The sequence below is a fragment of the Sphingopyxis sp. genome, from assembly GCF_019459305.1.
Classification (GTDB): Bacteria; Pseudomonadota; Alphaproteobacteria; order Sphingomonadales; family Sphingomonadaceae; genus Sphingopyxis.
Window position 1 is genome coordinate 1 of the sequence record NZ_JAIBES010000139.1, and the last position, 54,365, is coordinate 54,365.

A 54,365-nucleotide genomic window follows, 5' to 3' on the forward strand; every position below is an offset into this window, starting at 1 on the left:
GCCAATGAACCCCTTACATTCCGCTTCTTGCCCTTGCGCGCCGCTGGGTTTACCGCCCGGACCATTGGCGGCCCGCCCCGCGCGGGGGGGCCCTTATTATTTCCGCTTGGAGAAATCGCCATGGCCACCGCCGACGCCACCCCGCTGATGCCGCATGCGACCGCCGCCTGGCTGGTCGACAATACCGGTCTGACCTTTATCCAGATCGCCGAATATTGCGGCATCCACATCCTGGAAGTGCAGGCGATCGCCGACGAGACCGCCGCGACCAAATATACCGGCCGCGATCCCGTCCGCGCGCACGAACTGTCGATGGAAGAAATCGAAAAGGGTCAGAACGACCCGAACTACAAGCTCAAGATGAGCAAGCAGGCGCAGGACACGATCCGCCGCACCCGCGGTCCGCGCTATACCCCGGTCAGCAAGCGCCAGGACAAGCCCGACGGCATCGCGTGGATCCTGAAGAACCACCCCGAGGTTTCGGACGGCGCGATCGGCAAGCTGATCGGCACCACCCGCAACACGATCGGCGCGATCCGCGACCGCAGCCATTGGAACAGCGCCAATATCGTCGCCAAGGATCCGGTGACGCTGGGCCTGTGCTCGCAGCGCGAACTCGACGCGCTGGTCGCCAAGGCGGCGAAAAAGGCAGGGATTGAAGCGCCCACCGACAACCGCTTCGAAGGCGACCGCGAAGCGTTGCTCGAAGAACTGCGCGCCGAACGTACCGCCGCGAACGAAGCGCGTGCGGCCGAAGAAGCGGCTGAAACCGCAAGCGACGCGGCGGCAGACTGACGCGTGGCATCGGGGCAGGATGAAGACAATATCCCGGCAGCCAGCGGCTCGCCGGACGCCTCGCTGACCCAGGACGACAGTTTTACCGCGACCAGCCATGCCGGCCTGACCTACCCGTGGGGCGACGCCGCGCCGGGGTCGGGCGAGACGATCCGCATTGCGGGTGGGATCAGCTGGGCGCGCATCCCGATGCCGGGGTCGCTGGGGCATATCAACAGCTGGCTGCTCGACGACGCGGACGATGGCGTCGCGATTGTTGATACCGGCATTTGCCTCACCATGTGTTCCGACGCGTGGAAGGCGCTCTATTCCGGGGCGCTGAACGCCAAGCGCATCACGCGGGTCATCGGCACCCACCTCCACCCCGACCATATCGGGCTGGCCGGCTGGATCGCCAAAAAGCAGGGCGTGAAGCTGTGGATGACGCGCGGCGAGATACTGACTGCGCGGGCGATCGTGGCCGATTCATCCGAAACCGCCCCCGACGAGGTGCTGGCGCAATCACGCGCCGCAGGCTGGGACGAGGCGGCGATCGAGGCGCAGCGGTCGCGCGGCTGGAATATGTTCCAGCGGATGATCTTCACCCTGCCGCGCAGCTATGTGCGGATCGAGGATGGCGACCGGCTGGATTTTGGTGTGCATCAATGGCGCGTCGTGGTCGGGTCGGGGCATAGCCCCGAACATGCGTGTCTGTGGAACGAGCGCGAGGGCGTGCTGGTGTCGGGCGATCAGGTGCTGCCGCGGATCAGTTCGAACGTGTCGGTCAACATCACGGAACCCGACGCGGATCCGCTGGGCGAATGGCTGGCGTCGATCGACAAATTGCTCGCGACGGTTCCCGCCGACGTCATCGTCTGCCCCGCGCATGGCGAGCCGTTCAAGGGGCTCCACGTCCGGCTGATGGCGCTGCGCGACGAGCATCGCATGCGGCTCTATAATCTGGCCGAGGCCGCGGCGAAGGCGCCGATGCGCGCGGTCGACAGTTTTCCGCTGCTGTTCAACCGGCCGATCGGCGAGCATAATCAGGGGCTGGCGACCGGGGAAGCGCTGGCGCATCTGAAGCGGCTGGAGGTTGAGGGCCGGGTGCAGCGCGAGAACCGCGATGGCGTCTGGTGGTTCCACGGGGTGGCGTGAAGCCCGCCTTGCCAATGTCGGCTTTGGCGTGGTGGGTTCAACTGGTCATCGTAACGCTTTAGTCTAGGAAGGATGGAGTGCAGGTCATGGCCGAAGCTGGTCGATAGCGGCCCCCTCAATCCCGCCGCTGCATGATCCAGCTAAACGCCATCGCGTTGAACATCGTGTAGAGCCCATAGAGCATCAGCGCGGTGAACCAGCCGTGCGTCGCGATCGCCATCGCGCCGACCAGCAGCAGGAATTCGAAGATGTATGTGATGTGCGGCCCCGCCTTGTCGGCGAGCGGTTTGACCATCTTCTGGATCAGCGGGTCGTCGCTTTCCATGAAGGCGCGGTGCATCGCGAAATTGCCGACGCCGGCGCAAAAAATGGCGATGAGGGCTATAACCATAGGTTTGCAAATGGGGGAGGCGGGGTGGAAATGCCAGCCTCTTTCGGGCTATAGCGAGGCATCGGACGCGCCAGGGCGGCGCCAATGATCGAACGAACCCGGCTTCTGCCTCCCCAGAGAAGGACTCTTCGATGGCATCTTTCCCCCCCTCGGCGGCCATCGGCCTGCTGACCCTCGTAATTCAGCCTGCGCACGCCGCGCAGGAACCGGCGAACCCGCCGCAGCCGAACCCCGCGCTCGCCGATCCGGTGCTGGCCAATCCGGTTCCCACCTTTCAGGTGCCGCTCGATCCGCCGTTGCCAGACGCGGTGCGCGCAATGATCGACGCCACTTTTGCAAGCGGTCAGCACGACGATGTCGAAGCCGTCGCCAAATTCGCGCGGATGACCCACCCGCGCAATGTCGGGGAAATCGACGCGATGCTGGCCTTTTATCGCAGCGGGCATCCGCCGATCGTGCCGGCCGACCCGGTGCGCAACATGCTCGCCGCCGCGATCGCCAGCGGCAAGGATGCCGACGTCGAGGCGGTGGCCAAGCTGGCGATGGATACCCACCCCCAAGACGCGGCGGAAATCGAGGCGCGGCTGGTCGCCTATCGCGCCGAACGCCAGCGGCTGAAGGACGAAGCGGCGGCGGCGGCGCGCGCGAAGCTGGCGGCGGCCAAAATCTGGGAGAACTGGAAGGGTGAAGGCCAGATCGGCGCGTCGCAGAGCAGCGGCAACACAAAATCGGCGGGACTTAGTGCGGGGCTGGCCTTGTCGCGCCAGGGGATCGACTGGACGCACAAATTGCGGGCGCAGGCCGATTATCAACGCACCAACGGGCGGACGTCGGTCGAACGCTATCTGGTCGAGCTTGAGCCGCAGTACCGGATCAACGATCGCGCCTTTGGCTTTGGCTTCGGACGGTGGGAGCATGACAGGATATTGGGGTATGACACGCGCTGGAACGTGTCGGGTGGGCTAGGTTACAAGGTGATCGACGGAAAGACGATGTCGCTGAGCCTGAAGGGCGGCCCGGCGTGGCGCCAGACCGATTTCATCAGCGGCGCGCGCGACAGCGAACTGACCGCGCTGGGCGGGCTCGATTTTGGATGGCAATTGTCGCCGACCCTGCGGCTGACGCAGGTCGCCTCGACGATCATCGGTGAAGCGAACAGCTCGACCAACTCCCTGACCGCGCTCAACGCCAAGCTGAGCGGGGCGCTATCGGCGCGCATCGCCTATTCGGCGCAGATCGACACCAGCCCGCCGCCGGGCATCGAAAGCGTCGATACGCAGACGCGGTTTACATTGGTGTACGGGTTTTAGTCAAAGGCGTCAGCGCCGCCGATGTCCTGCCCGTCGACGAGCAAGCCACTCCCTGGGACATGGTTGAACTCGATCCGAATGCCGTCGGGGTCTTCGAACAACACCGAATAATAGCCTGGCGCCCAGGGCTCCTCCTGCGGCGGGTGAACGACTTGGATGTCGGTGCGCTTCGCCAGAAAGGCATGGACGGCATCGACTGCGGCGCGGTCGCGCATCCGGAAGCAGACGTGGTGCAGTCCCGGTGCGCCCTGGTCGAAGCGTTTGCCGACATTCTCTGCGCTCGGGGTACGGATCCCTATCGCCGTGCGCCCACCGACGCCATAGAGCATCGCGTCGCTGTCGAGCACGAGCTTGAGGCCCAGATAGCCGATCATGTCGCGCCAGAAGGCGGTCGAGCTGGCAAAATTCCCCGCGGTCAGGATGACATGCGCGACCCCGTTGAGGCCGCCCGTCATTTGATCGCCGCCAGCGTGTAGAGAAATTCGGCAAAGCCCATCGTCGCGTCGACCAGCCCTGCGACTTTGGGATTGGTCGAATCGATCAGATAATATTCGTCGGGGGCGTGCGCGCCCGACCCGTGGCCGATGCCGAAATGCGCCGCGGGGATAGACACCGGCGGCGCGGTGAAGGTCGCGCCCGGCCAGCTGCCCGCCATGCGCGGGTTGAGGCTGGTCGCGATGCCGAGCTGTTTGTAGGTCGCGAGTTCGGAGCGGACGAGGCGGCTGTCCTCGGCGACCTCGGTCGGGTCGTAGCCGCCCGAAACATTCACCTCGACGTCCTTGAAGCCATGTTTGTCGAGATGCGCGCGCAATTTCTGTTCGGCCTCGGCGCGGGTCTGGTCGGGGACGAGGCGGAGGTCGAGCTTGGCAACCGCGCGGCCGGGCAGGATCGTCTTGCCGCCGGGGCCGGTGTAGCCGGCGACCAGCCCCTCGATATTCACCGTCGGTTCCTGCGCCAGCCGGATCAGGGCGTCGTCAAAGGCCAGGTTGTCGATCCAGTGGGTGACGCCGAGCGCGGCCTTTTGCTGCGCCTCGTCGCCCGCCTTCGCCGCTTCGCGGATCAGCGTCTTCTCTCGCTCGGTCAGGGGGCGGACATTTTCGAACCAGCCCTCGATCGCGGGCTTGTTGCCGTCGGGGGTGACCAAAGTCTGGAGCGCCTGGACCAGCCGCCAGGCGGGCGAATCGACCATCGCCTTCAGGCTGGAGTGGACGTCGCCCTTGGGCCCGCGGCCCCATTTTTCGCCGCTCGCGACGAGTTCGAGTTCGATGATGCCTTTCGAGCCGAGGTTGACGGTGACGTTGCCGGTCCTGCCCTGCGAGGCGAAGGGGATGAAGATGCCTTCGCACCTCCTGAGCGCGGCGAGCACATTCGGCTTGGTGGCGATCTGGCGGAAATGCGGCGAGCCGATCTCCTCTTCGCCCTCACAGATGAGGACGATGTTGACCGGCAATTTCGCTTTGACGGCGCGGATCGCGTGGAGGGCGGCGAGGAAGGCGGCTTCCGGTCCCTTCTGGTTTACCGCACCGCGGCCCATGATTGCCTGGCCGAAGCCGGGGCGTTCGACCATCCGCCCTTCGAGCGGCGGCGACGACCATTCGGCCGGGTCGAACTGTTTGACATCGTACATGAAATAGATGCCGAGGGTGCGTGGCGCGCCGACGTCGATCGTCCCGAACACGCCGGGATGGCCGTCGGTGGGGACAATCTCGACATTGCTGAACCCCGCGTCGCGCGCGAGTTCGGCCATATAGGCCGCGCCCTCGGCCATGTTGCGGTTTTCGGCGGCGATCGAGGGGAGCGCGATCCAGTCGCGGATGCGTTTGATCGATGCGTCCTTGCCCGCCTCGGCGGCCTTGCGGATCGCGGCGGACTGGCTGCTCGCGGCGAGGACGGGGAGGGGGCTCATCACCGCCGCGCCCGCGCCGAGCATGGCAGCGCCGCGCAGCAGACCGCGCCGTTCGAGCATCATCTGAAAAGCCTGATCATCGTTGCGCATCATAAACCCCTTTTTGGTTGTTACGGACTTTCCCAATATCCTTGCATCAATTCGCGCGACCAATCGGGTTGTCGCACATTCCCACGCGGAAGAAACTCCGCCATCACGGGCTTGATGTCGAGTACCGGCGTGCCGTCAATCGCATCGAGTCCCTCGACCTCGACATTCAGACCATTGACTGCGACGATCCGGCAGGTGGTGAGGCCAATGCGGTTGGGGCGGTTCTTGCCGCGCTGCGCGAAAATGCCGACGAGTGGCCAGTCGGCGCGATTGCGCGGGTGACGAGCCCCGGTCTCGATCTTCGCGTCGGGCACCTTGTCAAAGAGGAAGATCACCTCGGCATGGCTGAAATCGGCGAGGCCTGCGAGCGCGTCACCGGTGAATTTTGCGGCGTCGAGCATGATCGTCGCACGGCTTGCGCCCCAGTCGTCGTCGATCGCGTCGACGCGGCCACCACGGACATGGCCGATCGGGGTGAGGGTAAAGGTCATTGATATCCCCTGCTGCGTTGACGCTGATGGCGCAGCGCGCCTAGCCTTGCAAGGAAGGAGAGGGGCCATGGACTTTCGAGGCAAGAGCGTCGTCATAACTGGCGGCGCGACTGGGATTGGTTTTGCGCTCGCGAAACGGATCGGCGCCAATGGCGCGCGGATCATCCTGTTCGAACCGCGCGAGAAGAAGCTGGCCGAAGCGGTCGGTGCGCTGGGCGCGCTCGGGATCGATGCAAGCTCGTTCGCAGGCGACGTCACCGACGGAGCGTCCGTCGAAGCTCTTGCCGATTTCGCCTGGCGTCAACATGGCCGCGCCGACGTGATCATCGCCAACGCCGGAGTGGGCGGCATCCGCACCGAGATACTCGACACCGACGATGACGCGGCGCGCGCGCTGATGGAAGTGAATGTCTGGGGCGTGTGGAATTGCATCCGAACCTTCGGGCGGCGCTTTCGCGACGACGCACGGCCGTCGGCGATCTATGCGACGGCGTCGGAGAATGGCCTGTTTAACGCTGTGCGCCGGAATGGCGGCATCTATGTCGCGAGCAAACACGCGGTGGTCGGCCTGATGGACACGCTGCGCAATGAGGCTCCGGCAACGATCGAGGTGGCGGTGATCATCCCTGGTTGGGTCAAGTCCGACATGACGCGCCATGCCGACGCCGCGATGGACGCCGATATCTTTGCGAACCGCATCGTGCCGCAAATGGAGGCGGGGCAATTCTACCTCGTCAGCCACCCCTACAATGTCGTGCGGATGGAAGAGCGCTGGGCCGAGGCATATGCGGCCTTTGCCAGCTATGCGCCGCGCGAGCCCGGCGACGAGGCGATGGACGTCGCGCTGTTCGTCGAACGGATGCGTGCCGAACGCTGACGTCGGCTACGCCTTCTCGAGCAGCCCCTCGTCCCTGATCCGCTTTTGCCACAGCTTCGGCGCGTTGACGTGGACGTTTTGGCCTTCGCTGTCGACCGCGACCGTTACCGGGAAATCCTGCACCTCGAACTCGTAGATCGCTTCCATGCCGAGATCGGCAAAACCGACGACCTCGCTGCCCTTGATCGCCCGCGACACGAGGTACGCGGCGCCGCCGACGGCCATCAGATAGGCGCTCTTGTGCTTGGCGATCGATTGCGTCGCGGCCGGGCCGCGTTCGGCCTTGCCGACGCAAGCGAGCAGGCCTTGGTCCAGCATCATGTCCATGAACTTGTCCATGCGCGTGGCGGTAGTCGGGCCGGCGGGGCCGACGATTTCCTCGCCGACCGGATCGACCGGGCCGACATAATAGATGACGCGGTCGCGGAAGCTGACGGGCAGCTCTTCGCCCTTGGCGAGCATCTCGGCGATGCGCTTGTGCGCGGCGTCGCGGCCGGTGAGCATCTTGCCGTTGAGAAGGAGTCGGTCGCCCTGTTTCCAGCTCGCGACGACGTCCGGGGTCAGTGTGTCCAGGTCGACGCGGATCGCGGCCTGGTCGGGTTTCCAGTCGATCTGCGGGTAATCGGAGAGCACCGGCGGTTCGAGGAAGGCCGGGCCGCTGCCGTCGAGCGTCACATGCGCGTGGCGGGTCGCGGCGCAGTTCGGGATCATCGCGACGGGCTTCGACGCGGCGTGGGTCGGCCAGTCGGCGATCTTGACGTCGAGCACGGTAGCGAGGCCGCCCAATCCCTGCGCGCCGATACCGAGCGCGTTGACCTTTTCATAAAGCTCGATGCGCAGCTCTTCGGTCGGGTTCGACGGCCCGCGCGCGAGCAGTTCGGTCATGTCGATCGGGTCCATCAGCGATTGCTTGGCGAGCAGCATCGCCTTTTCGGCGGTGCCGCCGATGCCGATGCCCAGCATCCCGGGCGGGCACCAGCCGGCGCCCATCTGCGGCACCATTTCGAGCACCCAGTCGACGATGCTGTCGGACGGGTTCATCATCTTGAACTTCGACTTATTCTCGCTGCCGCCGCCTTTCGCGGCAACGTCGATCACGACCTTGTTGCCGGGGACCATCTCAACATTGAGAACCGAGGGGGTGTTGTCCTTGGTGTTGACGCGACTGAACGCGGGGTCGGCGAGGATCGAGGCGCGGAGCTTGTTTTCGGGGTGGAGATAGGCGCGGCGCACGCCTTCATCGACGACCTGTTGCAGGCTGCGCGGGCTGTCGAGGCGGCAGTCCATGCCCCATTTGATAAAAACGGTGACGATGCCGGTGTCCTGACAGATCGGGCGATGCCCCTCGGCGCACATGCGGCTGTTCGACAGAATCTGGGCCATCGCATCCTTGGCGGCGGGCGAGACCTCGCGCTCATAGGCGGCGGCGAGTGCGCGGATATAGTCCATCGGGTGGAAATAGCTGATGTACTGGAGCGCGTCGGCGATGGTTTCGACCAAATCGTCCTCGCGAATGATGACGCTATTCATGGGTGCAGCCTTTCGCCCTGTTTGCGGGATTCGGGGTTTCCCTAGACCCGCATCGCCGGAGTGGGAAGGGGGTCAGGCGTGGCCGAAATCGACGAGCGGGCGTTTCTGGACCAGCGCGCGCCAGCTTCCCGTTGCGGCCAGCGCGAGCAGCAACAGCCAGCCGCCCGCCGCGGAGGGGATTAGCGCCCAAGCGAAGGCGGCGGGGGCGATCAGTCCCACAACACTCGGGATCGCAGCGAGGATCGCGATCGTACCGAACAGCGCCCACCAGCGGCCCAGCTGCGTCGCCGCGGCGCCGATGACGACATTGGTTACGGCAAGGAGCAGGAATTTCGCCGCGACCGGATAGGGCAGGCTGGCGATTGCGGGCGAATAGTCGCCCGCGGTAAAGGCGGCCTGGATGTCGAAGAGCAGCCGGTTTTCATAAGCATCGCACAGCGCCGCGGCGACCGGGAGCGCCGCCGCGGCGAGCAGCGGGCGCAGGCGAAGCTCGCGCCACAGGGCGAGACAGCCGCTGGCGAGGAAGCCCGCGTAGAGCAGCATATAGAGATAATCCTGCTCGTTACCGGCGCGCATCGCCGCGAGGCGGGTGACCTGCTGCGGGTCGGTAAAAAAGCCGAATATCGCTTCAAGATCGGTTTGACTGCCTGCGAATTCGAAGGCGAGAACGGGCGGCCCATAGCCGGGGGCGATGTCATGCCCGGTTTGCGGGAAGACCTGCCCGAGATAGAGGCCGAACAGCACCACGGCGATGCCAAAGAGCAAGGTGGCGACCCACCAGCGCGTCGGTGCGGGCGGGCGCTCGCGCTGCGCTTCGATCCAATGCTGAAGCCCCCCGACCATTTTCTAGCGGTCCGGTGGAGCGCGCTCACTCACCTTATTGGCACTCGGCGCATTTGCCGCGCACTTCGATCACCGGGCGCTCGGCAGCAAAGCCAGTGGCGTTGGCGGCGGCGCGGACACCGGTCGACAATTTGTCGTCATCGACATGCACCGCGCTGCCGCAGCTGTCGCAGATCAGGAAGATGCAGTCGTGGAGGCAGCCGGGATGGCTGTTGGCAACAAAGGCGTTGGCGCTTTCGACGCGGCGCACCAGGTTGTTGGCGACGAACAGGTCGAGGATGCGATAGACGGAGTTCGGCGCGACGCGCTTGCCGCGCGCTTTCGACACCATATCGGCGATTTCATAGGCGCTGGCGGGCTTGCCGATGGCGGCAACGGCGTCGAAAATCTGCGCGCGCATGTCGGTCCACGCTTCGCCCGCGCCCTCGAGCGCGGTCTGCGCTGCCTTGGCGAGCGAGGCGCCGCTGGCCTCGACGTGCGGATGATCATGCTTGCCCATTGGCTGTTCCTCACGCGAGGGAAATCCCGCGCCAACTATCATCGCAATGTAGGCTGTTTACCGGGTGTCCGCAAGTTGCGGACCGGTCCATTCCGGCGCCGGCGTCAGTGGCGTCTTCAGTGTCTGGCGCGGCGGTTGAGGTCGTGGCCGAGTGCGACGACGGCGACGCCGATCATGGTCGCCAGTACTTCGCTGCCATCATGTGGCCGCGACAGTGCGCCCGCCATCATGCCGAGCCCGAAGCTGCCGACCGCGAACGGCATCGTATAGCCGTGGCTGAGCACGCCCGAGACGAGGGTTACCAGCGCAAAGCCGATCGCAATGATCAGGCCGATTTCGTGGAACAGATGATTGTCGAATGCGACCCCGACCGAAGCAATTGAGGCAAACAGCACCGTGCTGGCGAGGCAATGGACGAGGCACAGCCCCGACAGGCCCATCGCCAGCTGGTCGCCCGACAGCGAGGTAAGTGGCCGCGAATCGCGCGCAGCCCGGATCATCGCGGCCCACCGTCCCAAGAAAGGGATGGCGCGCGTTGATACATGGGCAGGGCTGGCGACTTGGGTCACCCGATTCTCCGTTGGGGCAATTGCGGTGGTGGATATGGCATAACATGACAGAGGTTACAACATTACATTGCTCGTGATGGTCGTTTTACCGCGATGTCCGGGCGAGCCGCGCGGCAAAAAGCTGGCGATTGGGGACCAGATCTGCCAGCGAATAGCCGTCGAGGCGGGTCAGGAAGTCACCGAGCGCCAGCGCCAGCGCGCCTTGCAAACCACAAGCCCCTGCCACTGCGCAGCTGTTGGTTTGAGGGTCGAAACATTCGACGAAGACGTCGAAAGCCTCGATCGAGCGCACGACCGATCCGACATTAATCTCTGCGGCCGGTCGCGCGAGCGTCAGTCCGCCGCCGCGCCCGCGGCGCGCGACGACATAGCCAAGCTCCGCCAGCTTGCCCGCCACCTTCATCAGATGATGCCGCGAAATTCCGTAGGCATCGGCGATCTCGTCGACCGAGATCTGACCGCCCTGAGTGGCCAGCATCATCAAGGTGCGAAGGGCGTAGTCGGTTTGGAGGTTGAGCCGCATTAAAACGGTATATGAGATATTGCTTTCAAAGGCAAAGCGCTTTAAAGGGTATTTTAAATACCACTTAATAGGATCAATGCGCGATGAATGCCAATCCCCACGCCGCCGCGGCGCGCCAATCGAAGCGCGAGGCGGCTGAGGCGTTAAAAATCGACCCACTCTTCATCCGGCAGATGGTCGAAGAATTTTACGCCGCAATCCGCAGCGACGACCGGCTCGGCCCGATTTTTTCCGCGCGCATCGCTGACTGGGATGATCATCTGGACCGCATGACCGCTTTCTGGTCGTCGGTGCTGTACGAAAGCGGCGGCTTTCGCGGCAATCCGATGGCCAAGCACATCGCGATCCCCGGCATCGAGCGCGATGATTTCCTGCGCTGGCTGGCGCTCTTTGGCGCGACGCTCGACCGGCTCGAACGTGACCCCGCCGCGACCCGGCTGATTATCGATCGCGCGCGAATGATCGCCGACAGCCTGCTGACCGGCATCCGCATCCACCGCGACGGACGCGACGATCTTGGCGCCATGAAAGGATTGGACGATGCTGGATGAAATGAATCTGTATGCCGCGATCGAAGCGCCGGGGCGTGGCGATAGCGACACGGTCGAGCGCCGACCGCTATCGATCCCGGCCCATCCGGCGCATAACGCTTTGCAGGTTCCGGCGGCGATCTGGCGCGTGATGTTCGGCTGTTACGGCATATTTCTGGGCGGACTGCTCTATGCCACCGGACGCGATGGCGAGGCGCTGTTCATGATCGCGATCAGCGTGGCCTACACCATCCTCTATTTCGGATTGAGCGGGGTGCTGATCGGACTCGATGGCCATGGCACGCGTAATGGCCGGATTGCTGCAGGCGGCGATCTCGACACCTGGACCGGGCCGATGTCGCCCGGCGCGGTTGCGGCGCAAATCCTGACCATTCCGGTCTGTCTTGCCTTCTTTGGTGTTGCAGTCGCCGTGATCCGGGGGCTGGTAGGATGATGGGCGCGCGCCTGCCAGATAATTGCGAAGCCTATCGGCGGCTCGGCCCCTTTGCCGCGGTGACGCTGCCGCCGGGACTGCTCCGCGCGCACGCGCTGAAGCCGGGGTGCTGGGGTTTGCTGACGATCGCGGCGGGTCATATCGGCTTTGTCTGGGAGGATGCGCCCGACAGGTCGATCCGGCTTGGCGCGGGCGACAATATCGTGATCGCACCCGAACGGCGCCACCACATCGCCCTCGATGGCGAATTCACGCTGGAGATTTGCTTGTACCGGCAATCGGAATCGGCGGGAGTGGAATCCTCCGCTTCTAAGGCTTAGCCGAGGTGCCTTCTTCCGCCCTGAGCGCCTTCCGGTCCAGCTTGCCGATCATCGTCTTGGGCAGGTTGAGCCGCACTTCGACCGCGTTGACCCGTTCGTGCTTGCCGAGCTGGGGGTTGAGCCAGGCGGCGAGTGCTTCCCCGGAAATCTCGAAGCCTTCCTCCAGCGTGACAAAGGCTTTGGGCGCTTCGCCGCGATAGGCATCAGGGACGCCGAGGACGATCGCTTCCTTCACCGCAGGATGCTCATAGAGATGCGCCTCGATGACGCTGGGATAGACTTTGAAGCCGCCGACCGCGATCATGTCCTTCAGCCGGTCGACGATACGGATGTAGCCGCCGTCCTCGACGACCGCGACGTCGCCGGTGCGCAACCAGCCGTCGGCGGTAAAGCTGTCGAGATCTGCGTCGGGGCGGTTCCAGTAACCATGCATGATCTGCGGCCCCTTGACCGCCAGCTCGCCGGGTTCGCCCGCGGGCGCGGCTTTGGTCGGGTTTTCCTTGTCGAGCAGGCGGATGTGGGTCGCGGGGAGCGGCTGGCCGATCGTGCCTGGTCGCACCGGGCCGTCATAGGGATTGGTCGCGACGACCCCCGAGCTTTCAGTGAGGCCATAGCCTTCGACAAGCGAAGCGCCGGTCGCCGCGGTGAATTTTTCGCGCAGTTCGGCGGGCATCGGCGCGCCGCCCGAAATGCAGATGCGCAGCGATGAGAAATCGGTCTTGGCCAGATCGGGATGGTCGAGCAGCGCCTGATACATCGTTGGCACGCCGGGCAGTGCGGTCGTCTTGGTGCGGGTGATCGCCGCCAGTGCCTGCTGCGCATCGAAGCGCGGCAGCATCGTGATCGTGCCACCGTTCAGCACGGTGCGGTTGAGCACGCAGGTGTTGGCGAAGACGTGGAAGAAAGGCAGTACGCCGAGGATGCGGTCGTCGGCGTCATGGTCGGGATCGATCGCATTCACCTGCCGCGCATTGGCGGTCAGGTTCTGGTGGGTGAGCTTCGCGCCTTTGGGGGAGCCGGTGGTGCCGCCGGTGTACTGGATCAGCGCGACGTCTTTTTCGGGATCGATCGTGATGGCTTCGGGGCGTCCGTCGTTGTCGATCAGCGTCGAGAAGCGAATGACGCGCGAGTCGTCAGGGATCGGTGCGATTTCGGCATGTTTGAACAGACGGTAAAGGAGCGCCTTGTGGCAAGCCAGCCCACCCGCCACCGAGCCGACCACGAGCCGCCGGAGGCTCGATCCATCGAGCACCTTGAGCGCGGTGGGCAGCAGCGCCGCGGCGCTGACGGTGAACAACGTGTCGGTACCCGAATCCTCGACCTGATCTTCCAGTTCGCGCGCGGTGTAGAGCGGCGAGAAATTCACCACCGTCGCGCCGATCACGAGCGCGCCATAATAGGCCGCGACATAATGCGGGACGTTGGGGAGGAACAGGCCTACGCGGCTGCCCTTGCCCAGCCCGAGCAGCTGGAGACCGCGCGCCACCCGCGCCGCGCCGCGAGTGACTTCGGCATAGGAAAAGCGGCGGCCCATGAAATCGAGCATCGCCGCTTCGCCGCGTTGTGCGGCGCTATCGGCGAGCATATCGGGGAGCGACAGCGGCGCGAAAGACTGATCCCAGGCCGTTGGGTGCTGATAATCGGTCGACCAGGAAAATTCGCTGTCCATCGCGGTGGCTTGATCCTTTTGTGCAGGTGCGGGTTCCTGACACTAGGGTCAGCAAGCCGACATCGCAACCGGGCCGCGCTTGCGGCGCGCGACCGCCGCCGCTAGGCAGGGCCATCTTTCTCGTCAGGGGTTTATCATGTTGCAACTGTCGTCGCGCGTCGCCGTCCCGCTTGCCCTTCTTGCCTGCGTGGTTGCAGTGCCGGCTGCGGCAAAGGATAAAGATGCACCGGTCCGACCGGCGCAGATTCAGGAACTGTATGCGTGTCGGGACATCGCCGATCCCGCCGCGCGCCTCGCCTGTTTCGACCGCGAGGTCGGCGAGTTGTCGGCGGCCGATACCGCGCGCGAGATCACCTTTACCGACAGGGAGACCGCCAAAAAGGCGCGGCGCGGCCTGTTCGGTTTTTCCTTTCCCAAGCTTGGCGGCATATTTGGCGGTGACGAGGACGAGGTCAAAGAAATTGAAACCACGATCCGCTCCGCCAGCATCGATCGATCGGGTAAATATACGCTGGTGATGGAAGATGACGCGGTCTGGGTCCAGATCGATACGACCACACTGCCGCGCCAACCCAAACCGGGTCAGAAGGTCAAGATCAAGGTGGCAACGATGGGCAGCTATTTTGCCACGATCGACGGCGGTCGCACGATCCGCATGAAGCGCGACCGCTGATCTCGGCGCGCCGCGGCGCACGCGAGCCGTCGGGCATGACAGCCAGAGCTGCGATACCGGCGGCGGCGGTGGGGTCGCCGCCGTTTGTGCTGCTTGATGATGCACGCATAAATGATGCCGCGGCGGCGCGGCTGTTCGTCGATCCGGTCGACACGCTGGTCGCACGGTCGGCGGCCGAAGTTCCGGACTTGCTGACGGCGGTCGAAACAGCGACGGCGCGCGGGCTCCAGGCGGCGGGCTATCTGACTTATGAAGCGGGGCGAGGCATGGCCTCGGCATGGCGAGGGCCGATCGAAGAAGCAGCCGACAGCGAGCGTGGAGCGCCTGCCGGTTGGTTCGGATTGTTCGAGACCGTCGAGCGGATTGACGCCGATTTGGTTGCGGACCTGCTGCCCGATCCGGCAAGCGCGTGGATCGGTCCGGTGACCCCGCGGATCGCGCGCGCTGATTATATCGCCGCGGTCGAGGCGGTGCTCGCCTATATCGCGGCGGGCGACATTTATCAGGCGAATTTGACCTTTCGCGCCGAGGTGCCGGTGCTGGGCAACCCGCTGGCGATCCATGCGCGGCTGCGGCAAACCGCGCGCGCGGGCTATGGCGGGGTGATCTGGACCGGCGAACAGGCGATTGTGTCGCATTCGCCCGAGCTGTTCTTTGCGTTGCGCAACGGACAGGTGATGGCGCGGCCGATGAAGGGGACGTCGGCGCGGCTGGCTGATAGCGACGCTGACGCTGCGGCGGCGCGCGCGCTTGCTGACGATCCCAAGCAGCGCGCCGAAAATCTGATGATTGTCGATCTGATCCGCAACGACCTGTCGCGCGTTGCGGTGCCGGGGTCGGTCGCAGTGCCCGACCTCTTTCGTGTCGAGAGCTTTCCGACGATCCACCAGCTCGTTTCCGACGTCAGCGCGCGACTGCCCGATGGCGTCGGCGCGGTCGACGTGCTGCGGGCCGCCTTTCCCTGCGGTTCGATCACCGGGGCGCCCAAGGTGCGGGCGATGGAGATCATCGACGAACTGGAGGTCGATGCGCGGGGGCTTTACACCGGATCGATCGGTTTCATCGACCCCGGGGGCGACGCGGCGTTCAATGTTGCGATCCGCACGCTGGTGCTTCCGCGCGCGGGCGGCTTGCAAGGCGGCGCAAATCGCGCCACGCTGGGATTGGGTTCGGGAATTGTCGCCGACAGCCAACCGGCTGACGAATGGCGCGAATGTCTGGCGAAGGGGGAGTTTGTGGGGGCAGCGGGGGCGCGTTTCGACCTGATCGAAACCATGTTCTTTGATCCCGTCGAGGGGGTCCAGCGGCTGGAGGGGCATCTGGCGCGGATGAAGGCGAGCGCTGAAACGCTTGGCTTTGCGTTCGACCGGCACGGCGCGCGAAACAGTTTGCAATCGGCCACCTTCCGCCTGCGCCACGCGGCGCGGGTGCGGATGCGGCTCGCGCCGTCGGGGGCGCTCGCGGTCGAGGTGTCGCCGATGCCGCGGCTGGCCGAACTGCCGGTGCCCGTCGCGGTCCGCCCTGCGCCGATGACGGCGGACGATTTTCGCCTGGCGCACAAGACCAGCCAGCGCGCCGCCTATGACGCGGCGCGGTTGGAGAGCAGCGCGGCCGAGGTGGTGTTCGTCGACGAGCCGGGCTTTGTCACCGAGGGCAGCTGGAGCAACATCTTTGTCGAACGCGACGGCCAGCTGCTGACCCCACCGCTGGCGCTGGGGCTGCTGCCCGGGGTGCTGCGCGCCGAGCTGATCGACAAGGGCCGCGCGGTCGAATCGCATCTGCGGCTCGCCGATCTGGCGGACGGTTTCTTCATCGGCAATTCGCTGCGCGGGCTGATCCCGGCGCGGCTGGTGGACGCTACGGCAACGGGACAGCATGACCTGCATGGTGCATAGGTAATTTATCCAACGCTGCGCTTGCGAAGATCGAGCGGAGGCTTTAGGCGCGGCCCCGCGCAATTTCCTGTCAAATCGCCGCCTGTCCGCGCAAGCCACGGAAAGAAGTCCCATGTCGCTGAAGCCGCATATCTCCGCCGCCCTCAACCGCATCCAGCCGTCGGCGACGCTCGCGATGACCGCGCGCGTTTCGGCGCTGAAAGCCGCGGGCGTCGATGTGATTGGGCTCAGCGCGGGCGAGCCCGATTTCGACACCCCCGATTTCGTCAAGGAAGCGGCAATCGAGGCGATCCGTAATGGCCAGACAAAATATACTTTGGTCGACGGCACGGTGGCGTTGAAAGAAGCGATCCGCGGCAAGTTTCGCCGCGACAACGGGCTCGATTTCGGACTCGACCAGATCACGGTCAATGTCGGCGGCAAGCACACCTTGTTCAATGCGCTCGTCGCGACGGTCGACCAGGGCGATGAGGTGATCATCCCGGCGCCCTATTGGGTGAGCTATCCCGACATCGTCGCCTTCGCGGGCGGCACCCCGGTAGTCATCGAGGGCAGCGCGGCGCAGAATTACAAGATCACCCCCGTACAGCTTGATGCGGCGATCACGCCGAAAACGCGCTGGGTGATGCTCAATTCGCCGTCGAACCCGTCGGGCGCCGCCTATTCGGGCGAAGAGCTCGATGCGCTCGGCGAAGTCATCCGCCGCCACGGCCATGTGATGGTGATGACCGACGATATGTACGAGCATGTCTGGTACGCCGATTTCGAATTTTCGACCTTCGCGCAGCGCTGCCCCGACCTGATCGATCGCATCCTGACGGTGAACGGCTGTTCGAAAGCCTATGCAATGACGGGCTGGCGGATCGGCTATGCGGGTGGTCCGGCCTGGCTGATCAAGGCGATGGGCAAGCTCCAGTCGCAATCGACGTCGAACCCCTGTTCGATCGCGCAGGCCGCCGCCGCCGCCGCGCTCGGCGGACCGCAGCAGTTTCTCGACGATCGCAACGCGGCATTCAAAAAGCGCCGCGACAAGGTCGTTGCGATGCTCAACGATGCGCCGGGGCTGAACTGCCCGACCCCCGATGGTGCCTTTTATGTCTATCCCGATGCCAGCGGCTGCATGGGCAAGACGACTCCCGACGGCCTGCTGATCGACAGCGATGAAAAGCTGATCGACTATTTCCTCGACAGCGCGAAAGTCGCGGCGGTGCATGGCGCGGCCTTTGGACTGTCGCCCGCGTTCCGCGTTTCTTATGCGACATCGGAGGCGGTGCTGAAAGAAGCGTGCGTGCGCATCCAGCAGGCGTGCGCGGCGCTGCGCTAAAGCGCCACTCGCCCCGCGCATAGGAATTCTGTACCGATCGGTCTTGTAATGCCGGCGGTGGAACCTATCTGAACCTGAACGGCGGTTAAGCGCCCGGTTCACCGGATAGTAAGCCATCCTGTTTAGGGTGACGGACATCACTGCACGGTTGGTCGGGGCGCGCCATATCGTCGGTGTAACCAAAGCGGTCTTGGCCGCGAACCATAATAGATGAAAAAAGAGGCTCCCCATGCTCAACCTTTTCCGCTCCGACTGGTTTTTGTCGATGCTCGCCGGTTTCGCGATTGGCGCGACCTATATCGTGCTCAACCAGCCCGCGCTCCCGATCGCCGCGTGACGCAAGTCCGCGGCGCACCATTCAGCCTTATCATCGCGACAATCGTCGCGGGGGCGATCGTGGCGCAATGCACCCCGGCGCAGGCCGAAAGCGTCGTCAAGCTGCCCGCCGCCGCCGTTGATCCGGCGGTCAAGGCGAAGCGCGCGACAGCGGTGCTTGCCGGCGGCTGTTTCTGGGGTGTCGAGGGCGTCTTTGCCAATGTGAAGGGCGTGATCTCGGTCGAATCGGGCTATCATGGCGGGAGCGCCGCGACCGCCAAATATGAGCTGACACACGACGGCAAGTCCGGCCATGCGGAGGCGGTGCGAATCGTTTATGATCCGACGCAGGTCAGCTATGGCACCTTGCTCCGTGTCCTGTTTTCGGTAGTCGCCGATCCAACCTTGAAGAATCGTCAGGGGCCGGACGTCGGGTCGCAATATCGCGCTGCGATCGTCCCGCTCGACGCCACCCAGCGCCAGGTCGCGACGAGCTATCTGGCGCAGATCGGCAAGGGCAAATATTTCGCGCGGCCGATCGTCGTCCCGGTCGAAAGCTACAAGCGCTTTTATCGCGCCGAGGCCAATCACCAGGATTTCATGCGCCGCAATCCGTCGAACGGCTATATCGTCCGCTGGGATGCGCCGAAGCTTGCGGCGTTTAAGCGGCTGTTCCCGGCGATGGTGCGCGCGACCCCGGCACCCTGACGGCTTCACTGTTCCCCCACTCGTCGCGCCTGAGGAATCATTCGTCGCAAACTGCTGGCCCCCCCTGCCCACGTGCGAGAGCAGATGGCTCGGGGATTTTGTACAAGTCGCAGGTTGCGGGGTTTTCATGAAGTTTGCGTTATCGGGCCGGCCGCTCCTCGCCATCACGATGAGTGCCGCCGTGCTCGCGGGTTGCGTCAGCAGCGCCGCTGTCGTCCCGACGCCGCGCACGCAGACCGCGACGCCGCGCCCCGCCGTTGCGCCGCGACCCGCGGGATCGGTGACCGTCCCGATCGGCCAGCCGGTACGATCGACGATGCCGCGCCCCGCGGGGCCGCTCGATCCCGGCTTTCGCCGCCCCCCAGCCGGGCTCAGCGAGCGCATCCATTTCCTGTGGCGCGCCTTTCCGGGCAAAACCGGCATCGCTGTGCAGCGCATCGACGGCGAATGGGCGCTTGCCGAGCGCGGCGGCGACCTTTTCCCGCAGCAGAGCGTGTCGAAATTTTGGGTCGCGCTGACCGCGCTCGATGCGGTCGATCAGGGTCGGCTGCAGCTCGACCAACAAGTGCGGATCGGTCCCGAAGATCTGACCTTGTTTTACCAGCCGCTCGCCGCGCGCGTCCGCGCGCAGGGGGCGGTGACCATGACCGTGCGCAGCCTGATCGAAACCGCAGTCACGCAAAGCGACAATACCGCCAACGACAGCCTGCTGCGCACCATCGGCGGGCCGGGTGCAGTGCGCGCCTATCTGTCCAAGAAGGATCTGGGCGCGATCCGTTTCGGCCCCGGCGAACGCTTGCTGCAAAGCGGCATCGCCGGAATGTCGTGGCAGCAAAGCTATTCGGTCGGCCGCAATTTCGAGGCTGCGCGGTCGGCGCTGTCTCCCGCGACCCGCCGCGCCGCGATGGACAATTATCTCGCCAACCCGATCGATGGCGCAAGCCCGACGGCGATCGCCAGCGCGCTTGCGCGGCTGGCGCGCGGGAAGCTGCTCTCACCCGAATCGACCGGATACCTGCTCGATGTGATGAGCCGGACCAAAAGCGGGCCGAGGCGGCTCAAGGCAGGTCTGCCGCCCGGCTGGAAATTCCTGCACAAGACCGGGACAGGGCAGAATCTGGGCGGGATGACCGCGGGTTATAATGACATCGGCATCGCCACTGCGCCCGACGGCACGCGCTATGCGATCGTCGTGATGTTGGGAACCACCACCTCACCGATCCCTGCGCGCATGGCGTTGATGCAGGCGGTGTCGAGCGCGGTTGCCGAATTTCATGGAAGATAATTGCTGATGCGGATCGCTGTTCTGTCGCTGTCGCTGCTCGCGCTGGCCGCCTGTGCGACCCCCGAAGCGCGGCTGCGGACCGGGCTGGTCAATGCCGGACTGTCGCAATCGATCGCATCGTGCATGTCCGAGCGGATGGCCGACCGGCTGTCGCTGCTCCAGCTGCGCCGCCTCGGATCGCTGTCGAGCCTGAAGGACAAGCGAATGAGCGATTTGTCGCTCAATCAGTTCCTCCACAAGGTCCGCGCGCTCAAAGACCCCGAGATTTTGACGGTCACGACCAGCTCGGCGGCGCTCTGCGCTTTTCGCTAAAGCAACGTCGCCCCCGCGAAGGCGGGGGCTGCTATCGGGGTTTCGGGACGCCAGCCGCCCCCGCCTTTGCGGGGCCGAGGAGTTCATTCGCGGGGTAGCCTTGCCCGCCAACTTGTGCTTAGGCGGCGGCAATTCTCCCCGCCCCAAGACTCGAAAGGCCCGGCAGACCTCATGAACATCCACGAATATCAGGCGAAAGAACTGCTCGCGAAATATGGCGTGGCGGTGCCCAAGGGCATCGCCGCGATGAGCGTCGAGGAAGCCGTCGCCGCGGCAAAGCAGCTCCCCGGGCCGCTCTATGTGGTGAAATCGCAGATCCACGCGGGTGGTCGCGGCAAGGGCAAGTTCAAGGAGCTCGGCCCCGATGCGAAGGGCGGTGTCCGCTTGGCCAAGAGCATCGAAGAGGTCGAAGCGCACGCCAAGGATATGCTCGGCAACACTCTGGTGACGATCCAGACCGGCGATGCGGGCAAACAGGTCAACCGCCTGTACATCACCGACGGCGCCGACATTAAGCAGGAATTCTACCTTGCCCTGCTCGTCGATCGCGGTTCGAGCCGCGTTGCGATCGTCGCGTCGACCGAGGGTGGCATGGACATCGAAACCGTCGCGCACGACTCGCCGGAAAAAATCCACACGATCACCATCGATCCCGCCACCGGCCTCCAGCCGCACCATGGCCGCAGCGTCGCCGCGGCGCTTGGCCTGTCGGGCGATCTGGCGAAACAGGCCGCCAAGGTCCTGGCCGGTTTGTACGCCGCATTCCTCGGCACCGATGCCGAACAGATCGAAATCAACCCGCTCGCTGTGTGCGAGGGCAAGGACGGCGACGAGCTGCTTGTACTCGACGCCAAGGTCGCGTTCGATGGCAATGCGATGTTCCGCCACAAGGATCTGGCCGAGCTGCGCGACCTGACCGAAGAAGACCCGGCCGAGGTCGAGGCGTCGGAATATGACCTCGCGTACATCAAGCTCGACGGCAACATCGGCTGCATGGTTAATGGCGCGGGCCTGGCGATGGCGACGATGGACATCATCAAACTGAACGGCGAATTCCCCGCCAACTTCCTCGACGTCGGCGGCGGCGCGAGCAAGGAAAAGGTCACTGCGGCGTTCAAGATCATCCTGAAAGACCCCGCGGTGAAGGGCATCCTCGTCAACATCTTTGGCGGGATCATGAAGTGCGACATCATCGCCGACGGCATCGTCGCGGCGGCGAAGGAAGTGAATCTGTCGGTGCCGCTGGTTGTTCGTCTGGAAGGCACGAATGTGCAGCAGGGCAAGGATATCCTGGCCAATTCGGGACTGCCGATTGTCGCCGCCAATGACCTGGGCGATGCGGCGAAGAAGATTGTCGCTGAAGTCCGCGCGGCATGATGTAATTGCCTCTCCCCTTGGGGGAGAGGGTTACGAAGACTTGCGGACTTGTCCGCTAGTCGAAGCTGGGAGAGGGTAACGTCAGTCACCGATCCTCACCAAGCCCGACTAGGCAGCAAGCTGCCAAGTCTCCCTCCTCTCCCCCAAGGGGAGAGGTGTCAGGTTGACGTTTACGTAAGCGCGAATTATGGCGCAGTGCACAATTTGCTGAGAGGAGCCAAGAGCCCATGAAAATCCTCGTCCCCGTGAAGCGGGTGCTCGATTACAATGTGAAGCCGCGGGTCAAATCCGACGGCACCGGCGTCGATCTGGCGAACGTCAAAATGTCGATGAACCCGTTCGACGAAATCGGCGTCGAAGAAGCGATCCGCCTGAAGGAAAAGGGCGTCGCGACCGAGATCGTGGCGATCAGCGTCGGCCCGGCGAAGGCGCAGGAAACGCTGCGCACCGCGCTGGCGATGGGCGCCGACCGCGCGATCCTGGTCCAGACCGACGACGACGTCGAACCGCTGGCGCTTGCGAAAATCTTCAAGGCGATCGCTGACACCGAAGCGCCGGGTCTCGTGATCCTCGGCAAGCAGGCGATCGACGGCGACAACAACCAGACCGGCCAGATGCTCGCCGCGCTCACCGGATGGGCGCAGGGCACCTTTGCCAGCGCGGTCAATGTCGAGGGCGATCATGTGGCGGTCACCCGCGAAGTTGATGGCGGCCTCGAAACGGTGAAGCTTAAGCTTCCCGCGATCGTCACCACCGACCTGCGTCTGAACGAGCCGCGCTATGCGTCGCTGCCGAACATCATGAAAGCGAAGTCGAAGCCGCTCGATACCAAGACCCCCGCCGATTACGGCGTCGACACGACCCCGCGGGTCAAGACGGTCAAGGTTTCGGAGCCGCCGGTCCGCTCGGCGGGCGTCAAGGTTGCCGATGTCGATGAACTGGTTGCCAAGCTCAAGGCTATGGGAGTGCATTCATGAAAACGCTCGTTTGGGTCGAACATGACGGCAAGGCCGTCAAGGACGCCACGCTCGCGGTGGTCACCGCCGCAGCAAAGCTCGGCGAAGTCCATCTGCTCGTCGCTGGTAGCGGCGTCGATGCGGTCGCCAAGGAAGCCGCGCAGATTGCCGGTGTGGGCAAGGTGCATGTCGCCGACAACGCCGCCTTCGATCATAATCTGCCCGAAAATGTCGCGCCGCTCGTCGCCGAATTGATGGGTCACCATGACGCCTTCCTCGCGCCCGCAACAACGACGGGCAAGAATATCGCGCCGCGCGTCGCGGCGCTGCTCGACGTGATGCAGATCAGCGAGATCCTGTCGGTCGAGGGTCCCAAGACCTTCACCCGCCCGATCTACGCCGGTAATGCGATCGCGACCGTCGAAAGCTCGGACGCGAAGCTGGTCCTCACCGTTCGCGGCACCGCGTTCGACAAGGCTGCGATGACAGGCGGTTCGGGCACCGTGGAAACCGTGGGCGCGGGCAGCGATGCCGGTATATCGAGCTTCGTCGGCGCCGAAATCGCCAAGTCGGAGCGCCCCGAACTGACCTCGGCGAAGATCATCGTGTCGGGCGGCCGCGCGCTGGGCTCATCCGAGAAATATCAGGAAGTGATCGTCCCGCTCGCCGACAAGCTGAACGCCGCGCTCGGTGCCAGCCGCGCCGCGGTCGATGCGGGCTATGTCCCCAACGACTATCAGGTCGGCCAGACCGGCAAGATCGTTGCGCCGCAGGTCTATTTTGCGATTGGCATTTCGGGCGCGATCCAGCATCTTGCGGGCATGAAGGACAGCAAGACCATCGTCGCGATCAACAAGGACGAAGACGCCCCGATCTTCCAGGTCGCCGACTTCGGCCTTGTCGCCGACCTGTTCAATGCCGTCCCCGAACTGACCGGCAAGATCTAAAACGGTCCTGTCTGTGGTCGGCAACCATCCTGGAGTCCCCGGCCTCGGCGACGCCCCGTTCAATGCCGGGGGTCGCCGGTCGGCGAGCCCGGGGATTGGCCGCGAAGTCGACGACGACGAGGATGATGGCGCCGCGGAAGACGTCCATGGCCGCGCGCTGGTCCTCGCCAGCGTCGCGCGCGATGCGCGGCTCAACCAGAAATTCCTGCTGCTGATTACCCTGTCGTCGGCGATCGCGACACTGGGCCTGCTACAAAGCTCGGCGGCGGTGGTGATCGGCGCGATGCTCGTGTCGCCGCTGCTCGGTCCGATCATGGGGGTTGGCTTCGGGTTGGCGACGCTCGAAAGCAATTTGATCAAACGGTCGCTGGTGACGATGGCGGCCGGGATGGCGGTCGCGATCATCGTTGCGATGCTGATCATCTGGGTGTCGCCGATCCAGGACGTCACACCCGAACTGCGCGCGCGCACCCAGCCGACGCTGCTCGACTTGGGGGTTGCGGTCGTCGGCGGGATCGCCGGGGTCTATGCGATCATGCGCAAGCTGTCGGGGGTGATGGTGGGCGTTGCGATTGCAACCGCATTGGTGCCGCCGTTGTCGACAATCGGTTTTGGTCTGGCAACGGGCCGGTTCGACTTCGCATTGGGGGCGGCGCTGCTGTTCCTCACCAATACGCTGGCGATTGCGTTTGCGGCGACCGGCATTGCGCGGCTCAACCGTTTCGGGCCGTCGCTGACGCCGCAGCACACGGCGATGCAGGTGATCGGGATCATCGTCACCCTGGGCATCCTGTCGATCCCGCTCGCGCTGTCGCTGAATAACATCGCCCGCGAGCTGCGCGCGCGCACGACGGTGCAGGCGAAACTCGATAGCCTGCTGGGAGATGGCGATCGCATCGATACGCTGACTGTGCGCGTCGAAAATGACGACATCGCCGTGGACGGCGTCGTGCTTGTCGATCAATATGCCTCGCAGCTCAATCAACGGCTAGCGGGCAATGTCCGCAGTGAACTTGACCGCAATGTGCGCGTCAATATCGTCCAGCTGCGCCAGCAGACCAACGCTGCGGTGCAGTTTGAGGCGCGGTTGAACCAGCGTATCGCAACGCTGGAGCAGCGCGAAGCCGACAGCGGCACGATCTTGGCGAGCTTGACCGTCGGCGAGCTGGTACGCCGCGACCGCGTGTTGATCGACGCGCAGGCGCGCCGCGTCGTCGTCCAGCGCGACCGCGAGGCCGAGGGCGAACAGGTTGCGGCGGCGGTCGACCGGATTATGAACTCGGTGCAGGCGGACCACCCGCAATGGCTGATCCAGAACGGCGCGCTGACCGCGGCAGAGGGACCGGAGCCGGAAACGGAAGCCGCAGACGCGCCTTAGTCACGGTGGCGTGGGGCGCGCCGAGCGTGTGGAGGATTATGGGTCTTATGGGTCATTGTAACCTTTGCTTGCATCGTCATGCGTCGCAGGTAACATTAGGCCAATGAAAACAACGGTACGCAACGTGGTGATGGCAGTCTTTGGGATTGCCTGTGCATCGTTGGGCACCGTCGTAGCCAAAGAGCCGATCCGGCTTGCGCCGAGTTCCAAATGGAACGTCCATTATGGCAACGACAATTGCAGCATGGGCCGCAGTTTTGGCGAAGGCGATCACAAGGTGGTGCTGGTCGCCAATCGTTATCAGCCGGGCGATTCATTGCGGTTGAGCTTTACAGGCAAGCCCGCCTACACCAGCCGCAACGACGGGTCCGTTCAGATCCGGTTCGGCCCGATCGAGGCGGCGCAGGAGGTCGAGTTTTTTCCCGCGACGACGGCCGACAAGACACCGGCGCTGATCATTCGCGACGCGGTGCGCATCGCGGCGCGCTCACCAGAAGAGATGGCGGCTTATGAGGCCGGGCTCAAGGCGGGCAACTATTCTTTCAAATTTTCCAATATCACGCCCGAACAGGAAGCCGCGGCAACCTATGTCGAGGTCACCAAAGCTCTCCGCCAACCCTTCATCCTGGAAACCGGACCGTTGAGCGGGCCGCTGGCGGCGATGCGAAAATGCACCGACGAACTGCTCTATCATTGGGGGATCGATGTCGCAAAACATGCCCATCTGACGCGAGCGGCGACGCCGAAATCCGATCCGCGCCAATGGGTCAAACCGCGCGATTATCCGCCTGCCATGATCATGGACGGCAAGCGTGCGATCGTTCATTTCCGGTTGAACGTTGGAACCGACGGCAAACCCACCGCGTGTCATATCCAGCAATCGACGCGGCCCAAAGCGTTCGACGATGCTGTCTGCAAAGCGATCATGCGCAATGCCGAATTCGAATCGGCGCTGGAAGCGGATGGAACGCCCGTTGCATCCTATTGGCTGAACACCGTAACGTTCATCTTATAATCCGCCGTAGAAGCTTAGCTTTCTTAGCAATGAAGAAATTGGCGGGTTGCACTCCCCGTTTTTCACCCGCATCGGTCTTTGCATGACCGATCTTGCTGCGCCCTTGTCCACGTTCATGGCCAATGCCGTCGGCCCCGGCGATCTGTCGGGCCTCACCCGCCTGTCGGGCGGCGCCAATATGGAAAGCTGGGCGTTCGATTGGGCGGATGGCGCCTATGTGCTGCGCCGCGCGCCGTCGGCGGATTATATGGCGGGGCGGCCCTATGGCCATGCCGACGAGGCGGCGCTGGTGATTGCGGCGCATGGCGCGGGGGTGAAGGCGCCCGAGGTTGTTGGGGTGCTGACCGACAGCGACGGCATGGGTACCGGCTATGTGATGCGGCGCGTGATGGCCGAGGTGAACCCGGCGAAGATATTGGCCGATCCGCCGCCGTCGCTGCTGAGCGATCTGGGGCGCGAACTGGCACGCATTCACGCCATTCCCGCCGCGACGATTCCGGCCGCGATCCCGTTGATGGACAGCGCGGCAGCGCTGGCCGAGCTGAAGGCGCGTTTCCTGGATTATGGCGGCGATCGGCCGGTGATCGCGCTGGCTATCAAATGGTGCGAGGAGCACCTGCCCCCGCCCGCCGAGCCGGTGCTGGTGCATGGCGATTACCGCATGGGCAATATCATGGTCGATGCGGACAGGCTGGCCGTCGTGCTCGACTGGGAACTGGCGCATCGCGGCGACGCGCATGAGGATCTGGCGTTCGGGTGCATGACGGTGTGGCGGTTCGGGCGGATCGATCACCCCGCGTTCGGCGTCGGCAGCCTCGACGACTATTTCGCGGCCTATGAAGCCGCGGGCGGCGCTAAGGTCGATCGCGAGCGCTTCCACTTCTGGCTCGTCTATCGCACCCTGTGGTGGGCGCTCGGTTGTTTGCAGATGGGGCAGGCGTGGCGAAGCGGCGCCGATTCGACGGTCGAACGCGTCGTCGTCGGACGGCGGACCGCCGAACAGGAGCTTGACCTGCTGTTGCTGCTGGAGGCGGAAGCGTCAGCAGAAGAGCGCGACCGCGCGCTGCCGTCGTCGTCACCCCCCGCTCCGGCGCCAGCCGGCGAGCCGACCAACCGCGAGATGGTGCAGGCGGTGCGCGACTGGCTGGCGGATGCGATCAAGCCCGACGCCGAGGGTCATGCGAAGTTTCAGGTCGCGGTGGCGATGAACGCGCTGGGGATCGTGATGCGCGATCTCGACGCCGGGGTGCGCGCCGAGGACCGGGCTTTGACCGATGCCTTGCTCAGCGGCGCGACCACGCTCGCTCAGCCCGGCCTGATTGCGAAACTGCGCCGCGCTGTGCTCGATAAATGCGCGGTCGACAGCCCCAAATATGCCGCGCTCGCCCGCGCCCGCGAGACGTGGGGCGGTCAAGAATAACAGGGAGAGAGACATGGATTTTGCGATGCCCGCCGACTTGCAGGCGTATCTGGATGAACTCGATGCGTTTATCGAGGCCGAGATCAAGCCGCTCGAGGACGCCGACGACAATATCCGCTTCTTCGACCATCGCCGCGAACATGCGCGCACCGACTGGGACAATCAGGGGTTGCCGCGGCACGAGTGGGAGCAATTGCTGCGCGAAGCCACGCGCAAGGCCGATGCCGCGGGGCACTGGCGTTTCTCGGCGCCGAAGAAATATGACGGGCAGGACGGGTCGAACCTATGGATGGCGGTGATCCGCGAGCATTTCGCCGCCAAGGGGCTGGGGCTGCACAACGACCTGCAGAATGAGCATAGCATCGTCGGCAATTTCCCCTTCGTCGAAATGTTCGAACAGTTCGCCACGAGCGAGGAGCAGAAGCAGGAGTTCATCCTCGGCGGGTTCGAGGGCAAGCGGCGCACCGCGTTCGGCCTGACCGAACCCGACCATGGATCGGACGCGACGCATATGGAAACGCGCGGGGTGCGCGAAACGCGCGACGGCGTCGACGGCTGGCGGATCGACGGGCGCAAGATGTGGATCACTGGCATGCACGTCGCGACCCACTGCGCGACCTTTTGCCGCACCGATGGCCAGGACGGCGATGCGAAGGGGATTACCTGCCTGCTCGTGCCGACGGGGACGCCGGGGATGACGGTCGACGAATATATGTGGACCTTCAACATGCCGACCGACCATCCGCGGATGACCTTCGACAATGTGTGGGTACCGGACAGCGCGCGGCTCGGTCCGGTCGGCGGCGGGCTGTCGATCGCGCAGAGTTTCGTCCACCAGAACCGCATCCGGCAGGCGGCGTCGTCGCTGGGCGCCGCGGTCTTCTGTATCGAGGAAAGCGTCAAATATGCCCGCCAGCGCAAGCCGTTCGGCGAGGCGCTAGCGCGCAATCAGGCGATCCAGTTCCCGCTCGTCGAGCTGGCGACGCAGGCGGAGATGCTGCGGCTGCTGATCCGCAAGACCGCGTGGGACATGGACAACACGCCGCACAAGGAGATCGAGCACACGCTGTCCGACAAGGTCAGCATGTGCAACTATTGGGCGAACCGGCTGTGCTGCGAAGCCGCCGACCGCGCGATGCAGGTGCATGGGGGCATCGGTTATTCGCGCCACAAGCCGTTCGAGCATATCTATCGCCACCACCGGCGGTACCGGATCACCGAGGGGGCGGAGGAGATCCAGATGCGCAAGGTGGGGGCGTATCTGTTCGGGTATCTGGGGTCAAGGCGGGGGACGATGGGGTAAGCTTCCCCTCCCTTGCAGAGAGGAGGGCTAACGCTTTCTTACAAACTCCGCACGCAGCACCAGCCCCTTGATCCCCTCATGGCGGCAGTCGATTTCCTGCGCGTCGCTGGTCAGGCGGATCGACTTGATCACGGTGCCGACCTTCAACGTCTGCCCCGCGCCCTTGACGGTCAGATCCTTGACGAGCACGACCGAGTCGCCATCAGCGAGCAAATTGCCGACCGCGTCGCGCACTTCGGGGCCGGCAGCATCGGCGGCATCGCGCGCGGCGATGTCTCCCGCCGACAACCATTCGCCGCTCGCCTCGTCATAAATATAATCGTCGTCGGCCATGCTGGTCCTAACTCGGTTTGCGGAAGCGCAGGGTGAACTGGTCGGTCTTGCCGCGGATTGCGGGGTCGAAGACGTTCGTCGTGCGCGGATCGTCGGCTAGGCGGTAGAGATCGCTTTCGGCTTCGAGTTTGAACCCGGCCTTGGTCAGCGCCGCGACCGCCGCCGCTTTGTCGATGCGGTGCAGGCTGTCGGCTTGCGTCGTGCCGGTGCCGTCGGCGGCGCTATGATCGACAATCACCAGCGTCCCACCGGGTTTCAGCGCCGCGAACAGCGCCGCGCTCGCCTTGTCGCCGGTGCCTTCGGGAAAGGGTTTCAGATAGAGGTCGTGGAAATTCTGCACAGTGATGATCGTGTCGAGCGGTGCGGCAAAGGCGGGTGCGGCAAACGGACCGGCGACGGCATCGACATTGGCATAAGCGGCGTCGACCGCGGCCTGATCATCGCCATATTGTTTGCGAAAGGTGATGAACTCGGCGGGCTGGAAGGCGTGGACCTTGCCCGTCGGGCCGACCGCGGCGGCGAGCAGGCGAGTGACATAACCACCGCCCATCACAAAATCGCCGACCTGTTCCCCCGGCGCGATCTGCGCGAACGCCAGCAGCTCGGCGGGCTTGCGCGCCGCATCACGCTCGCGGTCGGCGGCGGGGCGCGCCGGATCGGCGAGCGCTGCGGCATAGTCCGACGGCGCGGCATCTTTGGCGGCGAGTGGGGTCGCCGACAGGGCGAGCAGCAGGGCGAGGGTAAGCGGACGGATCATGGCATCGACTCCCGTGGTGTATCGCATCGGTATAACAGCATCGCAGCGGCTTCGCCCGTTTATTTGCATATCGCAATTTTGATGATAGGTTTCTTCGTGAAACTAAAAAGATCGGGAGAGTCGGGATGTTTGATCTGGTGATACGCGGCGGCACCGTCGTCGATGGTTCGGGCGGAACCCCCTTTGTCGCGGATGTCGCGGTCGATGGCGATCGCATCGTCGCGGTGGGCGAAAATCTCGGCGCCGGGCGCGACGAAATCGACGCGAGTGGGAAGATCGTCACCCCCGGCTTCGTCGACGTCCACACGCACTATGATGGCCAGGCAACGTGGGACGCCGAAATGGCGCCATCGAGTTGGCACGGCGTCACGACCGTCGTCATGGGCAATTGCGGCGTCGGCTTCGCGCCCGCCAAGCCCGACCGCCACGAATGGCTGATCAGTTTAATGGAAGGCGTTGAAGATATTCCCGGCACCGCGCTCGCCGAGGGCATGTCGTGGGACTGGGAGACTTTCCCCGAATATATGGACGCGCTGGAGAAACTGCCGCGCACCGTCGACGTCGCGTGCCACGTCCCGCACGGCGCAGTGCGTGCCTATGTGCTCGGCGACCGCGAGAAACCCGGCGCGATTCCCACCGAAGCCGACATCGCCGAAATGTCGCGCATCGTCGAGGAGGGCATCCGCGCCGGTGCGCTCGGTTTTTCGACCAGCCGCACCGTGCTCCACAAATCGATCGACGGCGAACTCGTCCCCGGCACCACCGCGACCGCCGAGGAACTGATCGCGATCGGCCGCGCGATGGGGCGCGTCGGTTATGGCGTGTTCGAAATGGCGAGCGACCTGAAGCGCGAGTGGAACGAATTTCAGTGGATGGGCGATCTCAGCCGCGAAACCGGCCTGCCGGTGACCTTCGCCGCGCTCCAGTCGATCGCTAAGGAACTGCCGCTAGAGGAGCAGATCGAGGAAATGCGCCGCCAGAATGCGACCGGTGCCAACATCGTCGCGCAGATCGCGCTGCGCGGCAACGGCATCATCATGGCGTGGCAGGGGACGGTCCACCCGTTCCGCTTCAAGCCGGCGTGGAGCGAAATCATCGATATGCCGTGGGAGCAGCAGCTCGCAAAGCTTCGCGATCCGGCGTTCAAGGCGCGCATGATCGCCGAGGAGAATGTCTGGCCCGAAAGTGACATTATCGACTTCCTGAAAATCGTCGCGCTCGGCTGGCCGGTGCAGTTCGAAATGGACCCCGACTTCAATTACGAGCCGAAGATGGACGAAAGCATCATGGCGCGCGCCACCGCGGCGGGGGTTTCGCCCGACGAATATGCCTATGACCTGCTGATGAAGGACGAGGGCAAGGGCTTCATCTATTTCCCGATCCTCAACTACCGCGACGGCAACCTCAATTTCCTCGAGGATTTACAGCATGCCGACGACACGGTGAACAGCCTGTCCGATGGCGGCGCGCATTGCGGGACGATATGTGACGCGGCCTCGCCGACCTTCATGCTCCAGCATTGGGTGCGCGACCGCGCGGGGAAGCGGATTGCACTCGAACATGCGGTCAGGCGCCAGTGCCGCGACACCGCCTTGCTCTATGGGCTTGAGGACCGCGGTGTGCTCGCGCCGGGCTATCTCGCCGATCTCAATGTCATCGACATGGACGCGATTAAACTCGGCAAGCCGTGGCTGGCGTTCGACCTGCCCGCGGGCGGCAAGCGCCTGCTGCAAAAGGCCGACGGCTATGTCGCGACGATCAAGTCGGGCGAAGTGACCTTCCGCGACGGCGCAATGCAGGGACCGACCCCCGGCGGGGTGATCCGCGGACCGCAGCGCGTCGAAATGGCGATGGCGGCGGAATAGGCGGGCTGAACCAAAGCTTCATTCCCGCTTCGTCATGCTGGACTTGTTTCAGCATCCCTGACCCGAACTATCGGCCTGTGCTGCGCCGGTTTCGAGGGCAGGCCATGGACGCTGAAACACGTTCAGGGTGACGAGATTTGGGCGGAGGGTCCGCCGCACGCAACTCGACTGAAGGAAAATGCCATGAAAGCCATGCAACTGCGCGCCCCCGCCTCGCCCGACAATCTGACGCTGACCGATCTGGCCGACCCCGGTGATCCGGGGCCGGGCGAGATCCGCGTCCGGCTTATCGCGTCGTCGCTCAATTTTCACGACTATGCCGTCGTCGTCGGGATGATCCCCGCCGCCGACGGACGCATCCCGATGTCCGATGGCGCTGGGACGGTCGAGGCGGTGGGCGAGGGGGTCACGCAGTTCAAACCGGGCGACACGGTGGTGTCGATCTTCTTCCCCGACTGGATCGACGGCGCCCCGCCCGCGACCGCGTTTCGTGGCGTGCCGGGCGACGGCATCGATGGTTATGCGCGCGAAGTGGTGGTAACCCCGCAGCATTGGTTCACGTGCGCCCCGCGGGGTTATAGCGCCGCCGAGGCTGCGACTTTGACCTGCGCCGGGCTGACCGCATGGCGCGCGTTGTTCGTCGATGGCTCAACCCGGCCGGGATCGACGGTGCTGGTGCAGGGCAGCGGCGGGGTGTCGGTGTTCGCGCTGCAGTTCGCCAAGGCTGCGGGCGCGCGGGTGATCGCGACCAGCTCGTCCGACGCCAAACTCGAGCGGCTGAAAGCACTCGGCGCCGACGAACTGATCAACTACAAGGAGGTGCCCGCGTGGGGTGCCAAGGCGCTGGAGATCACGGGCGGGGCCGGGGTCGATACCGTTGTCGAAATCGGCGGCGCGGGAACGCTCGACCAGTCGATGATGGCAACCCGCGTCGGCGGCCATGTTGCGCTGATCGGCGTCCTTGCGGGCTTCGCCGGACCGGTCCAGACCGGCCTGCTGATGGCGAAGAACCTGCGCGTGCAGGGACTGACCGTGGGCAGCCGCCAGCAACAGCTCGACATGATCGCCGGGATCGAGGCGAACGGCATCCGCCCGATCATCAGCGACCATTTCCCGCTCGACCGCCTCGCCGATGCGTTTCGGCATCAGGCCGCGAACGGGCATTTCGGGAAGATTGTCGTCGATATCTAACCCGCGTCATTGCGAGCGTAGCGACGCAGTCCAGAGCCTACGTAAATCGTCCTGGATTGCTTTCGCTGGGGTCGCAATGACGACTAGTTGGCGAGTCTCTAAACCCCGCTGCCATGCCCCGCGTCGCCGTGCCGGATGCTGTCGCGCTTGACGCCATATTCGGCGCCCCAGCGGTCGGTCATCTGGGCGCGGATGGTCCATAGTTCGGGGAAGAAGCGATGCCGTGCGCCGGCATTAAGCAGGTCGACGGCGCGGCCGCTGATCGCTTTCGATCCATGCCGATCGAGCGGTGGACGAGGCAGATGTGGTGGGCGCGGAATTTCTGGAACAGCTCGTCGAATTCGATCAGCGCCTCGGCGTCGGGTTTGATGCACCAAACCTCTCTCCTTCAGGGGAGGGGCCTTTTTGCTCAACCCCGCCGGTACACCCCCGCGGGCGGACGCCGCGGCGATCCTGACTGGCCGAGCCACAAGGGCGTCGCCGCCATGGTCACCGTGCGAGCAGGTCCGATGGCAGCGTCGGTTCGCTGACCAGCTTCGCCATCCGCCGCCACATCTCGTCGCGGCTGGGCTTGCCGCGTTCGACATGCGCACGGACCATCGTTTCACCGAGGCCGTAGTTGATGACATAGCTGCGATATTGATCGGTGAAGCTGACCGACTGTTCGGCGCGCTTTTCCGACACCAGCAGATATTTCTGGGTCAGCGCCACTGCGGTCGGCCGGTCAATCACGCCGTCGAGATATTGCTGCGCGATCGTCAGTCGTGCGCCGCCCAGCGCGTCGATCGCTTTGAGCAGCTGCCAGTAGCGATCGTCCGACGGCACCGCGATTTCGGCGAGCGGCATCAGCACGTCGCGTTCGGTCTCGGCCTTGCTAGCTTCAGGGAAAGCGAGGTCGATGCCGTAATTGGCGGTTCCTTCGGCGATCAGGCTTTGCGGGCTGTAGAGTGGATAGACGCTGAATTCGGTCCAGCCGCGCTCTTTGACCAGCTTTTCCTCAAGCTTCATGTTGAGCAGATGGTGGCCCGGATAACCTTCGTGGCAGCCAAGATCGAGCGCGCGCGACAGACGGATCGGCAGGTCGGTGTTGACCTGGATCAAACTGTGATACGCGCCCTGATAATAATTATAGCCGCTCCAGCTTTTGCCGGTGACGAACTCGAGCCGGAAGCTCTCGCCGTCGGGCATCGGGATATGCGCGAGGCTGCGACCGCGGCAGCGCGCGATCGCGACGTCGAACACCTTTTGCAACCGGTCCTTGGGGATGGTGAAGGCGTCGAGATAGGCCTCGACGCGCGTCGCGAGCGGGCTGTCGCCAGGGACGAGCGCCTCGACCGCGGTGAGATGCCGGTCGTAGCTGGCGAGGGGTTTGAGCTGCGGGCGGACGCCGAACAGGCGTTCGGCCTCGTCGGCGAAGGTGAAGCGGGTGCCCTCCATCATCATCAGCCGCGTTTCGGCAGCGCGCAGCTGGGCGCGCAGGAAGGCGGCGCGGCGGCGGTGGAGCGGGTCGGACAGGCGGAGCGCGGTCGCGTTGAGCCGGGCGGTGAGGTCGCGCGTCGCGGCGAGCAAGGTGGGCTTGTCGCGCGGGGCCGCCTCGGCTGAAGTCTTGAGTTCGGGCGGGCCATAATAGGCGTCGATATAGCCGTCCTCATGGGTGCCGATTTCGAGTGTCAGCCGGAGGTACGTCGCGGCAATGTCGGTCAGCGCCTGCGCCGAGGCCGGAGCGCGCCGCACGTCGATGGTGGCGACGTCGGCCGTACCGCGCGCACTTTGGTTCGCCGCGCAGCCCGACAATATGGAGGCGGCCACCAGCGCCAAGGTTATCGAACGGAGCATCATGCGGTAACCGGATCGTCGTCTTCTGAGGTGTCCTCAACATCGCCGTCGGCGGCGATTTCGGCGGCGGATTCGCGTTCGACAGCATCATGCTGGTGATGGAGCGGGGCGAAGCGTAGCACGGCAAAGCCGACCAGCGCCGCGGCGAGCGATCCCATCAGGACGCCGATCTTGGCCTCTTCGATCAGCAGCGCATTGCCAGGGAAGGCGAGGCCGCCGATGAATAGGCTCATCGTGAAGCCGATCCCGCACAGCATCGCAATGCCATAGATCTGGAGCCAGGTCGCGCCGCGCAGCTTGCCCGCGATGCCGAATTTGACCGCGAGCCAGACGCTGCCGAAAATCCCGATCTGTTTGCCGAAGAAGAGGCCGGCCGCGATACCAAGCGGCAGTGGCGCAAAAATCTGTTCGATCGTCAGCGCGCCGATATCGACCCCGGCGTTGGCGAAGCCAAACAGCGGCACGATGGCAAAGGCGACCCAGGGATGAAGACCGTGCTCGAGCCGGTGAAGCGGCGAGGTCTGGCTGTCGGGGGTGCCAGGGGTGCGCTCGAACGGGATCGCCATCGCAGCCAGCACCCCGGCGATCGTGGCGTGGACGCCCGAGAGTAGCATTGCGTACCACAGGAACAGGAACATCAGGACGTAGAGCGGCAGGCTTTTTACCCCTTGCCGGTTCATGACGAACATCGTGCCCAGGATCGCGGCAGCGGCGGCGAGGGCCATCATGTTGATCTCGGCCGTATAGAAGAGCGCGATGATCGCGACCGCGCCCATGTCATCGACAATGGCAACGGTGACGAGGAAGAGTTTGAGCGACGTCGGCGCGCGCTTGCCGAGGAGCGCCAGCACGCCCATCGCAAAGGCAATGTCGGTCGCGGCCGGGATCGCCCAGCCTTGCGCCAGTCCCGGCGTCGACCCGGCGAATATCAGGTATAGCGCAGCGGGTACCGCCATCCCCGCTGCCGCCGCGATAAAGGGCAAGCGCCGCCGGTCCCAACTCGCCAGCCGTCCGTCGACAAACTCACGCTTGATTTCAAGCCCGACGAGCAGGAAAAAAACCGCCATCAACCCGTCGTTGATCCACAGATGAACCGTCATCGGGCCGAGCTTGTCGGTGAGCACAGGTCCGGTCACCGCATGGATTAGATGGTGATAATCATCGCCCAGCGCCGAATTGGCGATAATCATCGCCATAATCGCGGCGAAAATCAGCAGCATTCCTCCGGCGCTTTCGCTTTCAAGAAAGTCGCGCAGCGCCGAACGGGGCGGATTTCTGCCGGTCATGGGTCGGTGGTTCCTCTTGTTGCCCAGGGATGGCCGGTGTCCTAGCTCTATGCGCTCAGCTTTACAAATCCGCCTTGCGCTCCAGCAATATCGGGGTGGCCGGCGCTATCGATTGCATGGCTGGGGCGGGACTACGGCTGGGCTATGGCATTGGCGATACGGGCCGCGCGCGCGCCTATGGGCAGGCCGGTATCGTCGGGGCGCGGCGGCGCGGCAGGTTTGCCGGTGGGGCGAGTGTGATCGACCACAGGGTCGGTGCTGGCGAGAGTGCGCCGCTGCGGGTCGGCGCGCTGGCGGCAGGCGCTGTGCAGCCGGGCGCGGCGCGCGTAAATGTCGGACCGCGGTTGACTTTGCGCCTGCCCGATGTCGGCGAAGGCAGCCGGATCGCGCTCGATTGGCGCCAACGCATCGCGGGCGACGCGCGCCCCGCCAGCGGGCTTGCGCTGACGCTCGCGAGCGACTTTTAAACCGCGGCAAAAATAGCGGTCCAGCCGATTCCCCGCCCCGGAAAAATGGTCTAGGGTCATGGGACTCGGCGCAGTTTTACGCCGCAGACGCATGTTTCGAGGCCTATGGACCTTTACCTTCCTGTCGCCAATCTGTCGGTCAATGCACTGGTCATCGTCTTGTTGGGCGGCGGCGTCGGGTTTTTGTCGGGCATGTTCGGGGTCGGCGGCGGGTTCCTGACCACGCCGCTGCTGATCTTTTACGGCATTCCGCCGACCGTTGCGGCGGCATCGGCGGCGACGCAGGTCACCGGCGCGAGCGTATCGGGGGTGATGGCGCATCTCGAACGCGACGGAGTTGATCTGCGCATGGGGGCGGTGCTCGTCGCGGGCGGCCTGCTCGGGTCGTTGATTGGCGCCGGATTGTTCGAACTGCTCACCGCCTGGGGCCAGATCGATACGGTGATTTCGATCCTTTACGTGGCGCTGCTCGGCACCGTCGGCACGTTCATGGGCCGCGAGGCGTGGGGCAGCTTTCGCGCCGCGCAGGCCGGATTGCCCGCCCCGGCGCGCAAACGGCGCCACCATCCGATGGTCGCCAATCTGCCGCTGCGCTGGCGCTTCTATCGTTCGGGTCTGTACATCTCGCCGCTCGCGCCGCTGCTGCTCGGGATGATCGGCGGGGTGCTGACGATGCTGCTCGGGGTCGGTGGCGGGTTCATCATGGTCCCCGCGATGCTTTACCTGCTTGGCATGGGAACGCAGGTCGTTGTCGGCACGTCGCTGTTCCAGATCCTGTTCGTGACGATCGCGACAACGATGGTCCATGCGCTGACGACGGGAGCGGTCGACATCGTGCTCGCGGCGCTGCTGCTCCTGGGTAGCGTGGTGGGAGCGCAGTTCGGGGCGCGCTTTGCGCAAAAGGCGCGGCCAGAATATCTGCGGCTGGCGCTGGCGGTGATCGTGCTGTTGGTGGCGCTACAAATGGCGGTCGGGTTGTTCATCCGCCCCGATGAAATTTACTCGGTGCAATGACCGGTTGGCGCGCCTCGGTTCTGATGCTCGTCGCGCTGACCTTCGCGCCGGTCACGGTGCAGGCGGCCGATCCGCGGCTGGTTCCCGATGTGTCGAGCCGCGCGATCGACATCCAATACAGCTTTACCGGCGAGGAATTGCTGTTGTTCGGCGCGATCCTCTATCCCGGCCAGCGGCTGCCCGACGACCGCGCGGACATCGTCGTGGTGCTGAAGGGGCCAGTGCGCCCGATCGTGTTGCGCGAAAAGCGCCGCGTCGCCGGGATCTGGGTCAACGCCAGCAGCATCCGTTTGCGCACCTCGCCGGGATTCTATGCGATCGGATCGTCGCGCCCGATTGACAAGCTGGTCGACGAACGCACCGCAGCGATTTTCGAACTGGGGCTCGCCAATCTGTCGATGTCGCCGACCGAGTTTTCCGAAGCCAGCAAGCTCGAACGCTTCGAAGCCGGGCTGACCGACCTCTATCGCCGCCTTGGCCTGTTCTATGAAAATCCGGCGGCGGTCGAGATTACCGAGGGGGTGCTTTATCGCGCGCGCATCCCGGTACCCGCGCGCGTTCCGGTCGGTACCTATCGCGCCGAAACCTTTTTGATCAGCCGCGGCCGCGTGCTCGCGGTCGCGTCGCGCGACGTCCAGATCCGCAAGGCAGGGTTTGAGCGTTTTGTCGCGCTGGCTGCGGAGCGCCACGGCTTTCTCTATGGCCTGACCGCGGTGATTCTATCGTTGCTGCTCGGCTATGCCGCATCGGCGATTTTCCGCCGTCGTTGACCCGAGTTCCGGGGCGGACGCCTTTAGCCAATATTTACCCTGACCTGCGATACCGAAGTACGGGATCATTTTAGGCGGGGCATTTTGATGGATATGCAGGGTGGCGGATTTCCCGCCGGTGATTCGACCGCGGCGCAGCATGTTCGGCTCGCCGGTGGAGGCGTGGCCGCTTCGGTGGCACCGGTGATCAATCATCATCGCGACGATCTGATGATCGGCGAAGTGATCGATATTTCGGGTTCGGCCTCGCGCATCCTGCTTGATGCGGCGACGATCGGCAAATTGTCGGCGTCGACCGATGCCGCCGTCGCCATGGCCGGGCAGGTCGGGGCGCAGGTCAAGGTTCGCGTCGGCAATATCTGGCTGATCGCCAGCATTCGCGACCAGCAATTGCACGAGCGCGGCGAAGGGCTGATCATTGCGACGATCGACTTCCTGGGCGAAGGCGAAGAGGAAAAAATCACCGGCCGTATTTCGAATTTCCGCCGCGGCGTCACCCGCTATCCGATCCCGGGCAGCCAGGTTTTCGCGGCGACCAGCGCCGACCTGAAACAGATTTATGCTGCTGACGAGCGCGCGCATGTCGAAATTGGCACCGTCTATCCGACCAAGGATATTCGCGGTTCGCTGTATGTCGATGCGATGCTCGGCAAGCATTTTGCGCTGCTCGGCTCGACCGGTACCGGCAAATCGACCAGCGCGGCGCTGATTCTGCACAAGATTTGCGAACTCGCGCCGCAGGGTCATATCGTGATGATCGATCCGCACGGCGAATATTCGGCGGCGTTCAAGGGCATCGGCGCGCTGTTCGACGTCGACAACCTCGCTATGCCCTATTGGCTGATGAACTTCGAGGAGCATTGCGAAGTGTTCGTCACCGCTGAAGGCCGCGACCGCCAGTCCGACTGCGACGTGCTGTCGCGCTGTCTGCTGCAGGCGCGGACGAAGAACCGGCTGGCCGAAGGCATGACCAAGATCACGGTCGATTCGCCGATCCCCTATCTGCTGTCCGACCTGCTGAGCATCCTGACCAACGAGATGGGCAAGCTCGACAAGGCGACGTCGAGCGCGCCGTTCATGCGCATCAAGGGCAAGATCGAGGAAATGCGCGCCGATCCGCGCTATAATTTCATGTTTTCGGGCATGCTGGTCGCCGACACGATGGCGAACTTTCTCGGCAAGATCTTCCGTCTGCCTTCCGACGGGCGCCCGATTTCTATCATCGACGTGTCGGGGGTGCCCTCGGACATCACCGGGGTTGTCGTCGCGGTACTGTCGCGGCTGACGTTCGACTATGCGATCTGGTCGCGCGGCGAGCCGCAGCGCCCGATCCTGCTCGTCTGTGAAGAAGCTCACCGCTACATCCCGTCGAAAGACACGGGGCAGGGTCAGGCGGTCCGCAAGATCCTGGAACGGATCGCCAAGGAAGGCCGCAAATATGGCGTGTCGCTGGGGCTAATCACCCAGCGCCCCTCCGATCTGGCCGAAGGCGTGCTGTCGCAGTGCGGTACGATCATTTCGATGCGTCTGAACAATGAGCGCGACCAGCATTTCGTGAAAGCCGCGATGCCCGAAGGCGCGCGTGGTTTCATCGATTCGATCCCGGCGCTGCGCAACCGCGAATGTATCGTCTGCGGCGAAGGCGTGTCGATCCCGATCCGCGTCTATCTCGATACGCTGGAGGAAGACAAGCGGCCGGCTTCGAGCGATCCGCTGTTCTCGAAGCTGTGGCGCGAAACCGGCGGCGAGGCGGAGATTCTGGAGCGCGTGGTCAAGCGCTGGCGCAGCCAGGGGCGGTGAGATTTCTCTCCTCCCTGCAAGGGAGGGGAGAAAATGGGGCTATTTGGTCGCGGGCGGTTCCCACAGCTCGATCGGATTGCCTTCGGGGTCCTGGACGCGCGCGAACCGGCCGGTGGCGGGGTCGTTCCATCCTTCCTTGATGATCACATCGTCGCCCGCAGCATAAAATGGGGCGAGCACAGCTTCGAGATCGTCGACGCGCAGGTTGATCATATATTGGCGGTCACCAGCGAAATAGTCGGTGTCGGCCTTGAACGGCGCGAACACCACCGGACCTGCGGCGACATTCCATGTCCATTCGTTGATCGGGCCGGTGTCGTCGGCGTTGCACCCGGCACCGATGCCCAGCCGTTCCTTGTACCAGGCGTTGAGCGCGTCGGGATCGCGCGCCCGAAAAAACAGCCCGCCGATGCCTTTGACATGTCCCATATCCGCCTCCTTGCCGCGTGGCAGGCAGGCTAGCCCGATTGGCTCAGCGTTTCCACTCTCCGCTGCCGCGGAATTCTTCGCGGACCTGACCCGACTGGTTTAGCCGGGGGTCGGTGTAGGTCGGCGCCGGAATCGGGGCGGCTACGGGCGATGACATGACAGGAGCGGTCGGTGCCATGGTGCCAGGTAGCGGCGCGGCGGCGACATCGGGCAGCGGGGCGCCGACGCCGCCGAGCATCGGGGCCGGACCCGCAACGGGCGGCAGCCCCTGACCCTTCAGGATCGCGAGTTGCTGCGCCAGCGGCAGATAGGGTCCGGGGACTGGCTCGCGGCCGAGGTACGGGGCGCGGAAAGCGTCGGGCATGCCCCAGCGACCGCGCCAGCGGTGGAAGATATGCGCGCCGACGACATTGGTCATCACCAGGCTCTTGCCCCAGCGCGGCCAAATCGCCTGGGTGTGATAATGGGTCGCGAGGCCGACCTTGGGGAACACGAATCCGCCGAGAGCTGCCGAAGCGACCCGGCTGGCGCGCAGCCAGTTGGGCTTGCTCGGCGCCCGCGCCATCGCGCCGTCGCAGCTGAAGGTGAACTGGCAGACCCCGGCGCGCTGCGACCCCTGAAACACGACGCCGCACACGGTGTTGGGGAAACTCGGGTGGCGGACGCGGTTGATGACCGTCTGCGCGACGCCGCGCATGCCGTCGTCAGTCTCCGACGCTGCCTCGTAGTAGATGGCCGACGTCAGGCAATAATGCGCGCGTTCGCGGTCGAGCGCGGTGACGCCGCGAAAGGCATAGGGTTTGGCGGGCGGCCCGACAAAGGCTTCGTCGCGCAGCAAGGCCGGGTCGGCGGGGGGCAGCGCCGTAGCGTCGCCAAAGCCGATGCTGGCCGGATCGGGCAGCGTCGGGTCGATCTTGAGCGCTTCCTCATAATCCTCGGCATTCATGATCGCCCAGCGCGCGGGGTCAAAGGCGCGAAAATCGAGCGGCACCGAGACGCTGTAGGGGCCGAACACGGCGGGCGGGCGAAGCTGCCCGCTCGACAGCAGAAACGCCAGACACGCGACTGCCATCACCGCAACGATCGCCGCCCAAAAGGCACGCCCCGGCCCCGCCGGTTTTTCCGGCGCCGGGTCGCGCCAGGTCGAGCGGGCGGTCAGGTTGAGTTCGGGCTTCATCAATCGCCAAATTTCCATCGCCGCGCCCGCGCCGATTCGCGCGATCGTGGTGCCAATCAGCCTTATACCGCAAACGCCAATAAAATGTTGCAATGTGCGCGCGCCGTGCCGCAGCGGCACGGGCAGGGCGGTGGGGATTGACCCAGAAAGGCCAACGAGCGGCCGTTAGTGACCTGTTGATGCCGTTCGGGTAACGCCGCGCCATGACCGACGTGGGATTTCCAACCTACCGCCGCAGCGCGCGCACCGATTGGCGCATGTGGTTGCTGCTGGTTTTTGGGCTGGTGTTTCTGCGGGTCGGATCGGTCGTCGATCCGGCCGACAATTGCAGCGAGGACGGCCGCGAATGCGCGCCGTGGCTGGTGCCGCTGGCGCAGGGTCTCGGGGCGCTGGTCGCGCTGGGCGCGGGACTCAACATGCTTGCCAATCCGAACCGCGGCAGCTTCATCGATCCGGCTACGGGCGAGCTGGTGTGGTGGCAAGGGCGCATCGGACGCAGCGGCGGCGACGAAGGGCGCATCCATCCCTCACAAATCTGCAAAGTGCGCATCGTGCGGCAGGAGGATAGCGATGACGAAGTGCATCTTTACGATCTTGCTGGCGAGCGGTTGTTCTGGCTCGATCAGGAAGTGATTCCGTGGCCCTATGAGCGCTGGGCCGGACGGCTGAAGGCGCGCTGGCCGCATATCGTCGTCGAAAGTGTCTACTAACCGATCTTGGGCGTCTCGGAATGCGGGGGGGCGGCGAAATATTGGCGCATGCCGCGCTTGGCGCGATACGCATCGATGCGCTGCGCATAATGGCCGGGCAGGTCGAAGCTGGCATGGCGGGCACTGGCGCCGCGGCCGCGCGGCTCGTTCGATGCCATCAAGGCCATCTGGTGATGGTAGAAAAGCTCGTTCATATCCATCGGGCAGTCCCTTGGCGCTGGAGCGAGCTGGATGCCGAATGATCGGCGAATGGTCCGGCACGGCGCCCCAGGGACGCCGTGCCGGAGTTCATTCATGCAGGCTGAAGATTGACAGCCGAGGTCTTGCCGCGCTGGTCGGTTTCCAGCTCGTAAGAAACGCGCTGTTCCTTGTTCAGCGTCGACATGCCGGCGCGCTCGACGGCAGTGATGTGGACGAAGCTGTCGCCCGAACCATCTTCATTGGCAATGAAACCATAGCCTTTGTCGCTGTTGAAGAATTTTACGGTGCCGATGGGCATAAGATGTTTCCTTTCACGAAAACAGATAATCAACCGGCAAAAGCGCCGGAGGAGCTGGTAGCGCGTGAAGGGAAGTCTCAGCCGTAGGCATCAAATTTCCGTCGCAGGCGACGTTAGCAATGGTAGATTGCAACAAATTTGGCAAAAAGTCAAGCTTTTGCGCAATTCATCCGACGGCGGGTGCGTCGGCTGTCGGGGCGAGAGCGACTTTAGGTGAGGCGCGGGAACCTCGATGCGAACGCACTGTGTCGGCTCGACGAGGTAAGGATTCCGTGACCCAATGAGCGCCGGACTATTGCTGGTCGTCTCCGACGGGAGATTGTGGTGCGCGCACGACGGGCGTCTGGCGGGGAGGGTGGATCTTGGCCGCGTCCTTTTCTCCGCAATCATTTTCGAGTTGCCCGTCGACCGGTTCGGCCATGATGTGAGCCCGGGTGGCTTCAAGTGCATCGGCAGGAATGGCCTTGCCGACGTCCTCTGCGGCCGTGCAGCGAAAGGTATAGACCACGCGCGCGCATCTGCGGCCCGACCCGCGCCGCGTTTCGAACCATTGAATGTCGCGGCGAACGGCGTAACGAAATCCCGTGCACAGCGACCCGGCCGCGGATTGCATACGCGCAAACTCCCAGCTTGAATCGCGCATCTGGGCCAGCGTGAAATAGCCGATGCTGGCAACATAGCCATTTGATCGGTCATCGCATGCCAATCGGCGGCCAGGTTGTAGGGCGGAGCAGGGAGCGGCGTGCAGGATGTGGCGAGCCACGTCGTGGCGCAGGTGCAGACGAGCGGGATAAGCCTATTCTGGCGCATGCCGGTTTCTGGGCGCTAATGGGTTAACAAAGCAGATGTGCGCCCACATCGTCCGTCGATCGGCATTCCCCCTTGCCGACTCACCCGGTGCGGCCTATATGCGGCCTACTTCTTGACATGGTTAGCCAGTTGGGACGTCGGGGCCGCGGGCCGCGGCGGCTATACCCACATGCTTGCCGGTCATCCGATTTGAAAGACTCACTTGGCCGATCTTGACGTCCTCAATGCGATCATCGCGCCCGAAGCCGAGGCGATGGGCCTGTCGCTCGTGCGCGTCGCCTTTTTTGGTGGTGAGAGCGATCCGACCTTGCAGGTGATGGCCGAACGCCCCGAAACGCGCCAGCTGTCGATCGACGATTGCGCCGACCTGTCGCGCCGCATTTCGGTACAGCTCGACGCGCTGGAGGAAGCGGGCAAGGATCCGATCGAGCAGGCGTATCGACTGGAAGTATCGTCGCCGGGGATCGACCGGCCGCTGACCCGCCGCAGCGACTTCGCCGATTGGGCGGGGCATGAAGCGAAGGTCGCGCTCAAGGAAAAACTCAACGGCCGCCAGCGCTTTAACGGCCTCTTGGTCGGGATCGACGGCGATGTCGTCACGATTTTGGACAAGGAAGAGGCCCTGCATAAGCTGCCGTTCGACGCGATCGATACGGCGAAGCTGGTGCTCACCGACAAACTCATTGCTGCAACCGTCCCGCTTTCAGCCGAAGGCGCCGACGAACTGGAAGAAGAAGGACAGGACTGATGGCCACTGCCATTTCTGCCAACCGCGCCGAACTGCTGGCGATTGCCAACAGCGTCGCCAGCGAGAAGATGATCGACAAGACGATCGTCATCGAGGCGATCGAAGAAGCGATCCAGCGTGCGGCGCGCGCCCGTTACGGCGCCGAGAATGACATTCGCGCCAAGCTGGACGTCCAGACCGGCGACCTGCGTCTGTGGCGCGTCGTCGAGGTCGTCGAGACCGTCGAGGATTATTTCAAGCAGGTCGATCTGGCCGCGGGCCAGAAATTGCAGAAAGACGCCCAGCTGGGCGACTTCATCGTCGATCCGCTGCCCGCCGTGGATCTGGGCCGCATCGACGCGCAGTCGGCGAAGCAGGTGATTTTCCAGAAAGTCCGCGAAGCCGACCGGGCGCGTCAGTTTGAAGAATTCAAGGACCGCTCGGGCGAGCTGATCACCGGTGTCGTCAAGTCGGTCGAATTCGGCCACATCGTCGTCAACCTCGGCCGCGCCGAGGGCGTCATCCGCCGCGACCAGCAGATCCCGCGCGAACTGATGCGTGTCGGCGACCGCGTCCGCGCGCTGATCCTGTCGGTGCGCAGCGAAACGCGCGGGCCGCAGATTTTCCTTTCGCGCGCCCACCCCGACTTCATGAAGAAGCTGTTCGCGCAGGAAGTCCCCGAGATTTACGACGGCATCATCGAGATCAAGGCGGCTGCCCGCGACCCGGGTTCGCGCGCCAAGATCGGTGTCATCAGCTATGACGGCAGCATCGACCCCGTCGGCGCCTGCGTCGGCATGAAGGGCAGCCGCGTACAGGCGGTTGTGCAGGAAATGCAGGGCGAAAAGATCGACATCATCCCCTGGTCCGAAGACACCGCGACCTTCGTGGTCAACGCGCTCCAGCCGGCAACGGTCCAGCGCGTCGTCATCGACGAAGATGACAGCCGCATCGAAGTCGTCGTTCCCGACGACCAGCTGTCGCTCGCCATCGGTCGCCGCGGCCAGAATGTCCGTCTCGCCAGCCAGCTGACCGGCAGCCAGATCGACATCATGACCGAGGCTGACGCGAGCGAAAAGCGCCAGCGCGAATTCGTTGAGCGCTCGACGATGTTCCAGGAAGAGCTGGACGTCGACGAAACGCTGGCACAGCTGCTGGTCGCTGAAGGCTTCACCGAACTCGAAGAAGTCGCCTATGTCGGCATCGAGGAACTCGCCGGGATCGAAGGATTCGACGAGGAACTGGCGCAGGAACTGCAAAGCCGCGCGCTCGAGGGGCTGGAGCGGCGCGAAGAAGCATCGCGCGCCGAACGCCGCGAACTGGGCGTCGAAGACGATCTGGCTGCGATCCCGCACCTGACCGAAGCGATGCTGGTCGTGCTGGGCAAGGCGGGCATCAAGACGCTCGACGACCTCGCCGATCTGGCGACCGACGAGTTGATCGCCAAGAAGCGCACCGACAACCGCCGCGGCCCGCCGCGCAGCGAGCGCGCCGAGGACAAGGGCGGCGTGCTGGGCGAATATGGCCTGAGCGAAGAGCAGGGCAACGAGATCATCATGGCGGCGCGCGCCCACTGGTTCGAGGACGAACCGGCGGAAGACGCACCGCAAGCCGGGGAGGCCGCTGATGCGGACCCCGCACAATGATCAGCTAAGCGAACCAGACCGCGCTGGTCGGCGCGGCCAGCATGTGCCTGAACGGCGCTGCGTCATCACCGGCGAGGTTTCGCCGGCCGAAAGGCTTGTGCGCCTGGCGCTCAGCCCTGACGGCGATATCGCGCCCGACGTGCTCGGCAAAGCGCCGGGCCGCGGAGCGTGGATCGGCGTCGACCGCGCGACGCTTGAAGCGGCCCAAACGAAGGGCAAGCTGAAGAGCGGACTTGCGCGGGCGTTGCAGGACGGCAATTTTACCATCCCCGACGATCTGGGCGCGCGCATCGAAGCGCAGTTGGCGCGGGCGACGCTCGACCGGCTGGGGCTGGAATCGCGATCGGGCACCTTGCTCAGCGGCAATGAAAAGATCGAAACCGCGGCGCGCAAGGGTCAGGTTCGCTTGCTCCTTCACGCCAGCGATGCGGGCGAGGACGGGCGCAAGAAACTGGCGCAGGCGTGGCGCGTCGGCGAAGATGCCGAAGGGTCGGGGCGCGAGGGACTGGTCTTGCCGGTGGACCGCAGCACCCTATCTATGGCATTGGGCCGCGAGAATGCGGTGCATCTGGCGTTGACCGACGCCCGGGCCGCGGCGCGGGTGCTGGCGCATTTGAGCCGCTGGCAGTTTTTTACAGGATGGAGTAGGGACGCGGCCAACCGCGATTCCGACCCGCACGCCCCGCCGCTTGCTGGCGAGGACAAAATTGGGGCGGCGCCGACAGGCTCCGCCGCTTCGGACGCGTTTTGAAGGAATGATGAGTTTCGATGAGTGACGAACAGGACAAACCGACCCTGACCCGCAAGCCTTTGGGGCTGAAGCGGACGGTCGAGGCCGGACAGGTGCAGCAGCAATTCAGCCATGGTCGCCGCAATACTGTGGTGGTCGAGGTGAAGCGTCGCCGCGTGCTCGGTCGTCCCGGCGATCCTGCGCCCGAACCGGTGGTGGAAGAGGTCGAGGCCGCTCCGGCGCCCGCGCCCGTTGCTGCTCCTCCGCCCGCGCCGAAACCCGCCGCGCCGCGCGTGAGCGAGAATGACAGCCTGATGTCGCGCCAGGAGCGCCAGGCGCAATTGCTGCGCGAGGCCGAAGAGGCGCGCATGTCGTCGCTCGAGGACAATCGCCGCCGCGAAGAGGCTGCACGCGCCCGCGCTGCCGAAGAAGAAAAGCAGCGTGCCGAACAGGCGGCCGCCAAGCCCGCCGAGCCGACGCCCGCACCGACGCCTGCCGCCGCTGGCGAGCCGGTTGCCGAGGCGCCCGCAGCCGAGGCGCCGCAGCCCGCGGCCGCCTCGCGCGCGCCGACCAGCGCCGCCCCGGCGCCGCGCCGCTTTACCCCGGTCGAGGCGCCCAAGCGCCCCGAGCCGAAGCGTCCCGAGCCCAAGCCGAGCCGCGGTGGCGATACGCGTCGCCAGTCGGGCAAGCTGACCGTCACGCGGGCGCTCAACGAAGATGAAGGCGCCCGCGCCCGCAGCCTGGCGGCGCTGAAGCGCGCCCGCGAAAAGGAAAAGCGTTCGCACACCGCATCGTCGGGACCGCGCGAAAAGCAGGTCCGCGAAGTCGTGGTGCCCGAAAGCATCACGGTCGCCGAACTCGCGAACCGCATGGCCGAAAAGACCGGCGACCTGGTCAAGGCGCTGTTCAGGATGGGCAGCCCGTCGGCGAGCACGGATACGATCGATCAGGACATCGCCGAACTGCTGGTCACCGAATTCGGGCATGAGATCATTCGCGTCAGCGAAGGCGATGTCGATATTCGTCACGACGAAGATATCGATGACGCCGAACATCTGAAGCCGCGCGCGCCGGTGGTCACGATCATGGGCCATGTCGATCACGGCAAGACCAGCCTGCTCGACGCGCTGCGCGGCGCCAATGTCGTCGCGGGCGAGGCCGGCGGCATCACCCAGCATATCGGCGCCTATCAGGTGAAGACCCCCGACGGGTCGCTGGTCACCTTCCTCGATACGCCAGGCCACGAAGCCTTTACCGAGATGCGTCAGCGCGGCGCCAATGTCACCGACATCGTCATCTTGGTGGTCGCGGCCGACGACGGGTTGAAGCCGCAGTCGATCGAGGCGATTGCCCACGCCAAGGCGGCGGGCGTGCCGATTATCGTGGCGATCAACAAGATCGACAAGGAAGGCGCCAACGCCCAGCGCGTCCGCGAACGCCTGCTCGAACATGAGCTGGTGGTCGAGGAAATGGGCGGCGATGTGCAGAATGTCGAAGTGTCGGCGCTGAAGAAGACCGGGCTCGACAAGTTGCTCGACGCGATCGCAGTGCAGGCCGAAATCATGGAGCTGAAAGCCAACCCCGATCGCGCCGCCGAAGGCACGGTGGTCGAGGCGAAGCTGGACAAGGGCCGCGGCCCGGTGGCGACGATCCTCGTTCGCCGCGGGACGCTCAAGGTTGGCGACATCTTTGTCTGCGGCGCCGAAAGCGGCCGCGTTCGCGCGCTGATCGACGATCAGGGCAAGCAGATCAAGTCGGCGACCCCGTCGATGCCGGTCGAAGTCCTCGGTCTGGGCGGTGTCCCGATGGCGGGCGATACGCTCACCGTCGTCGAAAATGAAGCGCGCGCCCGCGAAGTCGCGACCTATCGTCAGGAACAGGCGACGCGCAAGCGCACCGTGCAGGCGCCGGTCAGCCTAGAAGGGATGTTCGAGGCGCTGGCCGACAAGACCAACGTCATCCAGTTCCCGGTGATCATCAAGGGCGATGTGCAGGGGTCGGTCGAAGCGATCGTCAACGCCTTGAACAAGCTGTCGACCGACGAGATCCGCGTCCGCGTGCTCCAGTCGGGCGCTGGGGCGATCACCGAAAGCGATGTGACGCTGGCGGCGGCAACCAAGGCGCCGATCATCGGCTTTAACGTCCGTCCGAATCCGAAGGCGCGCGATATCGCGAAGCGCGAAAATGTGCGCTTCATGTACCATGACGTGATCTACCACCTGACCGACGAAATCCGGAAGGAAATGGCGGGCGAGCTGGGTCCGGAGCGGATCGAAACCGTCGTCGGGCGTGCCGAGGTCAAGGACGTATTCCCGGCCGGCAAGCGCGACAAGGCCGCGGGTCTGCTCGTGCTCGAAGGCATCATCCGCAAGGGGCTGCATGCACGCCTTACCCGCGACGATGTCATCGTGTCGGCAACGACCATCGCGTCGCTGCGCCGCTTCAAGGACGACGTCGCCGAAGTGCGCGCCGGGTTGGAATGCGGTGTCGTGTTGTCGGATACCAACGACATCAAGGCGGGCGACAATCTGGAAGTCTTCGAAGTCGAAATGCGCGAGCGGACGCTGTAACAGGCGTCCGCCCTGCGCGGATCAGGAGGCGTCGGCATGGCTCGCTATGTGGCCTTATTCGGCAGCATCAATGTCGGCGGCAACCGACTGACGATGGCCGATCTGCGCGCGGCGTTCGAGGCCGAGGGGTTCGCCGATGTCGAGACGGTGGTGGCTAGCGGCAATGTCATTTTCTCGCACCCGGCGCGGCCGACGCGCGGGCTGGAGGAAAAGCTGACGTTGATGGTCGATGACCGGTTTGACATGCAGTGCGCGGCGCTTGTGCGCGATCGTGACGAGCTTGCCGCGGCGATTGCCGACAATCCGTTTGCGGGAGCCAATGAGGACAAATTCGTCCATACGATGTTCCTCGACGGGCAGCCAACGCAGGCGCAGTTTGATGCGCTGGCGGCCGACAAATGGATCAAGCCGAACGAGCGCCTCGCGCTCGGCGACCGCGCGCTCTATATCGATTATGGCGACGGCGTGGCCGAGAGCAAATTGACCGCGCGCCTGATCGAGCGGCAGCTGGAGCATAAGGGTACGGCGCGCAACATGCGCTCGATCGCGCGGATTGTCGCGAAGCTGGATGAATTGGAGAAGGGCGCGGCATGAAAGCGGCAGACACCAAAGGCCCCACGGTTCGCGCGCTGCGCGTCGGCGAACAGGTGCGCCATATCCTGTCCGAAATCCTCGCGCGCGGCGACGTGCATGACGATCAGCTGACCAAGCACCCGGTGAGCGTCACCGAGGTTCGCATGTCGTCGGACCTGCGCCATGCGACGGTGTTCGTAAAGTCGCTGCTCGGCAAGGAAGAAGAAGCGGTGCTGAAGGCGCTGCGCACCAACACTGCCTGGCTGCAAAAGAGCGTCGCCGAACGGATGGCGATGAAATATGCCGCGAAGCTGAAATTCCTGTCGGATGAGAGCTTTGACGAGGCGAGCCATATCGAAAAACTGCTGCGCGATCCCAAGGTCGTGCGCGACCTGGCGGGCGGCGAGAGCGAGTAGAGCGCCCAGTTTCAGAAATGATTGTGTAACCAAATAGGATATTTCGCCTAAAATCTTCGCGCCGATCTGGAACACTTGTCACATCATGAAGAATTGTGAGACGGGCCGGAAGAGCCTTCCGTTTGGCGGAAGGCTGTTCCGGCCCGACTGGCGTTTGGGGAGGGCGGTCCATGGCGCAGATCGGCAAGTCAGCGACACGGGATGCGTGCAGCGTGCGTCCGGGGGCCGCGCCGATGACCCTGTTTCTGGAATCGCTGGCGGAGTCTTCGAACGTCGCCGCATCGGCGCGCTCGGCGGGGGTGGCGGGCAATGCGATGTATGGGGAACGGCTGCCCAATGCCGGATTCACGGCGCGCCGGCACTAGGCGCTGTGCGGAGGGTTCGCGCGGCTGACCATGGCAACCTGCCGATCGGGGAGGGGCAGGAGGCGTGGCGGATCACCTTGTCAACGCCGGGTCCCGGCTTTGCGCCTTGGGTTCGCACCAGCCCGGATTTGCATATCGCGGCCGCTGTTCTGGCGGCGCTGCCGCCTGATACGATGATCGCGATACGCCAGGTCGGCGACTTTGGACTGTCACTGCCCTTGTCCTTGTCCTTGTCCATGACATTAGAGGCTGAAACCATGAGTGAAATGCCGACGACCCTGCGCTTTGCATTGCCTATGTTGGCCGTGGCGCAGGCACAAAAGGCGGTCACTTACAAGGAGGCGCTGACGCTGATTGATGCGCTGGACCATGCCAAGGTCGAAGGCGGGCCGCTAAACGATCGGCCCGCGGAACCTGACGCGGGGTGATGCTGGCTGGTTGGCGAGGTCCCGACGGGCGATTAGTCTGGGCAGGGGAATTCGATCGTGATCTGGACGGCCGGCGACTGGCGATTTGTCGCGCCACAAGTCGGGATGGTGGTCGTGCGGCTGGCCGATGGGGCGCGGCTCCGATTCGACGACGGCGAATGGGTCGCACCGGTAACCATCGTCGGCCCATCTGGTAGCTCGACAATCGATGCCGAAGCGCGTAGCGCGCTAGCTGCGTTGATCCAGCACCTGCAGGCGCAGGGTCTTCTGATTTCAGGCTGAATTTCCTCTCGTTGGTTTTAAAAGTGCGACTTTTTGGCAACAGATTAGCGATTTGTTCACTTGCACGGAACCAAAGCGGCGAGTAGGACGTCTGCCGAGACGTATATCTCAATTTGAAAGGGGAATTACTATGAGGAAGCTTGCCTTAGCTGTGGCGTTAGCCTCCACTGCCCTGGCGTCGCCCGCTCTGGCCCGCGATGGCTCGTGGTACGTTGGCGTCGGCGGCGGTGTGATGATCGTCGAAGATCTGGATCTCGACATCGGGACCTTTAACAATGCCGCATCGCTGGACCATCGCACCGGTTATGATTTCGAAGGTACGGTTGGTTATGACTTCGGCGGTTTCCGCGCAGAAGTCGAAGTCGGTTATCGCGAAGCCGACATCAAGTCGGGTCGCTTCGGCGTTCCGGGCATTCCGGCGACTGCGTCAGGAACCGGTGCGCTCTACACCGGCGGCACGGCGCTTAACGGCGATACGAATGCGCTGAGCTTCATGGTCAACGGCATGCTCGACTTCGGCGACGACGACGGCCTGCAGGGCTTTGTCGGCGGTGGTGCCGGTGTTGCCCGCGTGTCGGTCGAACCCGTCTTCGCTGGTGCGTTCCTCGACGATTCGGACACGGGCTTCGCCTGGCAGGCGATTGCCGGCGTTCGCGCGCCGCTCAGCAGCAACTGGGATGCCGGTCTGAAGTATCGTTTCTTCAACGTCGACAATATCGATCTGGTTGATCAGGTCGGCCGTGACGTTTCGACGCGCTTCCGCTCGCACTCGATCCTGGGTACGCTGACGTACAACTTCGGTGGTGCACCGGAGCCGGTTGTGGCGCCGCCGCCCCCGCCGCCCCCGCCGCCCCCGCCGCCCCCGCCGCCCCCGCCGCCGCCGCCTCCGGTGGTGTGTGAGCCCGGACCGTACATCGTGTACTTCGACTGGGATCAGTCGAACATCACGCCGGAAGCGGCTTCGACGCTCGACAACGCAATCAGCGCTTACAACCGTGGTTGCACGGGTACGCAGGTCATGCTGGCCGGTCACGCCGACCGTTCGGGTGCGGCCACGTACAACGTCGGCCTGTCGAACCGTCGTAACGACGCAGTTCGCAGCTATCTGACCGCTCGCGGTATCTCGGATAGCTCGATCGGCGCTGAAGGTTTCGGCGAAAGCCGTCCGGCCGTTGCTACCGCCGATGGCGTCCGCAACGACCAGAACCGTCGCGTGGAAATCACTTACGGTCCGAACTCGGGCATGTAAGACCGGTTTCCGCTCCCGATCGGGACTGGAAGAAACAAGTGAGGGCGGTACCGCAAGGTGCCGCCCTTTCTTCTTGGGACGTGTCGATCCCGGCCTTACCCGCGCAAGACGCAGACGAGTTTGAACGCGCGAGTTTTGCTTGCCAGACCAGGAGAATGTTATATTATCACATAACGATTGTGCGGTCGGCTGATCGAGGCAGGGCGCAAGGTCGCCACATGCGCCGCTGATTGCCAGTCAGGAAAGACAGCATTGGCTGTGCCCTATGGGGAGAGAGACTATGCGCCGACGCCGCAGCATTTTTCGCACCGATCCCAATGCCAGTCCGTTGATCAACACGACGCCGCTGATCGATGTCATGCTGGTGATGCTGGTAATGTTCATCATCACCATTCCGCCGCCGACGCATAGTGTCGATGTGACTTTGCCGGGCGTTGACGCTGGCCCCGCCGAGGTGCGCGAGGAGAACCGCATCACCATCGACACTGCAGACGTGATCCGCTGGAATGGCGAGGCGATCGACCTTGCGCAGCTTGGCGAACTGGTGAAGGTGGCATCAGGGCAGCGCGATCCTGCGACGCTGAAGTTCGAGCCCGAAGCCCGGGCGCGGTACCTGCGCGTCGATCAGGCCATCGGTGAAATCCGGCGCAACGGGGGCTCAGCCATCGCTTTTCCAGGCATCGAGCGATATGCCGCGACCATCTGATCGCTAGCTGTTCCCAGCCCCGTTCAAGCAGACGGCGGCGTACCGGGGCGGAGATATGCCATCATATAGCCAACATAGTCGACTTTGCCGAGCGGGATGCCCATGTGGCGCAGGATCGAATAGGCCGCGACAAGATGGAAGTAAAATTGCGGCTGCGCCCAGTCGCGGACGTAGGCGCGCGCGGTCATGTCGAAGACCATGCCGTTGGGCAGATCGAAGCTGACAGCCCGGTCCGGGTCGGCGTCGAGCGTGGCTGCGTCGACGGTGTCGAGCCATGTCAGCGTCGCAGCAATTTGGGCCTGAAGGCCTGCGAAGTCGGTCGCGTCGTCGGTCAGCGTGGGCGCGCCGATTGCGCCGAGACGCGTCGGCGGCTGGATGGCCTGGAGGCAGCTGAAGCGAACCTGCGAGGCGAGGGGAAACATATCGGGCGCGAGCCGCGCGACGATCAGCTGCATTTCGCCGACGCCGTTCTCCGCGCCCGTCGCGAGCGCCTTGTCGAGCTGCGCGGACAGTGCGCCCAGGCCGTTCTTATAGGCCGGAACGATCATATCATAGAGCATCGTCATATCCTTTGCGGGTGGGCGATCAGGCGGGGGCGAGATTGTCCTGGAACTGCAGGCGGGCGAGGCGGGCATAGAGACCATCGGCGGCGACGAGCGCGTCGTGCTTGCCTTCCTCGACGATGCGGCCGTTATCCATGACGATGATGCGGTCGGCGGCACGCACGGTCGCGAGCCGATGCGCGATGACGATCGTCGTGCGGTCGTGCATCAAGGTTTCGAGCGCGTCCTGCACCAGCTTTTCGGATTCGGCGTCGAGCGCCGACGTCGCTTCGTCGAGCAGCAATAGCGGCGAACGGCGGAGCAGCGCGCGGGCGATGGCGACGCGCT

The 54,365-nt window shown here is 64.4% G+C and carries 59 protein-coding genes and 1 pseudogene (1 of these 60 running past the window's edge); 38 read left to right on the top strand and 22 right to left on the bottom strand.

The genetic code is table 11. The features are described from left to right. Positions 1-147 precede the first annotated feature (147 nt). Together K0M74_RS16915 and K0M74_RS16920 are read left to right on the top strand one after the other, a co-directional pair. Positions 148-795, top strand: a complete 648-nt coding sequence (locus K0M74_RS16915; RefSeq protein WP_088443412.1) for a DUF1013 domain-containing protein — start codon at positions 148-150, stop codon at positions 793-795. Positions 796-798: 3 nt separating this feature from the next. Further along, positions 799-1,929 (top strand): MBL fold metallo-hydrolase, encoded by a 1,131-nt coding sequence (locus K0M74_RS16920; protein WP_293975119.1) that lies wholly within the window; start codon positions 799-801, stop codon positions 1,927-1,929. Between the two features lie 115 nt (positions 1,930-2,044). Here K0M74_RS16920 and K0M74_RS16925 read toward each other — a convergent pair whose 3' ends face one another. Continuing rightward, positions 2,045-2,320: a hypothetical protein gene (locus tag K0M74_RS16925; RefSeq protein WP_293975122.1), complete on the bottom strand. Its 276-nt coding sequence runs from the start codon at positions 2,318-2,320 to the stop codon at positions 2,045-2,047. A 131-nt stretch (positions 2,321-2,451) separates the two neighbouring features. On the opposite strand from K0M74_RS16925, the gene K0M74_RS16930 reads away from it, so the two are divergent. Continuing rightward, positions 2,452-3,630 (top strand): YdiY family protein, encoded by a 1,179-nt coding sequence (locus K0M74_RS16930; protein ID WP_293975124.1) that lies wholly within the window; start codon positions 2,452-2,454, stop codon positions 3,628-3,630. Here K0M74_RS16930 and K0M74_RS16935 read toward each other — a convergent pair. From K0M74_RS16935 to K0M74_RS16945, 3 genes are read right to left on the bottom strand one after another with little or no spacing between them, the layout of a single operon-like run. Beyond that, on the bottom strand, positions 3,627-4,085 hold the full coding sequence (locus K0M74_RS16935; protein ID WP_293975127.1) for a VOC family protein: 459 nt from the start codon (positions 4,083-4,085) through the stop codon (positions 3,627-3,629). The genes K0M74_RS16930 and K0M74_RS16935 overlap by 4 nt on opposite strands. Further along, the gene (locus K0M74_RS16940; RefSeq protein WP_293975376.1) at positions 4,082-5,626 is read right to left on the bottom strand and encodes a M20/M25/M40 family metallo-hydrolase; all 1,545 of its coding nucleotides are present in this window, start codon (positions 5,624-5,626) and stop codon (positions 4,082-4,084) included. Before K0M74_RS16940 ends, K0M74_RS16935 begins: the two co-directional genes overlap by 4 nt. A 20-nt stretch (positions 5,627-5,646) precedes the next feature. Beyond that, positions 5,647-6,117: an SAM-dependent methyltransferase gene (locus tag K0M74_RS16945; RefSeq protein ID WP_293975130.1), complete on the bottom strand. Its 471-nt coding sequence runs from the start codon at positions 6,115-6,117 to the stop codon at positions 5,647-5,649. A 67-nt stretch (positions 6,118-6,184) separates the two neighbouring features. Between K0M74_RS16945 and K0M74_RS16950 the strand changes: the two genes are divergently transcribed. After that, complete coding sequence (locus tag K0M74_RS16950; protein ID WP_293975133.1) at positions 6,185-6,994, top strand: SDR family NAD(P)-dependent oxidoreductase; 810 nt, start codon at positions 6,185-6,187, stop codon at positions 6,992-6,994. Positions 6,995-7,000: 6 nt separating this feature from the next. Here K0M74_RS16950 and K0M74_RS16955 read toward each other — a convergent pair whose 3' ends face one another. The 5 genes from K0M74_RS16955 to K0M74_RS16975 form a co-directional block, all read right to left on the bottom strand. Then, a complete protein-coding gene (locus tag K0M74_RS16955) occupies positions 7,001-8,524 on the bottom strand; it encodes a fumarate hydratase (RefSeq protein WP_293975136.1) in 1,524 nt (507 codons plus the stop codon). Positions 8,525-8,596: 72 nt separating this feature from the next. After that, the gene (locus K0M74_RS16960) at positions 8,597-9,367 is read right to left on the bottom strand and encodes a hypothetical protein (RefSeq protein WP_293975139.1); all 771 of its coding nucleotides are present in this window, start codon (positions 9,365-9,367) and stop codon (positions 8,597-8,599) included. A 34-nt stretch (positions 9,368-9,401) separates the two neighbouring features. After that, positions 9,402-9,866: a transcriptional repressor gene (locus K0M74_RS16965; RefSeq protein WP_293975146.1), complete on the bottom strand. Its 465-nt coding sequence runs from the start codon at positions 9,864-9,866 to the stop codon at positions 9,402-9,404. Positions 9,867-9,982: 116 nt separating this feature from the next. Continuing rightward, positions 9,983-10,366 (bottom strand): MerC domain-containing protein, encoded by a 384-nt coding sequence (locus tag K0M74_RS16970; RefSeq protein ID WP_293975149.1) that lies wholly within the window; start codon positions 10,364-10,366, stop codon positions 9,983-9,985. 154 nt (positions 10,367-10,520) lie between these two features. Continuing rightward, positions 10,521-10,958, bottom strand: coding sequence for an Rrf2 family transcriptional regulator (locus K0M74_RS16975; RefSeq protein WP_293975152.1), 438 nt, complete (start codon positions 10,956-10,958; stop codon positions 10,521-10,523). Positions 10,959-11,041: 83 nt separating this feature from the next. Between K0M74_RS16975 and K0M74_RS16980 the strand changes: the two genes are divergently transcribed. From K0M74_RS16980 to K0M74_RS16990, 3 genes are read left to right on the top strand one after another with little or no spacing between them, the layout of a single operon-like run. After that, a complete protein-coding gene (locus tag K0M74_RS16980) occupies positions 11,042-11,509 on the top strand; it encodes a group III truncated hemoglobin (RefSeq protein ID WP_293975155.1) in 468 nt (155 codons plus the stop codon). Beyond that, positions 11,499-11,942 carry a hypothetical protein gene (locus K0M74_RS16985; RefSeq protein WP_293975157.1) on the top strand — a complete coding sequence of 148 codons (444 nt, stop codon included), beginning with the start codon at positions 11,499-11,501 and terminating at the stop codon, positions 11,940-11,942. The genes K0M74_RS16980 and K0M74_RS16985 overlap by 11 nt, the downstream gene beginning before the upstream one ends. Continuing rightward, on the top strand, positions 11,939-12,262 hold the full coding sequence (locus K0M74_RS16990) for a DUF1971 domain-containing protein (RefSeq protein ID WP_293975160.1): 324 nt from the start codon (positions 11,939-11,941) through the stop codon (positions 12,260-12,262). The genes K0M74_RS16985 and K0M74_RS16990 overlap by 4 nt, the downstream gene beginning before the upstream one ends. Here K0M74_RS16990 and K0M74_RS16995 read toward each other — a convergent pair. Further along, complete coding sequence (locus K0M74_RS16995; protein ID WP_293975163.1) at positions 12,252-13,931, bottom strand: long-chain fatty acid--CoA ligase; 1,680 nt, start codon at positions 13,929-13,931, stop codon at positions 12,252-12,254. The two genes, K0M74_RS16990 and K0M74_RS16995, sit on opposite strands and share 11 nt — an antisense overlap. A 136-nt stretch (positions 13,932-14,067) precedes the next feature. Here K0M74_RS16995 and K0M74_RS17000 point away from each other — a divergent pair, with 136 nt between their 5' ends. The 13 genes from K0M74_RS17000 to K0M74_RS17060 all read left to right on the top strand — a co-directional run bounded on the left by K0M74_RS17000 (position 14,068) and on the right by K0M74_RS17060 (position 28,839). Continuing rightward, positions 14,068-14,604 carry a hypothetical protein gene (locus K0M74_RS17000; RefSeq protein WP_293975166.1) on the top strand — a complete coding sequence of 179 codons (537 nt, stop codon included), beginning with the start codon at positions 14,068-14,070 and terminating at the stop codon, positions 14,602-14,604. Between the two features lie 35 nt (positions 14,605-14,639). Then, positions 14,640-16,499 (top strand): aminodeoxychorismate synthase component I, encoded by a 1,860-nt coding sequence (pabB, locus tag K0M74_RS17005; protein WP_293975169.1) that lies wholly within the window; start codon positions 14,640-14,642, stop codon positions 16,497-16,499. Between the two features lie 112 nt (positions 16,500-16,611). Continuing rightward, a complete protein-coding gene (locus K0M74_RS17010) occupies positions 16,612-17,823 on the top strand; it encodes a pyridoxal phosphate-dependent aminotransferase (RefSeq protein WP_293975172.1) in 1,212 nt (403 codons plus the stop codon). 333 nt (positions 17,824-18,156) lie between these two features. After that, on the top strand, positions 18,157-18,846 hold the full coding sequence (gene msrA, locus K0M74_RS17015) for a peptide-methionine (S)-S-oxide reductase MsrA (RefSeq protein ID WP_293975175.1): 690 nt from the start codon (positions 18,157-18,159) through the stop codon (positions 18,844-18,846). A 169-nt stretch (positions 18,847-19,015) separates the two neighbouring features. After that, a complete protein-coding gene (locus K0M74_RS17020; protein ID WP_293975178.1) occupies positions 19,016-20,131 on the top strand; it encodes a serine hydrolase in 1,116 nt (371 codons plus the stop codon). A gap of 6 nt (positions 20,132-20,137) precedes the next feature. Further along, positions 20,138-20,443: a hypothetical protein gene (locus K0M74_RS17025; RefSeq protein WP_293975181.1), complete on the top strand. Its 306-nt coding sequence runs from the start codon at positions 20,138-20,140 to the stop codon at positions 20,441-20,443. Between the two features lie 171 nt (positions 20,444-20,614). Beyond that, positions 20,615-21,820, top strand: a complete 1,206-nt coding sequence (sucC, locus tag K0M74_RS17030) for an ADP-forming succinate--CoA ligase subunit beta (protein ID WP_293975184.1) — start codon at positions 20,615-20,617, stop codon at positions 21,818-21,820. Between the two features lie 227 nt (positions 21,821-22,047). Next, positions 22,048-22,797 (top strand): electron transfer flavoprotein subunit beta/FixA family protein, encoded by a 750-nt coding sequence (locus K0M74_RS17035; protein ID WP_293975187.1) that lies wholly within the window; start codon positions 22,048-22,050, stop codon positions 22,795-22,797. Next, positions 22,794-23,723, top strand: a complete 930-nt coding sequence (locus K0M74_RS17040; protein WP_293975190.1) for an electron transfer flavoprotein subunit alpha/FixB family protein — start codon at positions 22,794-22,796, stop codon at positions 23,721-23,723. Before K0M74_RS17035 ends, K0M74_RS17040 begins: the two co-directional genes overlap by 4 nt. Before the next feature lie 13 nt (positions 23,724-23,736). Further along, on the top strand, positions 23,737-25,101 hold the full coding sequence (locus K0M74_RS17045) for a DUF389 domain-containing protein (protein WP_293975193.1): 1,365 nt from the start codon (positions 23,737-23,739) through the stop codon (positions 25,099-25,101). 103 nt (positions 25,102-25,204) lie between these two features. Beyond that, entirely contained in the window at positions 25,205-26,116 is a 912-nt protein-coding gene (locus K0M74_RS17050; protein ID WP_293975196.1) for an energy transducer TonB, read from the top strand. 82 nt (positions 26,117-26,198) lie between these two features. Continuing rightward, positions 26,199-27,536: a phosphotransferase family protein gene (locus tag K0M74_RS17055; protein WP_293975198.1), complete on the top strand. Its 1,338-nt coding sequence runs from the start codon at positions 26,199-26,201 to the stop codon at positions 27,534-27,536. A 13-nt stretch (positions 27,537-27,549) separates the two neighbouring features. After that, the gene (locus K0M74_RS17060) at positions 27,550-28,839 is read left to right on the top strand and encodes an acyl-CoA dehydrogenase family protein (protein ID WP_293975201.1); all 1,290 of its coding nucleotides are present in this window, start codon (positions 27,550-27,552) and stop codon (positions 28,837-28,839) included. Positions 28,840-28,866: 27 nt separating this feature from the next. On the opposite strand, the gene K0M74_RS17065 is transcribed toward K0M74_RS17060, so the two are convergent. After that, positions 28,867-29,172, bottom strand: coding sequence for an alkylphosphonate utilization protein (locus K0M74_RS17065; RefSeq protein WP_293975205.1), 306 nt, complete (start codon positions 29,170-29,172; stop codon positions 28,867-28,869). A 7-nt stretch (positions 29,173-29,179) separates the two neighbouring features. Then, positions 29,180-29,929, bottom strand: a complete 750-nt coding sequence (locus K0M74_RS17070; RefSeq protein WP_293975208.1) for a methyltransferase — start codon at positions 29,927-29,929, stop codon at positions 29,180-29,182. Positions 29,930-30,054: 125 nt separating this feature from the next. On the opposite strand from K0M74_RS17070, the gene K0M74_RS17075 reads away from it, so the two are divergent. Both K0M74_RS17075 and K0M74_RS17080 read left to right on the top strand, forming a co-directional pair. Beyond that, a complete protein-coding gene (locus tag K0M74_RS17075; RefSeq protein ID WP_293975211.1) occupies positions 30,055-31,794 on the top strand; it encodes an amidohydrolase family protein in 1,740 nt (579 codons plus the stop codon). A gap of 183 nt (positions 31,795-31,977) precedes the next feature. After that, positions 31,978-32,985 (top strand): NAD(P)-dependent alcohol dehydrogenase, encoded by a 1,008-nt coding sequence (locus tag K0M74_RS17080; RefSeq protein WP_293975214.1) that lies wholly within the window; start codon positions 31,978-31,980, stop codon positions 32,983-32,985. A gap of 98 nt (positions 32,986-33,083) precedes the next feature. On the opposite strand, the gene K0M74_RS17085 is transcribed toward K0M74_RS17080, so the two are convergent. The 3 genes from K0M74_RS17085 to nhaA form a co-directional block, all read right to left on the bottom strand. After that, positions 33,084-33,359, bottom strand: a complete 276-nt coding sequence (locus K0M74_RS17085) for a hypothetical protein (protein ID WP_293975217.1) — start codon at positions 33,357-33,359, stop codon at positions 33,084-33,086. Between the two features lie 115 nt (positions 33,360-33,474). Then, positions 33,475-34,824 carry a hypothetical protein gene (locus K0M74_RS17090; protein WP_293975220.1) on the bottom strand — a complete coding sequence of 450 codons (1,350 nt, stop codon included), beginning with the start codon at positions 34,822-34,824 and terminating at the stop codon, positions 33,475-33,477. Next, positions 34,821-36,107: a Na+/H+ antiporter NhaA gene (nhaA, locus tag K0M74_RS17095; RefSeq protein ID WP_293975223.1), complete on the bottom strand. Its 1,287-nt coding sequence runs from the start codon at positions 36,105-36,107 to the stop codon at positions 34,821-34,823. The genes K0M74_RS17090 and nhaA overlap by 4 nt, the downstream gene beginning before the upstream one ends. 95 nt (positions 36,108-36,202) lie before the next feature. Between nhaA and K0M74_RS17100 the strand changes: the two genes are divergently transcribed. The 4 genes from K0M74_RS17100 (at position 36,203) to K0M74_RS17115 (ending at position 40,158) form a co-directional block, all read left to right on the top strand. Beyond that, positions 36,203-36,574 carry a hypothetical protein gene (locus K0M74_RS17100; protein ID WP_293975226.1) on the top strand — a complete coding sequence of 124 codons (372 nt, stop codon included), beginning with the start codon at positions 36,203-36,205 and terminating at the stop codon, positions 36,572-36,574. Positions 36,575-36,679: 105 nt separating this feature from the next. Beyond that, positions 36,680-37,588: a sulfite exporter TauE/SafE family protein gene (locus K0M74_RS17105; RefSeq protein WP_088442729.1), complete on the top strand. Its 909-nt coding sequence runs from the start codon at positions 36,680-36,682 to the stop codon at positions 37,586-37,588. Continuing rightward, positions 37,585-38,358: a TIGR02186 family protein gene (locus K0M74_RS17110; protein ID WP_293975229.1), complete on the top strand. Its 774-nt coding sequence runs from the start codon at positions 37,585-37,587 to the stop codon at positions 38,356-38,358. The genes K0M74_RS17105 and K0M74_RS17110 overlap by 4 nt, the downstream gene beginning before the upstream one ends. A 210-nt stretch (positions 38,359-38,568) precedes the next feature. After that, positions 38,569-40,158, top strand: a complete 1,590-nt coding sequence (locus tag K0M74_RS17115; RefSeq protein WP_293975379.1) for a DUF87 domain-containing protein — start codon at positions 38,569-38,571, stop codon at positions 40,156-40,158. Between the two features lie 39 nt (positions 40,159-40,197). Here K0M74_RS17115 and K0M74_RS17120 read toward each other — a convergent pair whose 3' ends face one another. Together K0M74_RS17120 and K0M74_RS17125 are read right to left on the bottom strand one after the other, a co-directional pair. After that, the gene (locus tag K0M74_RS17120; protein ID WP_293975232.1) at positions 40,198-40,587 is read right to left on the bottom strand and encodes a VOC family protein; all 390 of its coding nucleotides are present in this window, start codon (positions 40,585-40,587) and stop codon (positions 40,198-40,200) included. Between the two features lie 43 nt (positions 40,588-40,630). Further along, complete coding sequence (locus K0M74_RS17125) at positions 40,631-41,782, bottom strand: cell wall hydrolase (protein WP_293975235.1); 1,152 nt, start codon at positions 41,780-41,782, stop codon at positions 40,631-40,633. Positions 41,783-41,967: 185 nt separating this feature from the next. Between K0M74_RS17125 and K0M74_RS17130 the strand changes: the two genes are divergently transcribed. After that, a complete protein-coding gene (locus K0M74_RS17130) occupies positions 41,968-42,474 on the top strand; it encodes a hypothetical protein (protein WP_293975238.1) in 507 nt (168 codons plus the stop codon). Here the strand turns inward: K0M74_RS17130 and K0M74_RS17135 are convergent. From K0M74_RS17135 to K0M74_RS17145, 3 genes are all read right to left on the bottom strand, one after another. After that, the gene (locus tag K0M74_RS17135; RefSeq protein ID WP_293975241.1) at positions 42,471-42,674 is read right to left on the bottom strand and encodes a hypothetical protein; all 204 of its coding nucleotides are present in this window, start codon (positions 42,672-42,674) and stop codon (positions 42,471-42,473) included. The two genes, K0M74_RS17130 and K0M74_RS17135, sit on opposite strands and share 4 nt — an antisense overlap. 92 nt (positions 42,675-42,766) lie before the next feature. Continuing rightward, positions 42,767-42,973, bottom strand: coding sequence for a cold-shock protein (locus K0M74_RS17140; protein WP_088442721.1), 207 nt, complete (start codon positions 42,971-42,973; stop codon positions 42,767-42,769). A 292-nt stretch (positions 42,974-43,265) separates the two neighbouring features. After that, complete coding sequence (locus K0M74_RS17145; protein WP_293975244.1) at positions 43,266-43,736, bottom strand: hypothetical protein; 471 nt, start codon at positions 43,734-43,736, stop codon at positions 43,266-43,268. Positions 43,737-43,985: 249 nt separating this feature from the next. On the opposite strand from K0M74_RS17145, the gene rimP reads away from it, so the two are divergent. The 11 genes and pseudogenes from rimP to K0M74_RS17200 all read left to right on the top strand — a co-directional run bounded on the left by rimP (position 43,986) and on the right by K0M74_RS17200 (position 53,475). Further along, positions 43,986-44,531: a ribosome maturation protein RimP gene (rimP, locus tag K0M74_RS17150; RefSeq protein WP_293975247.1), complete on the top strand. Its 546-nt coding sequence runs from the start codon at positions 43,986-43,988 to the stop codon at positions 44,529-44,531. After that, on the top strand, positions 44,531-46,156 hold the full coding sequence (nusA, locus tag K0M74_RS17155; RefSeq protein WP_293975250.1) for a transcription termination factor NusA: 1,626 nt from the start codon (positions 44,531-44,533) through the stop codon (positions 46,154-46,156). Before rimP ends, nusA begins: the two co-directional genes overlap by 1 nt. Beyond that, positions 46,137-46,907: a DUF448 domain-containing protein gene (locus K0M74_RS17160; protein ID WP_293975253.1), complete on the top strand. Its 771-nt coding sequence runs from the start codon at positions 46,137-46,139 to the stop codon at positions 46,905-46,907. The genes nusA and K0M74_RS17160 overlap by 20 nt, the downstream gene beginning before the upstream one ends. A gap of 17 nt (positions 46,908-46,924) precedes the next feature. Beyond that, a complete protein-coding gene (gene infB / locus K0M74_RS17165) occupies positions 46,925-49,456 on the top strand; it encodes a translation initiation factor IF-2 (protein ID WP_293975256.1) in 2,532 nt (843 codons plus the stop codon). A 36-nt stretch (positions 49,457-49,492) separates the two neighbouring features. Next, positions 49,493-50,050 carry a DUF1697 domain-containing protein gene (locus K0M74_RS17170; RefSeq protein WP_293975258.1) on the top strand — a complete coding sequence of 186 codons (558 nt, stop codon included), beginning with the start codon at positions 49,493-49,495 and terminating at the stop codon, positions 50,048-50,050. Next, on the top strand, positions 50,047-50,445 hold the full coding sequence (gene rbfA / locus K0M74_RS17175) for a 30S ribosome-binding factor RbfA (RefSeq protein ID WP_293975260.1): 399 nt from the start codon (positions 50,047-50,049) through the stop codon (positions 50,443-50,445). The genes K0M74_RS17170 and rbfA overlap by 4 nt, the downstream gene beginning before the upstream one ends. 170 nt (positions 50,446-50,615) lie before the next feature. After that, entirely contained in the window at positions 50,616-50,810 is a 195-nt protein-coding gene (locus tag K0M74_RS17180; protein ID WP_293975262.1) for a hypothetical protein, read from the top strand. Positions 50,811-50,938: 128 nt separating this feature from the next. After that, positions 50,939-51,238, top strand: a complete 300-nt coding sequence (locus K0M74_RS17185; protein ID WP_293975264.1) for a hypothetical protein — start codon at positions 50,939-50,941, stop codon at positions 51,236-51,238. Between the two features lie 51 nt (positions 51,239-51,289). Further along, positions 51,290-51,520, top strand: a pseudogene (locus tag K0M74_RS17190) (DUF2793 domain-containing protein); the annotation flags it as partial. A 130-nt stretch (positions 51,521-51,650) separates the two neighbouring features. Further along, a complete protein-coding gene (locus tag K0M74_RS17195) occupies positions 51,651-52,769 on the top strand; it encodes an OmpA family protein (RefSeq protein ID WP_293975267.1) in 1,119 nt (372 codons plus the stop codon). A gap of 280 nt (positions 52,770-53,049) precedes the next feature. After that, positions 53,050-53,475: a biopolymer transporter ExbD gene (locus K0M74_RS17200; protein WP_293975271.1), complete on the top strand. Its 426-nt coding sequence runs from the start codon at positions 53,050-53,052 to the stop codon at positions 53,473-53,475. A 23-nt stretch (positions 53,476-53,498) separates the two neighbouring features. Here the strand turns inward: K0M74_RS17200 and K0M74_RS17205 are convergent, their stop codons facing one another. Both K0M74_RS17205 and K0M74_RS17210 read right to left on the bottom strand, forming a co-directional pair. Beyond that, on the bottom strand, positions 53,499-54,035 hold the full coding sequence (locus K0M74_RS17205) for a DUF1993 domain-containing protein (protein WP_366932700.1): 537 nt from the start codon (positions 54,033-54,035) through the stop codon (positions 53,499-53,501). A gap of 25 nt (positions 54,036-54,060) precedes the next feature. After that, positions 54,061-54,365 carry the 3' end of an ABC transporter transmembrane domain-containing protein gene (locus K0M74_RS17210; protein ID WP_293975277.1) on the bottom strand. Its footprint extends 1,495 nt past the window's final position, so 305 of the gene's 1,800 nt are visible here — the last part of the coding sequence; the start codon falls outside the window, past its right edge — the gene reads right to left on this strand; its stop codon occupies positions 54,061-54,063.

What these genes read in the sequence shown, in the direction of transcription:
- K0M74_RS17090 (WP_293975220.1), bottom strand. Translation starts at nt 34,824, where the DNA reads ATGATGCTCCGTTCGATAACCTTGGCGCTGGTGGCCGCCTCCATATTG.
- sucC (WP_293975184.1), top strand. Translation starts at nt 20,615, where the DNA reads ATGAACATCCACGAATATCAGGCGAAAGAACTGCTCGCGAAATATGGC.
- K0M74_RS17195 (WP_293975267.1), top strand. Translation starts at nt 51,651, where the DNA reads ATGAGGAAGCTTGCCTTAGCTGTGGCGTTAGCCTCCACTGCCCTGGCG.
- K0M74_RS17080 (WP_293975214.1), top strand. Translation starts at nt 31,978, where the DNA reads ATGAAAGCCATGCAACTGCGCGCCCCCGCCTCGCCCGACAATCTGACG.
- nusA (WP_293975250.1), top strand. Translation starts at nt 44,531, where the DNA reads ATGGCCACTGCCATTTCTGCCAACCGCGCCGAACTGCTGGCGATTGCC.
- K0M74_RS17055 (WP_293975198.1), top strand. Translation starts at nt 26,199, where the DNA reads ATGACCGATCTTGCTGCGCCCTTGTCCACGTTCATGGCCAATGCCGTC.
- K0M74_RS16940 (WP_293975376.1), bottom strand. Translation starts at nt 5,626, where the DNA reads ATGCGCAACGATGATCAGGCTTTTCAGATGATGCTCGAACGGCGCGGT.
- K0M74_RS17170 (WP_293975258.1), top strand. Translation starts at nt 49,493, where the DNA reads ATGGCTCGCTATGTGGCCTTATTCGGCAGCATCAATGTCGGCGGCAAC.
- K0M74_RS17000 (WP_293975166.1), top strand. Translation starts at nt 14,068, where the DNA reads ATGTTGCAACTGTCGTCGCGCGTCGCCGTCCCGCTTGCCCTTCTTGCC.
- K0M74_RS16915 (WP_088443412.1), top strand. Translation starts at nt 148, where the DNA reads ATGCCGCATGCGACCGCCGCCTGGCTGGTCGACAATACCGGTCTGACC.
- K0M74_RS17025 (WP_293975181.1), top strand. Translation starts at nt 20,138, where the DNA reads ATGCGGATCGCTGTTCTGTCGCTGTCGCTGCTCGCGCTGGCCGCCTGT.
- K0M74_RS17065 (WP_293975205.1), bottom strand. Translation starts at nt 29,172, where the DNA reads ATGGCCGACGACGATTATATTTATGACGAGGCGAGCGGCGAATGGTTG.
- K0M74_RS16995 (WP_293975163.1), bottom strand. Translation starts at nt 13,931, where the DNA reads ATGGACAGCGAATTTTCCTGGTCGACCGATTATCAGCACCCAACGGCC.
- pabB (WP_293975169.1), top strand. Translation starts at nt 14,640, where the DNA reads ATGACAGCCAGAGCTGCGATACCGGCGGCGGCGGTGGGGTCGCCGCCG.
- K0M74_RS17110 (WP_293975229.1), top strand. Translation starts at nt 37,585, where the DNA reads ATGACCGGTTGGCGCGCCTCGGTTCTGATGCTCGTCGCGCTGACCTTC.
- K0M74_RS17160 (WP_293975253.1), top strand. Translation starts at nt 46,137, where the DNA reads ATGCGGACCCCGCACAATGATCAGCTAAGCGAACCAGACCGCGCTGGT.
- K0M74_RS17070 (WP_293975208.1), bottom strand. Translation starts at nt 29,929, where the DNA reads ATGATCCGTCCGCTTACCCTCGCCCTGCTGCTCGCCCTGTCGGCGACC.
- K0M74_RS16930 (WP_293975124.1), top strand. Translation starts at nt 2,452, where the DNA reads ATGGCATCTTTCCCCCCCTCGGCGGCCATCGGCCTGCTGACCCTCGTA.
- K0M74_RS17075 (WP_293975211.1), top strand. Translation starts at nt 30,055, where the DNA reads ATGTTTGATCTGGTGATACGCGGCGGCACCGTCGTCGATGGTTCGGGC.
- K0M74_RS17125 (WP_293975235.1), bottom strand. Translation starts at nt 41,782, where the DNA reads ATGGAAATTTGGCGATTGATGAAGCCCGAACTCAACCTGACCGCCCGC.
- K0M74_RS16975 (WP_293975152.1), bottom strand. Translation starts at nt 10,958, where the DNA reads ATGCGGCTCAACCTCCAAACCGACTACGCCCTTCGCACCTTGATGATG.
- K0M74_RS16970 (WP_293975149.1), bottom strand. Translation starts at nt 10,366, where the DNA reads ATGATCCGGGCTGCGCGCGATTCGCGGCCACTTACCTCGCTGTCGGGC.
- K0M74_RS17035 (WP_293975187.1), top strand. Translation starts at nt 22,048, where the DNA reads ATGAAAATCCTCGTCCCCGTGAAGCGGGTGCTCGATTACAATGTGAAG.
- K0M74_RS17205 (WP_366932700.1), bottom strand. Translation starts at nt 54,035, where the DNA reads ATGCTCTATGATATGATCGTTCCGGCCTATAAGAACGGCCTGGGCGCA.
- nhaA (WP_293975223.1), bottom strand. Translation starts at nt 36,107, where the DNA reads ATGACCGGCAGAAATCCGCCCCGTTCGGCGCTGCGCGACTTTCTTGAA.
- K0M74_RS17010 (WP_293975172.1), top strand. Translation starts at nt 16,612, where the DNA reads ATGTCGCTGAAGCCGCATATCTCCGCCGCCCTCAACCGCATCCAGCCG.
- K0M74_RS17130 (WP_293975238.1), top strand. Translation starts at nt 41,968, where the DNA reads ATGACCGACGTGGGATTTCCAACCTACCGCCGCAGCGCGCGCACCGAT.
- K0M74_RS17115 (WP_293975379.1), top strand. Translation starts at nt 38,569, where the DNA reads ATGATCGGCGAAGTGATCGATATTTCGGGTTCGGCCTCGCGCATCCTG.
- K0M74_RS16980 (WP_293975155.1), top strand. Translation starts at nt 11,042, where the DNA reads ATGAATGCCAATCCCCACGCCGCCGCGGCGCGCCAATCGAAGCGCGAG.
- K0M74_RS17135 (WP_293975241.1), bottom strand. Translation starts at nt 42,674, where the DNA reads ATGGATATGAACGAGCTTTTCTACCATCACCAGATGGCCTTGATGGCA.
- K0M74_RS16935 (WP_293975127.1), bottom strand. Translation starts at nt 4,085, where the DNA reads ATGACGGGCGGCCTCAACGGGGTCGCGCATGTCATCCTGACCGCGGGG.
- K0M74_RS17040 (WP_293975190.1), top strand. Translation starts at nt 22,794, where the DNA reads ATGAAAACGCTCGTTTGGGTCGAACATGACGGCAAGGCCGTCAAGGAC.
- K0M74_RS17140 (WP_088442721.1), bottom strand. Translation starts at nt 42,973, where the DNA reads ATGCCCATCGGCACCGTAAAATTCTTCAACAGCGACAAAGGCTATGGT.
- K0M74_RS16955 (WP_293975136.1), bottom strand. Translation starts at nt 8,524, where the DNA reads ATGAATAGCGTCATCATTCGCGAGGACGATTTGGTCGAAACCATCGCC.
- K0M74_RS17020 (WP_293975178.1), top strand. Translation starts at nt 19,016, where the DNA reads ATGAGTGCCGCCGTGCTCGCGGGTTGCGTCAGCAGCGCCGCTGTCGTC.
- K0M74_RS16965 (WP_293975146.1), bottom strand. Translation starts at nt 9,866, where the DNA reads ATGGGCAAGCATGATCATCCGCACGTCGAGGCCAGCGGCGCCTCGCTC.
- K0M74_RS16985 (WP_293975157.1), top strand. Translation starts at nt 11,499, where the DNA reads ATGCTGGATGAAATGAATCTGTATGCCGCGATCGAAGCGCCGGGGCGT.
- K0M74_RS16950 (WP_293975133.1), top strand. Translation starts at nt 6,185, where the DNA reads ATGGACTTTCGAGGCAAGAGCGTCGTCATAACTGGCGGCGCGACTGGG.
- infB (WP_293975256.1), top strand. Translation starts at nt 46,925, where the DNA reads ATGAGTGACGAACAGGACAAACCGACCCTGACCCGCAAGCCTTTGGGG.
- K0M74_RS16925 (WP_293975122.1), bottom strand. Translation starts at nt 2,320, where the DNA reads ATGGTTATAGCCCTCATCGCCATTTTTTGCGCCGGCGTCGGCAATTTC.
- K0M74_RS16945 (WP_293975130.1), bottom strand. Translation starts at nt 6,117, where the DNA reads ATGACCTTTACCCTCACCCCGATCGGCCATGTCCGTGGTGGCCGCGTC.
- K0M74_RS17180 (WP_293975262.1), top strand. Translation starts at nt 50,616, where the DNA reads ATGGCGCAGATCGGCAAGTCAGCGACACGGGATGCGTGCAGCGTGCGT.
- K0M74_RS16990 (WP_293975160.1), top strand. Translation starts at nt 11,939, where the DNA reads ATGATGGGCGCGCGCCTGCCAGATAATTGCGAAGCCTATCGGCGGCTC.
- K0M74_RS17050 (WP_293975196.1), top strand. Translation starts at nt 25,205, where the DNA reads ATGAAAACAACGGTACGCAACGTGGTGATGGCAGTCTTTGGGATTGCC.
- K0M74_RS16960 (WP_293975139.1), bottom strand. Translation starts at nt 9,367, where the DNA reads ATGGTCGGGGGGCTTCAGCATTGGATCGAAGCGCAGCGCGAGCGCCCG.
- K0M74_RS17060 (WP_293975201.1), top strand. Translation starts at nt 27,550, where the DNA reads ATGGATTTTGCGATGCCCGCCGACTTGCAGGCGTATCTGGATGAACTC.
- K0M74_RS17120 (WP_293975232.1), bottom strand. Translation starts at nt 40,587, where the DNA reads ATGGGACATGTCAAAGGCATCGGCGGGCTGTTTTTTCGGGCGCGCGAT.
- K0M74_RS17200 (WP_293975271.1), top strand. Translation starts at nt 53,050, where the DNA reads ATGCGCCGACGCCGCAGCATTTTTCGCACCGATCCCAATGCCAGTCCG.
- rbfA (WP_293975260.1), top strand. Translation starts at nt 50,047, where the DNA reads ATGAAAGCGGCAGACACCAAAGGCCCCACGGTTCGCGCGCTGCGCGTC.
- K0M74_RS17105 (WP_088442729.1), top strand. Translation starts at nt 36,680, where the DNA reads ATGGACCTTTACCTTCCTGTCGCCAATCTGTCGGTCAATGCACTGGTC.